This window comes from Cyanobium sp. ATX-6F1 (genome assembly GCF_047395825.1).
GTDB lineage: Bacteria > Cyanobacteriota > Cyanobacteriia > PCC-6307 > Cyanobiaceae > ATX-6F1.
The window spans coordinates 931,889-988,764 of record NZ_JBCEBF010000003.1 but is presented as its reverse complement, the minus strand read 5'-3'; the positions used below and the strand labels follow the sequence as shown (position 1 = coordinate 988,764).

Sequence of the window (56,876 nt, the reverse complement as noted above, 5' to 3'; positions counted from 1 at the left end):
AGTCGATCCTCGACGGCCAAGGCCGCGTGATCAACACCTGGGCTGATGTGGTGAACCGCGCTGGTCTGGGCATGGAAGTGATGCACGAGCGCAACGCTCACAACTTCCCGCTTGACCTGGCGGCCGCCACCGCCACCCCCGTGGCGCTGACCGCCCCGGCGATCGGTTGAGTCGCCTAGCGACCTCCATCGGTTGATTTCATCGCCCCCTCGAGAGAGGGGCTTTTTCATGGGCCGCAGGGGAGCTGAACGGCCGCTCTCCCTGACAACCCCTCAGACTTGAAACAAACCCTGGGTTAACGGCTGGAAGAGGTCGTGATGCTGTTCTGCAGAAATGATGGCCTGGATGAATTCCTTCCCAGCGAAGGTAGGGCTGTTGTGTTGATGCGGAAGGCTCCAAAAAGCCGGTGATCGGACTTGAACCGACGACCTACTGATTACGAATCAGTTGCTCTACCACTGAGCTACACCGGCAGCGCCTTGAAACTAGCATTCGGAGATCGCTGCCCCCAGGCCCCAGCCATGGCACCAGGACCCCGGGCACCCTTGGATCCCGAGCTGCGTCAGCGGCTGCTGCAGGAGGCACGCACCCCCTGGCGCGGCCTGCGGCGTGCCCTCTGGCTGGCCTTCAGCGCTTCAGCCGCCGTGGGCCTGGCCACCATGGCGCTGAGGGCGAGCGCGGGCGGAGAGGTGGCCCTCAGCGATCTGGGCATCCAGGTGGGCGCCCTCGGCCTGTTCGGCCTGCTCCTCTGGCGCGATCGAGCTCATGACAAGGGGAAGGAACGTCCCTGAGCGCTTGGCTCGCCCCGGCCCGTGGGCGATGGCTTTAGCCCAGGGGGTTTGCTTCCCCGGCTCGTTGGCCGGCCCCTCGGTTTCTTGATCTGTCCCTGGGCTTGCTTCGGCCCCATCGGTGATCTGAGCTGAGAGCTCATCGGCTTGGGCGATCTGGATTTCAGCGTCCTCGCCTGCATTGGCCTCGACTCCAGCAGAATCCTGGGCCTCCAGGACACTTGCTTCGAGCGCGCTTGGCCCCTGGGTTTCGCTCGCCAGTGGGTCGTCGGCTGATTCGGATCCAGATTCCAGTGCCGGTGCGTCCGGCTGAACGTTGTGGTGTTCACGGGAACCCTCAGCAGCGGCTGGTTCTTTGTCGCGCAGGGGATCAAACAGCAACAAGGGCAGCCCCAGGCTCAGGCGGCTCTGCTCCAGCTGGGCCAGGCTCAGCGGTGTGGCCCCGTCGACCAGGGCCTGATCGAGGCTGAGCAGGCGCAGGGCCTGCACCAGCTGCTGCCATTGCCACAGCATCAGCGCCAGCAGCGGCACGCTGAGCAGCAACACCACCAGCCGGCCACTGGCAGCGAAGGGCGAAAGGCCGGTGGCGAGGCCAGCCTGCTGATCGGCCCACCAGGTGAGGGGCAGCAGCAGGGCGGCTCCCGCGGCCCTGGAGAGCTGGAGCCCCAGCCCCGCTTGCAGGGCGCTCAGCCGCTGCTGCAGGGGCCGGCGTCCCCGCAGCGGCACCTGCACCAGCACCAGCGACCACAGATCCGGAGGCCGTTTCCAGAGCAGCACCGCCGGCAGCAGGGCGCCCAGCCCCCAGACCAGCAAACGCTCGAGCGCGGGAACCGGCCCAGGATCGGCCCCGGCCAGCAGGACCAGCAGCAGCAGCACCTCCAGGGGCAGGGCCGCCAGGCCCAGCAACTGGATCCAGAGCAGCGCTTCGCTCCGGGGGTCACGTCAGCTGCTGAGCGTGCGGCGCTGGGTGACGAGCTTGTAGGCCTCCACCCGGTCGCCCTCCTGCCAGTTGGCGAAGCGATCGCAGCCGATGCCGCATTCGAAGCCCGTGGCCACCTCCTTGACGTCGTCCTTGTTGCGGCGCAGGGAGTCGAGGTCGCCCTGGTAGACGATCTCCTTGCCGCGGTGAACCCGCACCTTGGCGTTGCGTTGCAGCTTGCCGGTGGTGACGTAGCAGCCGGCCACGGCGCTCTTGCCGATGTTGAACACGACCCGCACCTCGGCTTCGCCCAGGGACTCCTCCACCAACTCGGGCTCCAGCAGACCCTCCATGGCCAGCTGGATGTCCTCGAGCAGTTTGTAGATGACGTCGTAGTCGCGCACGTCGACGCCCGTGGCGTCGGCGGCCCGCTTGGCACCAGGCGCCATCGAGGTGTTGAAGCCCACGATCACGGCGCCGGAGGCGGCCGCCAGATCGACGTCGGTTTCGGTGATCTCGCCCGGGGCGGAGAGCAGCACCCGCACCTGCACCTCGTCCTTGGGCAGTTGCTCGAGCGAACCAAGGATCGCCTCGACGCTGCCCTGCACATCGGCCTTGAGGATCAAGTTGAGCTCCTTGAGGTCCCCTTCTTTGACCTGACCGGACATGGAGGTGAGCGACACCCGGCGGGAGGCCATCTGCTGGGCGAGGCGTGTGGCCCGGGCGTCCGTGGCCCGTTCGCCCACCACCGAGCGGGCGGTCTTCTCGTCGGGGTAGACCTCGAACTCGTCGCCGGCGGTGGGCACTTCGCTGAAGCCCAGGGCTTCCACGGCGAAGGAGGGGCCGGCCTCCTTCAAGCGTTTGCCGGTGTCGTCGACCATGGCCCGCACCTTGCCGAGCACCGGACCGGCCGCCAGGACGTCACCCGCCCGCAGGGTGCCGTTCTGGATCAGCAGCGTGGCCACCGGGCCCTTGGCCTTGTCGAGGTGGGCTTCGATCACGGTGCCCTTGGCCATCCGGTCGGGGTTGGCCTGGAGGTCTTCGACCTCGGTGACCAACAGGATCATCTCCAGCAGCTTGTCGATGTTCTGCCCTTTGAGGGCGCTCACAGGCACCATCACGGTGTTGCCACCCCAGTCTTCGGCCACCAGCTCGAGGCCGGAGAGCTCCTGCATCACCCGCTCGGGCGAGGCGCCCTCCTTGTCGATCTTGTTGATCGCCACCACGATCGGCACCTCGGCGGCGCGGGCGTGGCTGATCGCTTCCAGGGTCTGGGGGCGAACGCCGTCGTCGGCGGCCACCACCAGCACAGCCACGTCGGTGACCTTGGTGCCCCGGGCGCGCATGGCGGTGAACGCCTCGTGGCCAGGGGTGTCGAGGAAGGTGATCTTGCGCTGTTCGCCGCCGTGGGGCACCACCACCTGGTAGGCACCGATGTGCTGGGTGATCCCACCGGCTTCCCCGCAGCCACGCGGGTCTTGCGGATGGCATCGAGCAGGCTGGTCTTGCCGTGGTCGACGTGACCCATCACCGTGACCACCGGCGGCCGGCGGATCAGGTGCGCGAGGTCGCTGTCCTCGATCATTTCCACCGTCTTCTTGGCGGCTTCCTGGACGTCGTCTTCGAGCACCGGCACGCCGAATTCCTCAGCCACGGTCTCGATCGTGGAGAGATCGAGGGTCTGGGTGACGGTGGCGCTGATGCCCTTGAAGAACAGCGATTTGATGATCTCGGAGCTCTCGACGCCGAGGCGGTCGGCCAGCTCCTGCACCGTGAGGTTGCCCTCCGGCACGATCAGCATGTCGGGCCGCACCGCCTTGGCCTCGCGGGCCGCCCGCAGTTCCATGGCCCGGCGGCGCTGGCGCTGGCGTGTGGTTTCCTTCTTGCGTTTGCGCACCGCCACCGTGGGCTTGGCGGCGGCGGCGGCCTTGCTGCGGGGTTTGGCCGGTCGGGCCAGGCTGGCCTGGAGCACGAGCGCTTCCTGCTCACCGGCGAAGCCACCGGTTTCGGCGGTGAGCGCATCGTCGTTCTCGCCGATGATGTGCACCTTGGTGCGCAGTTTCTGGGGCGACTTGCTGCGCAGGGCCTCGAGCTTGGCGCTGTCGTCCCAATCGGGACGTCGGGCCTTGCCAGGGGCCTGGGGCGTGCGGAAGCCGGGGCGCTTGGGCGGCGCCGCCGGAGCCACACCGGCGGGCCGCGGCGGAGCGGCTTCACCGGGGTAGCCAGGTTCGCCACTGCCTGGGCGACGGGGCGGGGCGGCCACAGGACGGCTGCCGGGCTTCTGCAGCTGCATCAGCTCGCCAGGGGCCACCGGTTTGCGCATGCCCTGGGGCATGCCTGCCCTGATCGGGGCGTCCGCTCTGCTGCCACCGGCGGGGCCGGCCGCGTCGCGGCGGATCGGTTTGCCCACCAGCTCCAGGGGGCTGGGCTGGGGCCGACCGGGGGCACCGGGGCGACCCGGTGCGGGGCGGGGGCGCCGCTGGAGGCCACGGGGCGCAGGGGCGCTGCGCTGGGGCGCTGGCCCAGGGGCTGGCGGCCGGCGGGGGGTGCGGGGCGCTGGCTGATGCCACTGCCTTGGCTGCCGCCAACGCTCGCACCGTCCGTTGGACCAGGCTGGCTGCGGCCGACCACCTGCGGTTTGCCGGCACCCACGGGGGTGGGGCGGGCCGGGGCGCCAGGGCGCTGGGGCGCTGGCGGGCGGGAGGACGGCGGGCTTGGCCGCGGGGAGGTGGGGGCCGGCCGGGGCATCGGTGCGCTGGCGGCGGGAGGAGCGGGCTTGGGGCTGGTGGCGGGTCGCACCACCGGCGGTTCGCTCTTGCGGATCTCGGGCTTGCGCACCTCCTGAGCCCGTGGCTCCTGAGTCCTTGGCTCCTGGGTCCGCAGCTCGGGCTTGCGGATCTCCGGTTTGCGGCTGACGGGGGCTGCCGGTGTCGCTGCGCTCTGGGCGGGAGCCGCTGATGGGGCCGGTGCCGCCGGGCGGGCCGGTTGGTTTGGGGCCGAAGGGGGCGCCATCACCAGTGGCGGCTTGGGCTTCGCCACCGGTGCCACGGGCGCGGTGGGGGCCGCCATGGCGCTGGGGCCGCTGGCCGCCTGGGCCGGGGCAGCCTTTTGCACGGAGAGGATCGCCTTGGGAGGACCGCCGGCGCCGACGGATCCAGCCCGCGGGGCGGACTTCGCTCCCCCTGGATCAGGTCGCGGATGCGCACCGCCTCGTCATCGCTGATGGAGCTGCTGTGGCTCCGGGCGCCGATCGAAAGCTTTTCGGCGGCATCGAGCACGTCCCTGTTCTCCAGGCCCAGGTCCCGGGACAGCTCGTAAATCCTGACTTTGCCGCTGCTGGTCATTAAGTGCTCCAATTGGTCGGGGCAACAGGTGCCGCCGGGCCCCACGCGCAGGAGGGCCACTGATCATCTTGCCTCAGAGACCGCGACAGGGTCGGTGTCGAGTCGCTGGCCGAGGCTGGCGTAGATGGAATCCGCAACCTGGCAGCGCAGGGCCCGTTGCAACCGTTTCCGCCGCCTGGCTTCCTCCAGGCACGCCGCATTCGGACAGAGATAGGCCGATCGGCCCATGCCCGCATCCAGCGCCAGTCCCCCCGCGGCGAGTCGGATGACCCGCCAGAGCTGCCGGCGATCCAGCACCTCCCGGCAGGCCACACAGCGCCGCAGGGTGGGGACGGCGCTCACCGGGCCTCGTCCCCGCTGCTGGGCTCCGTGACGGTTTCGGTGACGGCTTCGGTGCCTGCCTCGGCAGGGGCCTGCTCGACCTCCTCGTCGGCGTAGGCCTCGTAACCCTCCTCCTCGTCTTCTGGCAGGGGGTAGAGCTCCCGCAGCCTTGCGTCTTCTTCGGTGCGGATCGCCTGCTCGACCGCCAGCCGCGCTTCCGCCTCCGCCTGCAGGGCCTCCTCCTCTTCGCGCATGGCAATCAGCTCGGCCACCCGTTCGTCTTCGGTTCCCTGGTCGTATTCAGCGGCGTTCTTGATGTCGATCTTCCAACCCGTGAGCCGGGCCGCCAGGCGCACGTTCTGACCTTCGCGGCCGATGGCCAGGCTGAGCTGGTCGGGGGGAACGAGCACGTGGGCGTGGTGTCCGGCTGGATCCACCAGACGCACCATCTCCACCCGGGCTGGGCTGAGGGAGTTGGCCAGGTACTGGGCAGGGTCGGCGGACCAGCGGATCACGTCGATCTTTTCGCCGCGCAGCTCGTTGACCACCTGTTGAATGCGCGAGCCACGGGCGCCGATGCAGGCCCCGACCGGATCCACCTCCCGCTCGACGCTGTCGACGGCCACCTTGGTGCGGGGGCCCACGGAGCGGGAGGGGGATTGGCCTCGCGGGCCACCGCCACGATCCGCACCGAACCCTCCTGGATCTCGGGCACCTCGTTCTCGAACAGATACACCACCAGGCCAGCGTTGGCGCGGCTGATGAACAGCTGGGGGCCACGGCGGGCCACCTCGCTCACCTCCTTGAGGAACACCTTGAAGGTGGCGTTGGCGCGGTAGTTGTCGTTGGGAAGCTGGTCGCGGCGGGGAAGCTCCGCTTCCACTTCCGGCCGGCCCAGGCCCGAACTTACGGCCATGATGATGGATTGGCGCTCGAATCGGATCACCCGGGCGGTGAGCACCGGGTCTTCGAGATCGGCGAACTCCTCCTGGATCATGCGGCGCTGCTGGTCCCGCAGCTTCTGGGCCAGCACCTGCTTGGTGGTGGAGGCGGCCATGCGGCCGAAGTCGTCTTTTTCCGGGGTGACATCGAGTACCACGGTGTCTCCGATCTGGGCGTCCTCGGCCACCTGCTGCACTTCGGCCAGGGCGATCTGGTGGTCTTCGCTCTCCACCTCCTCGACGATGATCTTGCTCGCCAGCACGCGGTAGCCCTCCTCGTCGAGGTCAAGGGCGACGTCGAAGTTGCTGAAGTAGTCCTCCTCGAAGGGGTCCTCGCTGATGCCCAGGTAGAGGGTGCGCCGGTAACGCTCGTAGCCCTTGAGCAGGGCCTCACGCAGGGCGGCCTCCACCACATCGCTGGACAGCTTCTTCTCTTCGCTGATGTCCTCGATCAGGTTCTGCAGACCGGGGAGAAGAACGAGCGCCATCGGGTCGGGGGGGAAAGGGGTGTCGAACGGTTGGGGCGAGGGCGTCAGCCTTCGCTTGGGGAGCTGAGGTGGACCGCGATCACATCGGAGCGGGCGATACGGCTGCGGCGACCGCGGACGTTGAGGTGCACTGCCTGCTCATCGCGCTCCAGCAGCAGACCTTCACGGGCGTGTTCGCTGCCCTCACCATCGCGGACGGTGACGACGACGGGGAAGCCGCGGAAGCTGCGGAAATCCCGGTCATCGCGCAGCTCCTCAGGGACCCCGGGGCTGCTGACCTCAAGAACGTAGGGCTCATCGAGCAGGTCCGCTGTTTCCAGCGCCTCGCCCAACAGGCCGCTGAAGCGGGCGCAGTCGTCGAGGCTGACGTCGCCGCCACCGGCTGGCCGCAGTTGCACCAGCACGGTCATGGGCACCCGATGGGTCTGTAGCTGCAGGCCGCACAAGTCGAACCCGACCTCGGCCGCCAATGGGCGGACCAGGGCTTCGACATCGTCGTGGAGCGGATGGGGCAAGGGTGGAGACTGGGCGGGTCGGGCGGCCCGACCGGCTTCTGCAGTGACCTGCCCCTGGCGCGGACCAGGGTCCACGAAAAAGGGTGATGCCCGCCGGGCACCACGACAACCTACGTGATCAAGGGGTGCCCAGGTCGAGGGCAGGGGGCTCGGCGTAGTAGTCGCTGTCGGCCACCTCCCCCGCAGGGCGGGATTCTGGTTGAGGCACTGGCCACATTGCTCGGGAGACTTCAGGAATTGGCAGACCCGAGCCCAGAGCTTGGCCCGAGTGGCCGGCGGCCCCAGGCTGAACAGCACCCGGTCGTTCCGGCCCACCATGCCCAGAATCTCCACTTGGCAGAGGCTGCAGCGCATGCGTTCGCCGGGGGGAATCACGGCCATGGGGATGTGGTCGGGTTGCGGCAACTTAGAGCCATCCACCGGCGCTGGCGGCCGAAGGTGACCTTTGCCTAGCGTCCTGTCATGCGCAACGAACTTTCACTGGCCTGTGGCCGGACCCTGCTGTTGAGCCTGTTGCTGATTCAGCTGCTGGTTGGCCCCCTGGTGCGTCCAGCCGCCGCCAGCGAACTGAACGCCGCTGCGGTCAGCGCGATTCCCGACCCTCTCCCCAGTGGCCACAGCTTCGTGGCCGCGGCCGTGCGCCAGGTGGGTCCGGCGGTGGTCCGTATCGACACCGAACGCAAGGTGCCCCAGGCCAGCTTCGATCCGGGCTTCAGCGACCCGCTGCTGCGGGATTTCTTCGGTGATCCCTCCGGCGGTGCCCGGGAGCTGGGCCAGGGCTCCGGCGTCGTGATCGACGCCCATGGACTGGTGCTCACCAATGCCCACGTGGTGGACCGGGCCGAGGCCGTGCAGGTGACCCTTGCCGACGGGCGTCAGCTCGATGGCACGGTGTTGGGCGCTGATGCCGTCACCGATCTGGCGGTGGTGCGCATCCCCGAATTGGAGGGCCTGCAGGCGGCGCCCCTCGGTGATTCCGAAGCCCTCGACGTGGGCGATTGGGCCATCGCCCTGGGCAACCCCTACGGATTGGAGCGCACGGTCACCCTGGGCATCGTCAGCAGCCTGCACCGCAACATCAACAGCCTGGGCTTTTCCGACAAGCGGCTCGAACTGATCCAGACCGACGCCGCCATCAATCCGGGCAATTCCGGTGGTCCGTTGATCAATGCCTCCGGCGAGGTGATCGGCATCAACACCCTGGTGCGGGCCGGTCCAGGCGCTGGCCTGGGTTTCGCGATCCCGATCAACCTGGCCAAGGGGGTGGCCCAGCAGCTCAGCACCGGTAGCGCCGTGGTGCATCCCTACCTGGGGCTGCAGCTGGTGCCGCTCACGGTCCGCCGGGCCCGCTCCAACAACGACGACCCCAATGCGCTGCTGCGGTTGCCGGAGCGGGATGGGGCGCTGGTGCAGAGGGTGCTGCAGGACAGCCCGGCCGAGGCGGCGGGGCTGCGCCGCGGGGATCTGGTGGTGGCGGTGGCCGATCGGCCGATCGGCGATCCAGCCGCCCTGCTGCTGGCGGTGGAGGCGTCGAAGGTGGGGGTGGGACTGCCCCTGACGGTGATCCGAGGCGAAACCGAACTGAAGCTTTCGATCCGGCCGGCGGCGCTGCCCCAGGCCGGCTGAGGCTTCTTCCTGGCCCCCTTGCTACGGTCACGGCCCTCCGGAAACGCCGTGATGTCTGATCTCCAGGACCGCATGAAGGCGGCGGTGGCCCGCGCGGCCGTGGAGCAGATCCAGGACGGCATGGTGCTGGGGCTGGGTTCCGGCTCCACCGCCGCGCTGATGATCAAGGAGCTGGGGGCAGAAGCTGCAGCGGGGTGAGCTGAGCGACATCACCGGCGTGACCACCTCGTTTCAGGGGAGGTGCTGGCGGCCGAGCTGGGCATCCCGCTCAAGAGCCTCAACGCGATCGAGCGCATCGACCTGGCCATCGACGGGGCCGACGAAGTGGACCCGGCCTTCCAGCTGATCAAGGGGGCGGCGCCTGCCATGTGCAGGAGAAGTTGGTGGCCCGCCGGGCCGAGCGCTTCGTGGTGGTGGTCGATGCCTCCAAGCTGGTGGAGCGCCTCAACCTGGCGTTCCTGCTGCCGGTGGAGGTGCTGCCCGGCGCCTGGCGTCAGGTGCAGGCTGAGCTAGCTGAGCTGGGGGGCAACGCCGAACTGCGCATGGCCGTGCGCAAGGCGGGTCCTGTGGTCACCGACCAGGGCAACCTGGTGCTCGACGTGCGCTTCGCCGGCGGCATCGCTGATCCCCTGGCCCTGGAGGCCACGATCAACAACCTGCCCGGTGTGCTGGAGAACGGCCTGTTCGTGAACCTCACCGACCAGGTGCTGGTGGGCGATCTGGTCGACGGCGTGCCCGGGGTACGGGATCTGGTCCGCCGCTGAGGCCCCGCCCGCAAGGGCCTTCAGTCGAGCCGACGGCGCACGGAGTCGGCGTGGCTGTGGAGCCCCTCGCTTTCAGCCAGGGCGATCACGGCACCGCCGGTGGCCTCCAGGGCCTGACGATTGAACTGGATCAGACTGGTGTGGCGCAGGAAGGTTTCCACACTCAGGGCCCCGGCGAAGCGGGCCGTCCCTGAGGTGGGCAACGTGTGGTTGGGGCCGGCCAGATAGTCACCCACAGCTTCCGGGCTCCAGGCCCCCAGGAAGATGGCGCCGGCGTGCTGGATGCGTCCCGCCAGGGGTTCGGGGCGCTCCACCAGCAGTTCGAGATGTTCCGGGGCGAAGCGGTCGCTGAGCTGGGCCGCCGCCTCCAGCGAGGGGCAGAGCACAATCAGCCCCCAGTCGTTGAGGGCGGCCCGGCAGAGCTCGGCGCGGGGATGGCCCTCCAGCTGCTCAGCGAGCGCCCGAGGCACGGCCTCGGCCAGATCTCTGCTGGTGGTGAGCAGGATGGCCGCCGCCAGGGGATCGTGCTCCGCCTGGGCCAGCAGATCGGCGGCCACCTGGTCGGCGCGGGCGCTCTGGTCGGCGATCACCAGCACCTCGCTGGGGCCGGCCAGGGAATCGATCCCCACCGTGCCGTAGACGGCCTTTTTGGCCAGGGTGACGTAGAGGTTGCCGGGGCCGCTGATCACATCAACCCTGGGCACCGATTCGGTGCCGTAGGCCAGGGCGGCGATCGCCTGGGCCCCCACCCGGTAGATCTCCTCGACGCCGGCCAGGTGGGCTGCCGCCAGCACGGTGCCGTTGACCCGGCCTTCAGGCCCGGGTGGGGTCACCATCACCAGCCGCTTGACCCCAGCCACCCTGGCGGGAACGGCATTCATCAGCACGGTGCTGGGGTACGAGGCACGCCCCCGGGCACGTAGATCCCCGCCCGCTCCACCGGTCGCCAGCGGCGCCCCAGCCGCTCCCCGTGCACGCCCTTCACATCCAGGTCCTGGGGTTTCTGGCGCTGGTGGAAATCGAGGATGCGCCGGTGGGCCAGGCCCAGGGCGGATTGGAGATCCTCCGGGCAGGCCTCCCAGGCCCGCTGGATCGTCTCGGCAGGAATGCGCAGGGGGTCGGGCCGGATCCCATCGAAACGCTCGCTGAGCTCCTGCAGAGCGGCGTCGCCGCCCGCCCGCACCTGCTCGAGAATCGCGTCGACCCGGCGCGCCGCCTCCTGGCTCTGGCTGCCGCTGGTGCGCTGGGCGATCGCCACGAGCCGCGTCGCGGCGGCCTCCTGATCGTCGAGGCGAGCGATGGCCAGGGGGCCGGCTGAGGCGGCGGAAGGGATCAGGGAGCTGGCGGCCACGGTCCCCTCAGCGAATGGGCAGGTTCAAGGCTAGATCCACATGGGAAGGGGGAGGGGGCGGTAAGGTGTCTAATTGCATCGTCAGCGCCAAACCGCCTGTGGCCAATAACACCTCCTCGAAGAAGCGCATCCTGATCGCCGAGCGCAACCGGCTTCAGAACCGCACCTACAAATCCGCCGTGCGCACGCTGATCAAGCGCACGATCACCGCCGCGGGCGCTTACACCCAGGAGCCAGGCGGCGCCGCCAAGGAGGCCGTGCAGACCAGCCTCAATGCCGCCTTCAGCAAGATCGACAAGGCGGTCAAGATCGGCGTGCTCCACCGCAACACCGGGGCTAACCACAAATCCCGCCTGAGCGCGGTGGTCAAGCGGGCCATTGAGCCTGCCGGTGCCCAGGCCTGAGCCCATGGTGGCCCAGTTGGGCGAACATCCCCAGGCTCAGCTGGCCCCACCGGTGCTCGTCGACAGCCATTGCCACATTGTCTTTCGTCAATTCGACGATGACCTCGAGGCGGTGGCCCAGCGCTGGCGGGAGGCTGGGGTAACGGCCTTGCTGCATGCCTGTGTCGAGCCGGCGGAAATCCCAGCGATCCGGGCCCTGGCGGATCGCTTTGCGGAACTCCGTTATTCCGTGGGGGTTCACCCCTCGACACCCAGCACTGGCAGGCCGACACCGCGCAGGTGCTGCGCCAGGCCGCCCTCGATGACCCACGGGTGGTCGCCATCGGTGAGCTGGGGCTGGATCTTTATCGCGAGACCAACCTCGAGCAGCAGCTGGCGGTGCTTGTCCCCCAGTTGGATCTGGCCGTGGAGCTCGATCTGCCGGTGATCATCCACTGCCGCGACGCGGCCGAGGCCATGCTTGAGCTGTTGCGCCGCAGGCGCACGGACGGCCGCTGCCCTCGGGGTGTGATGCATTGCTGGGGCGGCACTCCCGAAGAGATGGAGGGCTTCCTGGAGCTGGGCCTGTCCATCAGCTTCAGCGGCACGGTCACCTTCCCCCGGGCGGAGGTCACCCACGCCTGCGCCCGCCTGGTGCCCGCGGAGCGCTATCTGATCGAGACCGATTGCCCTTTCCTGGCTCCGGTGCCGCGGCGGGGCAAACGCAACGAGCCGGCCTTTGTGGCTTCCGTGGCGGCGCGGATGGCTGAATTGCGCGGCGAAAGCCTCGATCTGGTGGCCCGCACCAGCACGGCAAACGCACAGAAGCTCTTCAGCCTGCCTGGGGCCAGTGTATGATGATTTATTGGCCTGGCAGCAAAATCGATATCCGATCGTGCTCCTGCCTCCCGAATGCGTCCACCACCATCACCGGTGCCTTGTCGTCGTCGGCAGTCTTGATCCGAGCTCTCTAGGCATCGCCGCGCAGCAGCCGTCCCTGACCGGGGGCGGCTGTTCGCGTGGGAGCTCCAGGCCAAAACCCCTTTGAACCCGTTCCTGCAGGACCCCGCATGAGTAGCGCGATCCAGGTCGCCAAGACCGCTACGTACCTCCCCGATCTGGTCGAGGTGCAGCGGGCAAGCTTCAAATGGTTCCTGGAGAAGGGGCTGATCGAGGAGCTTGAGAGCTTCTCGCCCATCACCGATTACACCGGCAAGCTCGAGCTGCACTTCATCGGCAGCGAGTACCGCCTCAAGCGTCCTCGCCACGATGTGGAAGATGCCAAGCGGCGTGATGCCACCTTTGCTTCCCAGATGTATGTCACCTGCCGCCTTGTCAACAAGGAAACCGGTGAGATCAAAGAGCAGGAGGTGTTCATCGGCGAACTGCCCCTGATGACCGAGCGCGGCACCTTCATCATCAACGGTGCCGAGCGCGTGATCGTGAACCAGATCGTGCGCAGCCCTGGGGTCTATTTCAAGGACGACCAAGATAAGAACGGCCGCAAGACCTTCAACGCCAGCCTGATCCCCAACCGGGGCGCCTGGCTCAAGTTCGAGACCGACAAGAACGACCTGCTGCACGTGCGGGTCGACAAAACACGAAAGATCAACGCCCATGTGCTGATGCGGGCCATCGGCCTGTCGGACAACGACGTGCTCGACAAGCTGCGGCACCCCGAGTACTACCGCAAGTCGATTGAGGCCGCCAACGACGAGGGCATCTCTTCTGAGGAACAGGCCCTGCTGGAGCTCTACAAGAAGCTGCGTCCGGGCGAACCGCCCTCGGTGAGTGGCGGCCAGCAGCTGCTGCACAGCCGCTTCTTCGATCCCAAGCGCTACGACCTCGGTCGGGTGGGCCGCTACAAGATCAACAAGAAGCTCCGTCTCACCATCCCCGACGCGGTGCGCACCCTCACCGCCGAGGACGTGCTCTCGACGATCGACTATCTGATCAACCTGGAACTCGATGTCGGCGGCGCCAGCCTCGATGACATCGACCACCTGGGCAACCGCCGCGTGCGCTCGGTGGGCGAACTGCTTCAGAACCAGGTGCGGGTGGGCCTCAACCGCCTGGAGCGGATCATCAAGGAGCGGATGACCGTCGGTGAGACCGAATCGCTCACCCCGGCCCAACTGGTCAACCCCAAACCCCTGGTGGCGGCGATCAAGGAGTTCTTCGGCTCCAGCCAGCTCAGCCAGTTCATGGACCAGACCAATCCCCTGGCCGAGCTGACCCACAAGCGCCGCATCAGCGCCCTCGGCCCAGGGGGCTCACCCGGGAGCGGGCTGGTTTCGCCGTGCGCGACATCCATCCCTCCCACTACGGCCGCATCTGCCCGATCGAAACGCCTGAGGGCCCCAACGCCGGTCTGATCGGTTCGCTCGCCACCCATGCCCGGGTGAACGAGTACGGCTTCATCGAAACCCCCTTCTGGCGCGTCGAAGACGGCATCGTCATCAAGCAGGGCGATCCCATCTACCTTTCCGCCGACCTCGAGGACGAGTGCCGCGTCGCACCGGGTGATGTCCCCACCGACTCCACCAGCCGGATCACGGCCGAGCTGGTGCCCGTGCGCTACCGCCAGGACTTCGAGAAAGTGCCCCCCGAGCAGGTGGACTACGTCCAGCTCTCGCCGGTGCAGGTGATCTCGGTGGCCACCTCTTTGATCCCCTTCCTTGAGCACGACGACGCCAACCGCGCCCTGATGGGGTCGAACATGCAGCGCCAGGCGGTGCCGCTGCTGCGCCCCGAGCGGCCCCTGGTGGGCACGGGCCTGGAAACCCAGGTCGCCCGTGACTCAGGCATGGTGCCGATCACGACGGTCAACGGCACGGTCACGTTCGTGGATGCCACCGCCATCGTGATCCGCGATGAGCAGGGGTTGGACCACATCCACCACCTGCAAAAATACCAGCGCTCCAACCAGGACACCTGTTTGAACCAGCGCCCGATCGTCCGGCAGGGCGATCCGGTGATCGCCGGTCAGGTGCTGGCCGATGGATCCGCCTGTGAGGGCGGTGAAATCGCCCTTGGCCAGAACGTCCTCATCGCCTACATGCCCTGGGAGGGTTACAACTACGAGGACGCGATCCTGGTGAGCGAGCGGCTCGTCCAGGACGACCTCTACACCTCGGTGCACATCGAGAAGTACGAGATCGAGGCCCGTCAGACCAAGCTTGGCCCCGAGGAGATCACCCGGGAAATTCCCAACGTGGCCGAGGAGAGCCTGGGTCACCTCGATGAGATGGGCATCATCCGCATCGGCGCCTTCGTGGAGTCGGGAGACATCCTCGTGGGCAAGGTGACCCCCAAGGGCGAATCCGACCAGCCCCCGAGGAGAAGCTGCTCCGCGCCATCTTCGGTGAGAAGGCTCGCGACGTGCGTGACAACTCCCTGCGGGTGCCGAGCACCGAGCGCGGCCGGGTCGTCGATGTACGCATCTACACCCGCGAGCAGGGCGATGAACTACCGCCCGGCGCCAACATGGTGGTGCGGGTCTACGTGGCCCAGCGGCGCAAGATCCAGGTGGGCGACAAGATGGCCGGTCGCCACGGCAACAAGGGCATCATCAGCCGCATTCTTCCCCGCGAAGACATGCCCTACCTGCCCGATGGCACTCCGATCGACATCGTGCTCAATCCACTGGGCGTTCCCAGCCGGATGAACGTGGGACAGGTGTTCGAGTGCCTGATGGGCTGGGCCGCCTCTCACCTCAATGCCCGGGTGAAGGTGGTGCCCTTCGATGAGATGCACGGCGCCGAAAAATCCAAGGAAACCGTGCAGGCGTTCCTTGAAGCGGCCCGCGATCAGCCTGGAAAAGACTGGGTCTACAACCCCGACAATCCTGGCAAGATCCAGCTGGTCGATGGACGCACCGGCGAACCCTTCGATCAGCCGGTCACCGTGGGCTACGCCCACATCCTCAAGCTGGTGCACCTGGTCGACGACAAGATCCACGCCCGCTCCACCGGCCCCTACTCCCTGGTCACCCAGCAGCCCCTGGGCGGCAAGGCCCAGCAGGGCGGCCAGAGGCTCGGAGAGATGGAGGTCTGGGCCCTGGAGGCCTACGGCGCCGCCTACACCCTGCAGGAACTGCTCACCGTCAAATCCGACGACATGCAGGGCCGCAACGAAGCGCTCAACGCGATCGTCAAGGGCAAGCCCATCCCCCGCCCCGGCACCCCGGAGTCGTTCAAGGTGCTGATGCGCGAGCTGCAGTCGCTCGGCCTCGACATCGCCGTCTACACCGATGCTGGGGAGGAAGTCGATCTGATGCAGGACGTCAATCCTCGCCGCAGCACGCCCAACCGCCCCACCTACGAATCGCTCGGTGTCGCCGATTTCGATGACGACTGATCCCTGATCGATCGGGGAGGGTGCCCGGCGCCCTTCCCCTGGATCCCACTGAGTAAGTCCTACCTCCGCGCGCTCTCCGGCCATGACGAACAGTAATTCACGCATCGAGAACCACTTCGACTACGTCAAGATCACGCTCGCTTCGCCCGAGCGGATCATGCAGTGGGGGCAGCGCACCCTGCCGAACGGTCAGGTGGTGGGCGAGGTGACGAAGCCGGAAACGATCAACTACCGCACCCTCAAGCCCGAGATGGACGGGCTCTTCTGCGAGAAGATCTTCGGCCCCTCCAAGGACTGGGAATGCCACTGCGGCAAGTACAAGCGGGTGCGCCACCGGGGCATCGTCTGTGAGCGCTGCGGCGTTGAGGTCACCGAAAGCCGGGTGCGCCGGCACCGCATGGGCTTCATCAAGCTCGCGGCTCCGGTCTCCCATGTGTGGTATCTCAAGGGGATCCCCAGCTACGTGGCGATCCTGCTCGACATGCCCCTGCGGGATGTGGAGCAGATCGTCTACTTCAACTGCTACGTGGTGCTCGAGAAGGGGGATCACAAAGACCTCACCTACAAGCAGCTGCTTACCGAAGACGAGTGGCTGGAAATCGAGGACCAGATCTACGCCGAGGATTCCGAGATCGAGAATGAGCCCGAGGTGGGCATCGGCGCCGAGGCGCTCAAGCGGTTGCTCAACGATCTCAACCTGCCCGAAATCGCCGAACAGCTGCGCGGTGAGATCAACGGCAGCAAGGGCCAGAAGCGGGCCAAACTGATCAAGCGCCTGCGCGTGATCGACAACTTCATCGCCACCGGGGCCAAGCCCGAATGGATGGTGCTGGATGTGATCCCGGTGATCCCCCCGACCTGCGCCCGATGGTGCAGCTCGATGGCGGCCGCTTCGCCACCAGCGACCTGAATGATCTCTACCGGCGGGTGATCAACCGCAACAACCGCCTGGCGCGGCTGCAGGAAATCCTCGCTCCCGAAATCATCGTCCGCAACGAGAAGCGGATGCTCCAGGAGGCTGTCGATGCCCTGATCGACAACGGCCGCCGCGGCCGCACCGTGGTGGGTGCCAACAACCGTCCGCTCAAATCGCTCAGCGACATCATCGAGGGCAAGCAGGGTCGATTCCGTCAGAACCTCCTGGGCAAGCGGGTCGACTACTCCGGTCGTTCCGTGATCGTGGTGGGTCCCAAGCTCAAGATGCACCAGTGCGGTCTGCCCAAGGAGATGGCGATCGAGCTGTTCCAGCCGTTCGTGATCCATCGCCTGATCCGCCAGAACATCGTCAACAACATCAAGGCGGCCAAGAAGCTGATCCAGCGCGCCGACGATGAGGTGATGCAGGTGCTCCAGGAGGTGATCGAGGGTCACCCGATTCTTTTGAACCGGGCACCTACCCTTCACCGCCTCGGCATTCAGGCCTTCGAGCCGAAGCTCGTGGACGGCCGCGCCATCCAGCTGCATCCGCTGGTGTGCCCCGCCTTCAACGCCGACTTCGACGGTGACCAGATGGCCGTGCACGTGCCCCTCGCGATCGAGGCCCAGACCGAGGCCCGCATGCTGATGCTGGCCAGCAACAACATCCTCTCGCCCGCCACCGGCGAGCCGATCATCACGCCCTCCCAGGACATGGTGCTTGGTTCCTATTACCTCACGGCTGTGGAGCCCGGCGCCAGCAAGCCCGCCTTCGGTGACCGCCGCCTCACCTTCGCCGGCCTCAGCGATGTGATCAGCGCCTTCGATGAAAAGCACCTCGTTCTGCACGATTGGGTGTGGGTGCGCTTCAGCGGTGGGGTCGACGACGACGACGAAGGCGATGCACCGATCAAGGAGGAAACCCTCAGCGATGGCACCCGCATCGAACAGTGGCGCTACCGCCGCGACCGCTTCGACGAAGACGGCGCCCTGATCAGCCGCTATCTGCTCACCACCGTGGGACGAGTCGTGATGAACAACACGATCATTTCCGCCGTGGCCGCCACCTGATCTCCGGGCCGAACCGAATCCTCAACGCCTGCTCCATCCGCTTCCCCCTCCGCGCCCAGCCATGACCACCACCCCCGCCAAGAAAACCTCCAAGAAGGCCGCCAAGGCCATCGAGCCGGTCGTTGAAGCCCCGGTGCTTGGTGCCTGCGCTCCGCTCAGCAAGGCGGCTCCCCCGTTCCGCAACCGGGTGATCGACAAGAAGGCCCTGCGCAACCTGGTGGCCTGGGCGTACAAGAACCACGGCACGGCGGCCACCGCCTCGATGGCCGATGAGCTCAAGGATCTGGGCTTCCACTACGCCACCCAGGCGGCGGTGTCGATTTCCGTTGACGACCTGCGCATCCCCAGCGACAAGCCGGCGCTGCTTCGCGAAGCAGAGGAGCAGATCACCGCCACCGAGGAGCGCTACCGGCTGGGGGAGATCACCGAAGTTGAGCGCCACACCAAGGTGATCGACACCTGGACCGAAACCAACGAACGGCTGGTGGAGGCCGTGCGGCGGAACTTCAACGAGAACGATCCACTCAATTCGGTGTGGATGATGGCCAACTCCGGCGCCCGGGGGAACATGTCCCAGGTGCGTCAGCTGGTGGGCATGCGTGGCCTGATGGCCAACCCCCAGGGGGAGATCATCGACCTGCCGATCCGTACCAATTTCCGTGAGGGCCTCACGGTCACCGAGTACGTGATCTCCTCGTATGGAGCTCGCAAGGGACTGGTCGACACCGCCCTGCGCACGGCGGATTCCGGTTACCTCACCCGCCGTCTGGTGGACGTCGCCCAGGACGTGATCGTGCGCGAGGACGACTGCGGCACCACCCGCTGCATCCCCATCGATGCCGATGACAAGGGCAAGTACGCCGCCAAGTTGGTGGGGCGCCTGGCGGCCGAGCCGGTGCTGGATGCCAATGGCGAGGTCCTGGTCCCCCGCGACGGCGAGATCGACCCGCCCCTCTCCCGCCGCATCGAGGCCGCCGGTGTGCGCAGCGTGAAAGTGCGCTCGCCGCTCACCTGCGAGGCCGCCCGTTCGGTCTGCCGCAAGTGCTACGGCTGGGCCCTGGCCCACAACGAACTCGTCGATCTCGGCGAAGCCGTCGGCATCGTCGCCGCCCAGTCCATCGGCGAGCCGGGCACCCAGCTGACCATGCGCACCTTCCACACCGGTGGTGTGTCCACGGCCGAAAGTGGCGTGGTGCGTTCCGTGGTGGAGGGCACGATCGAATTCGGCAGCAAGGCCCGGGTGCGTCCCTTCCGCACCCCCATGGTGTGGAGGCCCAGATCGCCGAGCTTGATTTCACCCTGCAGGTGAAGCCCAGCGGCAAGGGCAAGGTGCAGAAGCTGGACATCACCAGCGGTTCGATCCTGTTCGTCGACGACGGTCAGACCCTGCCCTCTGACACGATCCTGGCCCAGATCTCCGCCGGTGCCACCACCAAGAAGAGTGTCGAGAAGGCCAGCAAGGATGTGATCTGTGACCTGGCCGGCCAGGTGCGCTACGAGGAGGTGATCCAGCCCAAGGAGGTCACCGACCGCCAGGGCAACATCACCCTCAAGGCCCAGCGGCTCGGGCGTCTCTGGGTGCTCAGCGGCGATGTCTACAACCTTCCCCCAACGCCCAGCCGGTGGTGCCCGGCACCCAACCGGTCAAGACCGGCGATGTGCTCGCCGAGAGCCGTCTGGTGAGCGAGTACGGCGGCGCCGTGCGCCTGCGGGAGTCCACCGGTGATTCAAGGGAGGTGCAGATCGTCACCGCCAGCCTCACCCTTAAAGATTGCAAGTTGCTGGGTGAATCCACCCACTCCGGTGAGACCTGGCACCTCGAGGGCAAGGACAGCATCCGCTACCTGCTCAAGACACGGCCGGGCAGCAAGATCAGCGGTGGCGAGGTGATCGCCGAGCTCGCCGACGATCGCTTCCGCACCAGCACCGGCGGCATGGTCAAGTTCGCCCCCGGGCTCACGATCAAAAAGGCCCGTTCGGCCAAGAACGGCTATGAGGTCAACAAGGGCGGCACCCTGCTGTGGATCCCCCAGGAAACCCATGAGATCAACAAGGACATCTCCCTGTTGATGATCGAGGACGGCCAGTGGATCGAGGCCGGCACCGAAGTGGTCAAGGACATCTTCAGCCAGACCGCCGGCATCGTCACGGTCACCCAGAAGAACGACATCCTGCGGGAGATCATCGTCCGCTCCGGCAAGCTGCATCTGATCAGCGACAGCAAAGTGCTCTCCCGCTATGGCGGTGACGGCAAGATGGTCAATCCCGGCGAGGAAATCGCCCCGGGTCTCAAGGCCGAGGCGATGCAGTTCGTCGAGGCCGTCGAAACCACCGAAGGCGGCGCGCTGCTGTTGCGGCCGGTGGAGGAATACGCCATTCCCGATGAGGCTCACCTGCCCGAGCTCGCCACGATCAAGCAGAACGGCGGCCCAACACTGGGTCTCAAGGCCGTGCAGCGCCTCACCTACAAGGACGGGGAGCTGATCAAGTCGGTGGACAGCATCGAGTTGTTGCGCACCCAGCTGATCCTGGAAACCCACGACACCACTCCCCAGATGACGGTGGACGTGGAATCGGTGCCCGACAAGCGCGCCAAAACGATCGAGCGCCTGCAGCTGGTGATTCTGGAATCCCTGCTCGTGCGCCGCGACACCCTCTCCGACGCCAGCCACGGCTCCACCCACACGGAGCTGCAGGTGGAGGACGGCATTGCCGTCAAGAGCGGTGATGTGGTCGCCACCACCCAGATTCTCTGCAAGGAGGATGGGGTTGTGCAGCTGCCCGATCTTGTCGAGGGTGAACCGATTCGCCGGTTGATCGTGGAGCGCGCCGGCGACACCAAGCCCATCGCACTGGGCTCCGCCAAGGCCAGTGTCAGCCTTGGCCAGCGGGTCGTCGACGGCGATGAACTCGCCCCCGGTGTCCTGGCCGGCCATTGCGGCGAGGTGGAGGCCATCGATGGCCACTCGGTCACCCTGCGCCTCGGCCGTCCCTACATGGTCTCGCCCGACTCGGTGCTGCATGTGCGCGACGGGGAGCTGGTGCAGCGCGGTGACGCCCTCGCCCTGCTGGTGTTCGAGCGTCAGAAGACCGGTGACATCGTCCAGGGTCTGCCCCGGATCGAGGAGCTGCTGGAGGCCCGCCGTCCGCGGGAATCGGCGATCCTCTGCCGCAAGGCCGGAACGGTGCAGATCAAGCTCGGCGACGATGGCGATTCGGTCACCGTTTCGGTGATCGAGCAGGACGACATGATCACCGACTACCCGATCCTGCTGGGGCGCAACGTGATGGTCAGCGATGGCCAGCAGGTCACCGCCGGTGAGTTCCTCACCGACGGCCCGGTCAACCCCCACGAGTTGCTCGATTGCTACTTCGAGGATCTGCGCTCCCGCAACCCGGCCCTCGACGCGGCCCAGGTGGCGATCTCCCATCTGCAATTCCGCCTGGTGCAGGAGGTGCAGAACGTCTACAAATCCCAGGGCGTCACCATCGATGACAAGCACATCGAGGTGATCGTGCGTCAGATGACCAGCAAGGTGCGCATCGAGGATGCGGGTGACACCACCCTGCTGCCCGGCGAGCTGATCGAGTTGCGTCAGGTGGAGCAGGTCAACGGCGCCATGGCGATCACCGGAGGGGCTCCTGCGGAGTTCACCCCTGTGCTGCTGGGCATCACCAAGGCCTCGCTCAACACCGACAGCTTCATCTCGGCGGCGTCCTTCCAGGAGACCACCCGGGTGCTGACCGAGGCGGCGATCGAGGGCAAGAGTGACTGGCTGCGGGGTCTCAAGGAGAACGTGATCATCGGTCGCCTGATCCCCGCCGGCACCGGTTTCAGCGGCTTCGAAGAGGAGCTGCGGGCCGAGGCCGGTCCCCACCCCGACATCCTCGATGAGGAGTCCTCGGGCTACCGCCGCGTCCAGAACCTGCGCCCGGATTACACCGTCGAGATGCCAGCGGCCCCCTCGGTGGCCTCCCAGGTGGTGCTCGACGACCCCTCCGATGAGGATCTGGAGGCCACCCGCAGCCGCCATGGCATCGAAGCCACGGCCAGCAGCTTCGCCGCCTTTGCCCGCCCTGCGGTGGATGAGGGTCTCGAAGAGGTGCTGATTGCCGATCCCGAGGCGATCGAAGGGCTCCAGGAGGAAGGCCTGCTCAGCGAGGAGTGAGCGCAAGCCCCCTCAGCGCTCACCCCTGGCCGTTCGCTTCAATGGAGCGAGCGGCCTTCCCTTTGTTCGACCCCTGCACCGCCGATGACCCTGCCTGCCCCGACGCGCGTTCCCCAGCGCCGCCTGCCCCGTTTCGGCTTTCACACCCACACCGAGAAGCTCAACGGCCGCCTCGCGATGCTCGGCTTTGTGGCTTTGCTGGCTGTGGAGTACTGGCTCGGCCACGGGCTGTTGGCATGGCCCTGAGCGGGCCCCCTGCTCTGGCCCCAGGGGCGCTGCCGCATCTGCTTGGTCTGGGGCCCGAAGCGCTGGAAGCGTGGGCGGTGGCCGAGGGCCAGCCCGCCTTCCGCGGCCGGCAGCTGCACGATTGGATCTACGCCAAGGGTGCCCGAAGCCTGGAGGCGATCACCGTGCTGCCGAAGGCCTGGCGTGAGCGCCTTGCCGAGCGCGAACGTGACCCGGAGCGCGGACCCGATCGCCTGCAGGGTGGTTCCGGCCTGATCGGCCGTTCCAGCGAACTGCAGCGCAGCGTCGCCCGCGATGGCACCATCAAGTTGCTGCTGGCCACGGGCGACGGCCTCAGCCTGGAGACCGTGGGCATTCCCGCCGGCGATCGGCTCACGGTCTGCGTCAGCAGCCAGGTGGGCTGCCCCATGGCCTGCCGCTTCTGCGCCACCGGCCAACAGGGACTGCAGCGCTCCCTGGCGGTGCACGAAATCGTCGATCAGGTGCTGAGCGTCCGCGAGGTGATGGATCAACGCCCCAGCCATGTGGTGTTCATGGGCATGGGCGAGCCGCTGCTCAACGTCGAGGCCGTGCTCGCTGCCGTTCATTCGCTCTGCCGTGATCTGGGCATGGCCCAGCGCCAGATCACGATCAGCACCGTGGGCGTGCCAGGAGCCCTGCCTCAGCTGGCGGAGCGGGCCCTGGCGGTGCTGGGGCGGGCCCAGTTCACCCTGGCGGTGAGCCTCCACGCCCCTGACCAGGCCCTGCGGGAGGAACTGATTCCCACCGCTCGGGCCTATCCGATCGAGACCTTGCTGGAGGATTGCCGCCGCTATGTGGCGATCACCGGACGGCGGGTGAGCTTCGAGTACATCCTGCTGGGAGGCGTCAACGACCTGCCCCGCCACGCCGATGCCCTGGCCCAGCGGCTGCGGGGCTTCCAGAGCCATGTGAATCTGATCGCCTACAACCCGATCGAGGAGGAAGAATTCCAGCGGCCTTCGCCGCAGCGGGTGCAGGCGTTCAAGGCCGTGCTTGAGCGCCGGCACGTGGCCGTGAGCGTGCGCGCCAGTCGCGGGCTCGATGCCGATGCGGCCTGCGGGCAGTTGCGGCGCCGGGCCTCAGCTGGGATCGCGCTCGGGATCGAAGGCGCCGCGGGCCTGGCTCTCGCCCCAGGGCGTGACCACAGCCATCAGTAAAAAAGCTGGAATTGCCGCTGCCGCAGAAAGCAGGAAAAATGCTCCCAGCTGGTGAGCTTCACCAGCAGGCCGGAAGGGGCCGCCAGCACCTTGCTGCTGACGGCATAAACACCAGAAAAAACGGCGTACTGGGTGGCCGAGAAGCGTGGGTTGCAAAGGCTCATCAGCAAAGCAACAAATGCGGTTGCCACAAGGCCACTCGATAGGTTTTCCAGCAGCACGGCTCCAGCAACGGCTTTGAGCGACGGCGTGCCCCGGGCCACCAGCCAGTAGCCAAGGTTGCCGGCCGCGCCTGCGATGCCAAAGAGCCAAAGACTGCGGTTCATGCCTAGCCGGCCGAACAAAAAACCACCAATGACAACGCCAGCCATGGTGGCCAGCACGCCCAGTGCTGATTTGATGAGTCCGATTTCGCTTGCTGTCAGGCCCTCGGCCACCAGGAAGGGGCCGCTCATCGGGGCGAGCAGGCCATCCGGCAGGCGATACAGCAGCACAAGGGCCAGGAGCTGCACGGCCCGCCGTTTCCCCGTGCGGGCGATGAATTCGCGCACGGGGCCAATGACGGCCTGACGAAGGGTCAGCACAGGCTGCTCCAGCGGCTTCAGCTCCGGTGCCGCCAGGGTGCAGGGGATCAGGAGCAGCATCAAGGCTCCCGCTGCGACAAAGGCCAGCGGATAACCAGCCACACCGGTGACAAGGAGGGCGCCGGATCCCAGGATCAGGGTGCCGCCGCGAAACCCAAGCGAGTTGGCTGCCGCGCCGGCTCCCCGCTCTTGCTGGGGCAGTAAATCGGTGCGATAGGCATCAATCACGATGTCCTGGGTGGCGCTGAGCACCGCCACGATCAAGGCCATCAAGCCAACGGCGAAAAGGGCCCGCGGATTGGTGCTTGGTTGCAGCAGGGCCAGGCTGGCGATGGCGATCGCCAGCAGCAGCTGGAGCAGGGCGATCCAGCCCCGGCGACGGTCGGGCCAGGGAATCGGCCAGCGATCCAGCAGCGGGGCCCAGAGAAACTTGATCGCGTAGGGCAGTCCCGCCAGGGGCAGCAAGCCGATCAGCTCCACTGCTACACCGTTGGTCGCTAGCCAGATCGGCAAAACTTCCCCCAGGCCACTATTCGGGGCGCCGCTGGCGAAGCCCAAGAGCCCCACCGCCACGAGGCGCCTGCTGGCGCCGGGGCCCCTGGGTTGGTCCGAGGCGGTGGGAGGGGTTGCGTTGGCTGTGGTGTCAGAGGGCGCGGGGTCCAAGGCGATCGGACGGCTGGGCGAACCCTACGGGCGCCGCCATGGCCAGAATGGGGTGATCGCCAGGTCGCCCGTGCAATTTCTCCGCTCCACCCTGCTGCCCGCCGTGATCATGCTGCTGTTCGGCCTGGCCCTGCTCGCCGTCAGTGCCCGCATCTGGCTGCCCAGTGACATGGCCGCTCCGGCACCGATCGGCTAACACCCGGGCTTTTACGATCAGGGCCATGACGGATTCCACGCTGCCCTTCCCGCCGTCGCCCACTGAGGGTCCCCCGTTGTGGCTCAGTCCGCCCGAGCTGGCACTGGACCCCGAGATGCTGGCCACTGAGCTGGCGAAAGAGTTGCTCGGCGATCCGCTCGATGAGCTCGACGCCCTCGATGAGGGCCAGATCGATGTGGCCGCTGAGTGCGACCTGGGCCTGCAGCTGCTCAAGGGCGACCACGCCGAACGGGTCCAGGGCCTGCGCATCTTCTGCGAACACCGCGACCCGCGCGCGATCCAGGTGCTGCTGCCCCTGCTGGAGGCCAGCTGCCCGATCGAGCGCATGAGCGCCGTCTATGCCCTCGGACGCAACCCCGATCCGCTGGCGCTGGCGCCCCTGCTGGCCCTGCTCCAGAACGACAGCAACGGCTATGTGCGCAAGGCCGTGGCCTGGAGCCTGGGCAACTATCCCGACGCACCGGTGCTGGGGCCGCTGATCCGTGCCCTGCAGACCGATGTGGCGGCGGTGCGACTCTGGGCCGCCGGCTCCCTGGCGGATGTGGGGGCCACGGGGCTGGCCAAGGCCGATCAGGCGGCCGGCCAGTTGCTGCTCAGCTTGCGCATTGACAGCGAACCGGTGGTGCGCAGCAACAGTGCCTGGTCGCTGGGGCGGCTCTACGGCGATCTGGTGGAACCCAGGCAGAAGGAGCTGGTGGAGGCGATGGTGGCCACCCTGCTGGGCGATGGCGACAACACCGTGCGCGATGAGGCGCGGGTGGCCCTTGAGCAGCTGGAGGAGCCCCTGGTGCTGGAACGGTTGCAGACCCTGATTGAGGACGGGCTGTTCAGTTGAGCCCGGGAGCGTTCTGATCCGGCTAGATTTCAGGCCACCTTCCGGCAATCGGGATGGCCCAGTCCACCATTCGCTTTCGCATCCGGCCCGATGGTCGTGTGGAGGAGTTGGTGCAGGGCGTGCGTGGTGATGGCTGTGAGCAGCTCACCGAGCGCATTGAGGCTCGGCTCGGCACGGTGCAACAGCGCCGCAGCACCTCCGACGCCTTCCTCACCCAGATCCAGCCGGTCGAGGCCGTCCAGGCCGCCTCCGCCACCACCCCTTGATCCTGTCGTCTGATGTCGCATTTCAGCACCGTCAAGACCGAGCTCCGTGATCGCCAGGCGCTGGTGGAGGCCCTCCGGGACCTCGGCCACGACCCCAGCGAAGGCCAGCGGCCCGTGCGCGGCTACCGCGGCCAGACGGTGCTCGCCGATCTGACCCTTCCCCAGGGCGAGGGCGGTGACATCGGCTTCCGTTGGAACGACGTCAGCGGCAGTTTTGAGCTGGTCACCGATCTCGATCTCTGGAAGCAGCAGGTGCCCGTGGAGCGCTTCCTGGCCCAGCTCACCCAGCGCTATGCCCTGCGCTCAATCCTGGCCGCCTCCACCCAGGAGGGCTTTCAGGTGAGTGAGCAGACCCAGCACACCGACGGCAGCATCGAGTTGGTGGTCACCCGCTGGGACGGCTGAGCCAAGTGTCCGATCCCGCCCTGGCCTTCTCGGCGGCGGCCGCACCAACCGTTGAACCCACCGGGCGTGAACCCCTGCTCGGAGGCGCCCTGCGTCAGAAGGCGGTCTGGGTGGATGAGGCGGTCTGCATCGGCTGCCGCTACTGCGCTCACGTGGCCTGCAACACCTTCATGGTTGAGCCCGACTGGGGCCGCTCCCGGGCCCTGCGCCAGGATGGGGACAGCACCGAGACGATCCAGGAAGCGATTGAAACCTGCCCGGTGGACTGCATCCATTGGGTGGCCTATGAGGAACTCGATGGCCTCAACGAGGGCCTGCGCTGCCAGGAACTCCAGCCCTTGGGACTCCCCGCTCCCGCCCGTTTCAAGCGCGCCCTGCCCCGTTCCCACGCGGCGCGGCCATGAGCCTCGTGCCAGGGATGCCCACCCGGCGCTTCGGCCGCACGGAACTGGCGATGCCCGTGCTCTCGCTCGGGGGCATGCGCTTCCAGCAAAGCTGGAGCGATCTCCCCGGCGAGGCGATCAGCGCCGAGAGCCAGGCGAACCTGCGGGCCACCCTCGAGAAGGCCGTGGCCAGTGGTTTCCACCACATCGAAACCGCGCGCGGCTACGGCAGTTCCGAGCGCCAGCTCGGCACGCTGCTGCCCGAGCTTCCCGATCCGCGCCGCATCCTGCAGAGCAAGGTGTCACCCCAGGCGGATGCGGCCGCCTTCGAGGCGGAATTGACGCTCAGCTTCGAGCGGCTGGGGGTGGAGCGGCTTGATCTGCTCACCCTCCATGGCCTCAACCTGCCGGAACACCTGGAGCAGAGCCTGCGCCCGGGCGGCTGCCTGGAGGTGGTGCGCCGCTGGCAGGAGCGGGGCCGCATCGGCCATGTGGGCTTCTCCACCCACGCCCCCTTGGCCCTGATCCTGGAGGCGATCGCCACCGACGCCTTCGATTACATCAATCTCCATTGGTACTTCATCCGCCAGGACAACCGCCCGGCGATCGAAGCCGCCGGCGCCCACGACATGGGTGTGTTCGTGATCAGCCCCACCGACAAGGGCGGCCACCTGCACACCCCTTCCGAGCGATTGCTGGAGCTTTGCTCCCCCTGCATCCGATCGTCTTCAACGACCTGTTCTGCCTGGCCGCCGAAGGCATCGACACGATCAGCGTCGGGGCCGCAGGTCCGGAGGATCTCGATCGCCATCTGGAGGCGGTGGCCCTGTTGCCTCGCGCGGCCGAGCTGCTGCCGCCGATCCTTGAGCGGCTCGAGCGGGCCCGTCAGCAGGCCCTGGGAACTGACTGGCTGGCCAGCTGGGAGCAGGGATTGCCCGCCTGGAACCACACCCCGGGCGACATCAACCTGCCGGCGCTGCTCTGGATGCACAACCTCCTGGAGGCCTGGGATCTGGAGGGTTTCGTGCGTGCCCGCTACGGCCTGCTGGGCCACGGCGGCCACTGGTTCCCCGGCGCCAATGCCGATGCCCTCGATGGCGAGGTGAGCGAAGCCCAGTTGCTGGCGGTGCTGGGCGGCAGCCCCTGGGCCGAGCGGATCCCACCCCTGCTCAGGCGCCTGCGTGCGCGGGTGGGTGGGCAGGCGGTGCAGCGCCTGATGGCCAGCGACTGATCGCCTCAGGCGATCGATCCCAGCGGTTGCTTGGCGGGCACCCCCACCGGGCGGGGGTAGAGGCGCGGGCAGGGACCCGTGGCCACCAGGGTGAGGGCATGGCGCACGCCGCGCTCCCCCGGCAGATCCCGCCGCTCCAGCCGCTCCAGCCGGCCACTCAGCGGCACCAGGGCCCGATCCAGCGCCTCGGCGTCGCCGTCGCTCCACTGGCCCCGGTAGAGCAGCGCCTGTCCCTGGGGCCGCAGCAGGGGGAGCAGGTATTCGGCCACCACCGGGGCGGTGGCCACCGCCCGGGCCATGGCCAGGTCGAAGTGGCCCCGGCAGGCCCGTTCCTGGCCCGTGCGCTCCACCCGCTCGCAGCGCAGGGTCACCCGCTCCGCCAGCCCCAGGGCGGCGGCCATGGCCCGCACCGCCTCGGTCTTGCGCCCGACCGAATCCACCAGGGTGAGGCGGGCCCTGGGCAGGGCGATCGCCACCGCCAGGCCGGGGAAGCCGCCGCCGGTGCCCACGTCGATGCAATCGGGTGCCGCCTTGGGGTTACCCAGCAGCTCCTGGAGCGGCCAGAGGCTATCGAACACCTGGGAAATCCAGTAATCGTCGCCCTCCACCAGGCGGGTGAGGTTGAGGCGGCCATTCCAGTCGCGCAGCTGCTGTTGCAGGCGCTCCAACAGGTCCAGTTGCTGCGCATCCGGGGTCCAGCCCAGGGCCTGCCAGAGCCCAGCGGCGGGCTCGCTGGCGCCAGGGAAGGCGGTACCGGATTCGGCGGGCATCCGCTCGGACGGGGACGGTCGTTCTCTCTAGGATCCCGCACACCCGGTCGTTCGCTGGTGGCTGGCGGAGAACCCACGCGACAGACCCACTACGAGCTGCTGCAGCTGCCGCCGAGCGCCACGGTGGAGGAGCTGCGGCGGGCCTTCCGCAGCCTGAGCAAGCGCTACCACCCCGACACCACCAGCCTGCCCGCCGCCGAGGCCAATGAGCGCTTCCGTCTGTTGCAGGAGGCCTACACCACCCTCAGCGATCCGGCCCGGCGTGAGGCCTACGACGGCCTCCTGCGTCCCCCTGCCCCGCCAAGGCCCGTGCCGGTGCCGCGCCGCGGTGAACCGAGGCTTCGGCCCGTCCGCAGGGATTTCTCCAGTGGCGAGTGGTTTGCCCTGCTGCTGCTCGGCTTGGCCCTCTCGGCCAGCCTGGTGCTGGGGGTGGGGATGGCCTGGGTGCAGGGTACGGAACTGGTGCGTCAACCCAGCTGGTGGGGGAAGCGGCGGCGGCGAATCTGAGGCTGATTCCGGCGCCGCCAGGGGCCGCTGCGGTGCAGGATGGATCCCAGCCAGGCGTGAGCGCCGGGAATGCCGACACTCCCCACCCCCAGACGCCTCTCTACAAGCACCCGCTGCCGGCGCTTGAGAGCTGGCTGCGTGGGTTGGGGGCAGCCAGCAGCGCCAGAACCCCTGCCTCTGGGATCTGCACCAGCCCCAGTGGAGCGCCCTGATCGAGCTGGAGGTGGAGGCGTTCACCGTGCGCTGGCAGCACCAGGGTCAGATCAGCGAGCGCCGGTTTCCCTACGGGCTCTCGCGGGCCGATGCCGAAGCGGCGATCCTGGCCGGGCCCTAGCGCTCGCTAGAGAGCCTCCAGGGCCCGGCTGATGGCGCCATAGCACTGCTCCAGCTGGGTGTCATCGAGGCAGAGGGGCGGCAGCAGGTAGATCACCTGGCCCAGGGGCCTGAGAAACACCCCCTCGGCCAGGGCCCGGCGCTGCACGATCCGACCGGCGGGATTGAAGTAGCCGGGCTTCTCCAACACCAGATCGATGGCGGCGATCGTGCCGATCAGGCGCGGAAAACGCAGCTTGGGATGCTGCGCCAGGACCTCCAGGTGGGGCCGGTGACGGGCCTCGAAGCGCTCGTAGCGCCCAGGGTTCGCCTCCAGCAGCGTCAGGCTGGCCAGGGCGGCGGCACAGCCAAGGGGATTGGCGGTGGAAGCTGTGGCCGTGCAGGAAGGTGCGCTCGCTGGCGCCGATGAAGCCCGCATGCAGGGCCTCGCGGGCCAGGGTCACCCCCATGGGCAGGAAGCCTCCGGTCAGCCCCTTGGAGAGGGCGATCAGGTCGGGGGTCAGGCCGGCCCGCTGGCAGGCGAACAGGGCGCCGGTGCGCCCGAAGCCCGTGAGCACCTCATCGGCGATCAGCAGGGCGCCGGCGGCGCGCACCCGCCGCTCCACCTCGCGCAGGAAGCCCTCGCGCACCATGGCCATGCCGGCGGCCCCCTGCACCAGGGGCTCCAGGATCACCGCCGCGGTGGGGGTCTCCAGCAACTGCTCCAGCCTCTCGAGGGCCAGACGCTCGCGGGGCTCCACCCCTTCATCCCCCCACCAGGTGGCGGGCCAGGGGGCGCGGGCCACCTCGAACAGCAGCTCATCGAAGGGGGCCGTGAACGGGGATCGGGCCCCCAGGGCCATCGCCCCCATGGTGTCGCCGTGATAAGCCCCCTCGAAGGCAATCAGTTGGCGCCTGGGCTCCCCCGGTTGCGCCACCACTGCCAGGCGATCTTGAGGGCGACCTCCACGGCGGTGGAGCCGTTGTCGGAGAAGAACAGGCGCTCCAGGCCGCTGCGGGCGCTGAGGGCGTCCGCCAGCTGCTCGGCGGGGGGTGGCTGAAGTTGGCGAAGATCACCTGCTCCAGCTCCGTGGCCTGGGCCGCCACGGCCGCGGCGATTGACGGTTCGGCGTGGCCGTGCAGGGTCACCCACCAGCTGCTGATGGCGTCGATCAGCTGGCGGCCGTCGTCGAGCTCCAGCAGGGCGCCCCGGCCGCGCACCGCCCGCAGGGGTGGATCGGCGCTGGCCACCTGGGTGGTGGGGTGCCAGAGGTGGGGATGCCAGCGCTGGGGGGCAAGGCTGGGCTGGGTTCTACTCGCACACCTTCGAGCGCTGTTCGTTGGCGGCGGCCAGGGGGCCGCAGCTGAACCAGCGGTAGACCCCGACCTCGATGTCGGTGAACAGCACCAGGATGCCGGCGCACAGAGCGAACAGGGCCCCCGTCACCAGCAGGTGGGTCTTGCTCATGGGCGCAGGTTAGGGCCCAGCTGCAGGTGCTGGCCCAGTCCGCTGAGCTGCCATTGCGCCTCCAGGGTCTCCCGATCGAGACGCTCAAGGGTGGGCAGCTGGGCCAGCACCGGCACCCCCGCCAGGGCGTTCAAGGTGGATGCGTTGTTGGGGTGGGGCGGCCCGTTGAGCACGATCCCGAGCAGGGAAAGGCCCCTCTGGCGCAGGGCCTCCACCGACAGCAGGGTGTGGTTCAAGGTGCCCAGGCCGCTGCGGGCCACCAGCAGCACCGGCAGGTTCCAGAGGCGCAGCTGATCGATCTGCAGCCAGTCGAGCCGCAGGGGCACCAGCAGCCCTCCGGCCGTCTCCACCACCAGCGGGCCGCTCACCGCCGGCAGCGCCAGCCGGGTCTCCTCAATGCGCAGCACCTCCTGCTGCGCCGCCCAGTGGGGCGACACCGGGGCCGCCAGCCGGTAGGCCTCCGGCAGCACCCGATCAGAAGGCAGCTCCAGCAGCTCCCGCACCCGGTCGCTGTCGCCGCCGCCCTCCAGGCCGCATTGCACGGGTTTCCAGTAGGTGGCCCCCAGCCCCTGCACCAGCAGGGCACTGACCACGGTCTTGCCCACGTCGGTGTCGGTGCCGCAGACCACCAGCCGCAGGGCTTCTGTCATGGCCGCCGCCTGGGCTTTTGACCCACCAGGATCTGCAGCTCCCAGCTCAGGACCTTCACGGCTCCCTGGGCGGGCCAGTGGGCCTCCAGGGCCCGCAACTCCCCTGCCGACAGGGGCCTCACGCGGCTGGCGCTGGCCCCGAGCCCCTTGAGCTCGCGCAGCAAGGCCAAGGCGCTGGGGGCTGTGCGGCTGAACGGCAGCCTCCGCTCCACCCGCAGCTCCAGCCAGGTGCTGCAGGTCGCTTGCAACGCTTGGGCCTCGGGCAGGGGCAGGGCGCTGCAGGGCACATGTGCCGCCTGGGCCGCCTGCTGCCATTGGCGAAAACTGCCCTGGGTGGGCACCGCCAGCACCAGCCAGCCTCCGGGCTGGAGCGCCCGGCACCACTGCTCCAGTTGGGCCAGGGGCTGCTCCAGCCAGTGAAGGGCGAAGCTGGAGGCCAGCAGGGCCGCGCCCTCCAGCTCATCCGGCAGCCCCCCGTTGAGATCCCAGAGCAGGGAGGGAGCTGGTGGGGAGCCGTCGGCTCCAGGACAAGCGGAGCGCTCCCCTGGCGCAGCAGCTCGGCGCAGTGGTCGAGGCGCAGCATGGTGAGTTCAGGCCGCTGGGCCTCCAGGGCCCGCGCCAGCAGGCCACTGCCCGCCCCCAGATCAGCTGCGGGCCCTTGCGGCAGGGGCAGGTCGCGGCTGAGGTGGCCCAGGCGCCAGGCCACGGCCCGCTGCAGGTGCGCCAGCTGCTCGTAGCGGCCGGCGCTGCGGGCGAAGCGCCGGCGCACCTCCAGTGGGAACGGTTCCGTTGGCTGTGGGGGGCTGCCGCCGGGCTTTGTGAGCAGATCAACCATGGCCGCTGACTTCCGCGGAAAGCGCCGCTTCCAGCCAGTTCAGCACTGGAGTGAGCAGATCGGCCCGCAGCAGGCTGTGGCCGGCACCCGCCAGGGTCCAGTGGCTGGCCCTGGGGAGGGCTTCCACCAGCAGGCGACGGCTCTCAGGGGCCACGATCCGGTCGTCGCCCGCCTCCACCACCAGCACCGCTGCGCTGGCTGGAAACGCTTCCGGCAGCGCGGTGAGGCGGCCGAGCAGGTCGAGGTCAGCGAGCAGGCGACCCTGGCCGGCGGGGGCACCCCTCCTCCCGGGGCCCTGCTGGCAGCAATTCCTCGGGGTCGGGGGCGGCGGCCTGGGCCAGGAAGTCTTTGAGTAAGCCATCGCTGTCGCCGTTGCTCAGGCGATTGGCCATGGCCTCCAGGGCCAGTTGTCCGCGGCGCCCGGGGGCTCCTGGGGGCACGAAGCGCCCAAAGCTGGCCAGCAGCACCACCGCCTCGGCCGCGGCCAGCACGGCACCGGGAACCAGGTGAATCCCCATGGAATGGACCAGCAGGGCGCGGCGTCCCGTGCCCGACCACTGCGGCTCCAGCTGCACTTGATGGCCGTAGCCCCGCTCCCCCCAACCCAGGCTCCAACCACGCCGGGCGGCGGCCGCCCCAGGGGGCCCAGGCCCGGTGGTCGCCCCCCAGCCGTGCATCGCCAGCAGCTGCACACCCCCAGCCGCCGGATCGCTCAGCGCCATCGGGCCAGGGCCTCCAGCAGCCGCTCCAGGGTGCCGGGCGGCAGGTCGCTGCGCAGCACCAGCCGCAACCTCGCCGTTCCCGCCGGCACCGTGGGTGGGCGGATCGCCACGCTCAGCAGGCCTGCGGCCTCCAGGTGCCGCTGCAGCTCCAGGGCCCGATCGTCTTCGCCCACCAGCAACGGCAGGATCGGCCCCTGGCCTGCCACCAGCGGCCAATCGGCCGCCGTCAGGGAAGTTCGCCAGCGCTCGGCACGCTCCAACAACTTCGACCCCAGGTCGGGGGTCTCCTCCAGCAGATCAAGGGCGGCCAGGGCTGCCGCCGCCAGGGGCGGGGCCAGGGCGGTGGAATAGCGGAAGGCGCCGGAGCGCTGCAGCAGCCAGTCGCCGAGCAGATCGCCCGTGGCCAGGAAGGCGCCACCACTGCCGAAGGCCTTGCCGAAGGTGCCGCTCACCAGGTGCACCCCCGCCAGCCCGTGGGCCAGCCCGCGTCCGCCGGGGCCCAGCACCCCCAGGGCATGGGCCTCATCGATCAGCAGCAGGGCCGAATGCCGTTGGCAGAGGGCCGACAGCGCCGGCAGATCGGGGCTGCTGCCCTCCATGCTGAACAGGCTCTCACTGAGCACCACCAGGCGCCGCACGGCAGAGCTGGCCCGTGCCTCGCCCAGCAGCCGATCCAGAGCGGCCAGGTCGTTGTGGGCGAAGCGGCGCAGCTGGGCGCCGGAGGCCTGTACCCCCACCAGCAGGGAGTGGTGGATCAGCCGGTCGGCGAGCACCAGGCTGTGGCGATCGGCCAGGGCCGCCACCGCAGCGATGTTGGCCTGGAAGCCACTGGGAAAGAGCAGCACCCGCTCCCGCCCCAGCCAGGCGGCCAGCCGCGCCTCCAGCTCCCCATGCACCGGCCGGCTGCCGCTCACCAGCCGCGAGGCCCCCGCCCCCACCCCACCCGAGGCGATCGCGGCGCAGGCGGCCGCCTGCAGGCGAGGGTGCTGGCTCAGGCCCAGGTAGTCATTGCTGGCCAGATCCAGCAGCGGGATGGCACCGGCCCCCTCTGGCCGCAGGCCCCCAGCCGCCGTGGGCTGGAAGGCACGCAGCAGGCGCCGGCGGGCGATCGGCAGGCGCTCCAGGGAGCGGCGCAGGGGATCAAGGGGGTCGGCGGCCAAGGGAAGCGGCAGGGCCCGGGGTGGCCGCAGTCTGGCCAATAGGATTCCCTGATGCTGATCGCCAGCTCCGACGTTCCGCCCCTGGAGGAGCTGTTCCCGTTTCCGCTGGATCCATTCCAGCTGGAGGCGATCGATGCGCTCAACCAGGGCCATTCGGTGGTAGTGAGCGCCCCCACCGGCTCGGGCAAGACCCTGGTGGGCGAGTACGCGATCTACCGGGCCCTGGCCCACGGCCAGAAGGTGTTCTACACCACACCCCTCAAGGCGCTCTCGAACCAGAAGCTGCGCGATTTCCGCGAGCAGTTCGGGGTCGAGAACGTCGGTCTGATGACCGGTGATCTGAGCGTGAACCGGGAGGCGAAGGTGGTGGTGATGACCACCGAGATCTTCCGCAACATGCTCTACGCGGAGGTGGATCGCGGCGACGATCCCCTCGCCGATGTGGAGGCGGTGGTGCTCGATGAGTGCCACTACATGAACGACTCCCAGCGGGGCACGGTCTGGGAGGAATCGATCATCCATTGCCCACCTGCGGTGCAGCTGGTGGCGCTCTCGGCCACGGTGGCCAACGCCGGTCAGCTCACCGACTGGATCGACAAGGTGCACGGGCCCACCCGGCTGGTGCTGAGCGATTTCCGGCCGGTGCCCCTGGCCTTCAGTTTCTGCAGCGCCAAGGGGCTGCACCCCCTGCTCAATGATGCGGGCACCGGGCTGCACCCCAACTGCAAGGTCTGGCGGGCGCCGAAAACCACCCACCGCCGCGGCCCCAAGACCCCCAGGCCGCCCCAGCCCGAGGCGGCGCCGCTGCCCTTCGTAGTGGCCCAGATGGCCGAGCGCGACATGCTGCCGGCGATCTACTTCATCTTCAGCCGCCGCGGCTGCGACAAGGCCGTGCGCGACCTGGGCCGGCTCAACCTGCTCACCAACGAGGAGCAGTCCCGGGTGCGCGCGCGCCTGCAGGCCTTTGTGGCCTCCACCCCCGAGGCGGTGCGCGAAGGGGGCCACGATGACGCCCTGCTGCGCGGCATCGCCGCCCACCACGCCGGGGTGCTGCCCGCCTGGAAGGAACTGATCGAGGAGCTGTTCCAGCAGGGGCTGGTGAAGGTGGTGTTCGCCACCGAAACCCTCGCCGCCGGGATCAACATGCCCGCCCGCAGCACGGTGATCTCGGCCCTTTCCAAGCGCACCGACCGCGGCCACCGGCCGCTGATGGGCAGTGAGTTCCTGCAGATGGCGGGCCGGGCCGGCCGCCGCGGCCTCGACACCCAGGGCTATGTGGTGACGGTGCAGAGTCGCTTCGAGGGGGTGCGCGAAGCGGGGAGCTGGCCACCAGCCCCGCCGATCCGCTCGTGAGCCAGTTCACCCCCAGCTACGGCATGGTGCTCAACCTGCTGCAGCGCTATGAGCTGCCCAAGGCCAAGGAACTGGTGGAGCGCAGCTTCGGCCGCTACCTGGCCACCCTCGATCTGGTCGACGACGAGCGCCGCATCACCGAACTGCGCCAACAGCTGGAGGGTCTTTCGGGCAGTGTCACCGATGTGCCCTGGGACGCCTTCGAACTCTATGAAAAGGAGCGGGCCAGGCTGCGGGAGGAGCGGCGCATCCTGCGGATCCTGCAGCAGCAGGCGGAGGAAACCCTGGCCCATGAGCTCACCCTCGCCCTGCGATTCGCCAGTGAGGGCACTTTGGTGAGCCTCAAGGCACCCCAGCTCAAGGGTCGGGTCACACCGGCGGTGATCGTGGCCAAGGTGGAGGGCAGCGGTCAGTTCCCGCTGCTGCTCTGCCTCACCGATGAGAACGTCTGGATCCTGGTGCCCTGCCATGCGGTGGTGAGCCTCCATGCGGAGCTCAGCTGCCTGCAGGTGCGCGAGGTGGACGCCCCAGAGCTGCACCACCCCGGTGAGCTGCGCCACGGCGACCAGGCCAGTGGCGGTCTGGCCCTTGCGGTGGGCTCCATGGCCCGGCGCCACGACATGGCCACCCCCCAGTACGACCTGGCCGGGGAAGTGAAGGCCCAGGCGCTGCTGGTGCACCAACTGGAGCTGGCCCTCGAACTCCATCCCGCCCACAGCACCGGCGATCGCAAGCAGATCAAGAAGCAGCACCGGCGCATGGAGGAACTCGAGGAGGAGATCGGCGAACGCCAGCGGCTGCTGCACCACCGCTCCAACCGCCACTGGGACACCTTCCTGGCCCTGATCGAAATCCTGCGCTTCTTCGGCTGCCTGGAGGATCTCGAGCCCACCGACATCGGCCGCACCGTGGCGTCCCTCCGGGGCGACAACGAACTCTGGCTGGGGCTGGCGCTGATGAGCGGCCACCTCGATGAGCTCGAACCCGCCGAGCTGGCGGCGGTGCTGGAGGCCATCTCCACGGAGGTGAATCGCCCCGATCTCTGGAGCGCCTTCAACACCCCGCCCGCCGCCGAGGAGGCCCTGCACGATCTGGGCGGCATCCGCCGGGAGCTGCTGCGCCAGCAGGAGCGGGCCGCCGTGGTGATGCCCCTCTGGTACGAGCCGGAGCTGATGGGGCTGGTGCATTCCTGGGCCAAGGGCACCAGCTGGAACGACCTGATCGCGGGCACCTCCCTCGATGAGGGCGATGTGGTGCGGATCATGCGCCGCACGGTGGATCTGCTGGCCCAGATCCCCTACGGCGAGGCCCTCAGCGAGCAGCTGCGCGGCAAGGCCCGACTGGCCCTCAAGGCGATCAACCGCTTCCCGGTCTGCGAGCCGATCGATCTGCTGAGCCCCGTGGGGGCGGGCCTCAATCCGGCCACGGCCAAGGCCGTGCCGCCACCACCCACTCCTGGCACGACATCGGCCAATTCCCCAGCTGCAGAGCCCCAGATCACGGGTGATGATCTCAACGGCAGCAGTGGCCCCGAAGCCAGCTCAAGCGAAGGGAGCCTCACGGAACAGGCGGCCTGAGGAATCAGATCGCCAACCGCTCCCAGATCACGCTCAGGTTCGCCTGGTGCAGATCGGTGGCGAAGCATTCCGCCAGCTGCCCGGGGCCCAGCCGCGCCGTGACGGCCGGATCAGCTTCGAGGTTGGCGCGGAAGTTGCCGCCTTCTGTGTTCCAGGCGCTGTGGGCGTGCTCCTGGACGATCCGGTAGGCCTCCTCGCGGCTGAGGCCGCTCTCCACCAGGGCCAGCAGCACCCGCTGGCTGAACACCACACCGCCATACACATTCAGGTTGCGCGCCATGTTCGCGGGGTAGACCCCCAGGCCCCTGATCACCGCGGTCATCTCCCGCAGCATGAAGTGCAGGGTCACTGAGCAATCCGGCAGCATCATGCGCTCCACGGAGCTGTGGCTGATGTCGCGCTCGTGCCAGAGGGCCACGTTCTCCAGGGCCGCCACCGTGTAGCTGCGCAGCACCCGCGCCAGGCCGGAGATGCGCTCGCTGCGGATCGGATTGCGCTTGTGGGGCATCGCCGAGCTGCCCTTCTGGCCCTTGGCGAAGTTCTCCTCCACCTCCAGCACATCGGTGCGCTGCAGGTTGCGGATTTCGGTGGAGATCCGCTCCAGGGTCGCCCCCACCAGCGCCAGGGTCTGCACGTACTCGGCGTGGCGGTCGCGGGAGATCACCTGGGTGCTGGCGGTGTCAGGCACCAGGCCCAGTGCCGCGCAGGTGAGCGCCTCCACCTGGGGATCGGTGTTGGCGTAGGTGCCCATGGCGCCGCTGATCTGGCCCACGGCCACCACGGTTTCCAGGCGCTCCAGTCGCTCGCGGTTGCGCTCGCTCTCCGCCAGCCAGCCCGCCACCTTGAAGCCGAAGGTGATCGGTTCGCCATGGATGGCATGGGATCGCCCGATCATCACCGTGCCCTTGTGGGCCCGGGCCAGCTCCCTGAGCGCTGCGGCCAGGGCATCGAGTTCGGTGCGCAGCACCGCCACCGAGGCCTTCAGCTGCAGGGCCAGGCCGGTGTCGAGCACATCTGAGCTGGTCATGCCCACGTGGATGTGGCGGCCCGCCTCGCCCACGTGCTCGTTCACATTGGTGAGGAAGGCGATCACGTCGTGGCGCACCTCCGCCTCGATCGCCTCGATCCGCTCCACCTCAAAGCTCGCCTTGGCCCTGATCTCCGCCAGGGCTTCGGCCGGCACCCGCCCCAGCTGGCTCTGGGCGGCCGTGGCGGCGATCTCCACATCCAGCCAGCTCTGGAACTTGGCCTGCTCGCTCCAGATGCGCCCCATCTCGGGGAGGGTGTAACGCTCGATCAAGGGCCAGCGCCTGGCGACGTCGCACCCAATGTATGGGGCAGGCCACCCGGCGCAGCCTGCGGCTTTGGTTCTGTTTCGGCTGTGGTTGGATGACGCCATGGCCCGAAAACGCCGGCTGGATCTGCATTTACTGGCCCTGGGTCTGGTGGAGAGCCGCCAGCAGGCCCAGCAGCTGATCCGTGCCGGCCGGGTGCGCGCCGGCGATCGGGTGCTGGACAAGCCCGGCATGGAGGTGGCGCTGGAACTGGAGCCCCAGGTGAGCCAGCCCCCACGCTTCGTCTCCCGTGGCGGCGAGAAGCTGGTGCGGGCCCTCGAGACGTTCCCGATCCAGGTGGAGGGTCGGATCTGCCTCGATGGGGGCATCTCCACCGGTGGCTTCAGTGACTGCCTCCTGCAGCACGGCGCCCAGCGGATCTACGGCATCGATGTGGGCTACGGCCAGACCGCCTGGAGCCTGCGCACCGATCCCCGGCTGGTGCTCAAGGAGCGCACCAACCTGCGCCACCTGCGGCCCGAGCAGCTCTACGGGCCCCACGATCCCAGGCCGGATCTGGCGGTGGCCGATGTGTCGTTCATCTCCCTGGCCCTGGTGTTGCCCGCCCTGAAGGGGTTGATGGCACCAGAGGGTCAGGAGGCGGTGCTTCTGGTCAAACCCCAGTTCGAGGTGGGGCGAGCCCGGGTGGGCAAAGGCGGTGTGGTGCGGGATCCCGAGGCCCACGTCGATGCGATCGAAGCGGTGATCGCAGCGGCGGATCGGCTGGGTTGGCGCGCAGCCGGGCTGGTGGCCTCACCGATCACCGGGCCGGCCGGCAACCACGAGTACCTGCTCTGGATGCGGGACGAATGTTTTGACCGCGTTGGATCCAACGGGGAGGGATCGAACACGCCGCTGACCACGCCGACGCTGGATCGAAGCGCCATCAAACATCTGGTGGCCAGCACCCTGAGCCATAAAGAAGCCGACCAACCCTCGGGTTGATCGGCACAGGAGCAGACCCTTGATTCAGGGGCGCTCAGATCGCGCTGCTGTCCTTGTCGCCGGTGCGGATCCGGATCACCGACTCGATGTTGGTGATGAAGATCTTGCCGTCGCCGATTTCACCGGTGCGGGCCGCATCTTGAATGCAGGTAATCACCGTGTCGACACGGTCGTCGTCAACAACAACCTCGAGCTTGAGTTTCTGTAGAAATTCGACCGTGAATTCTGATCCGCGGTAACGCTCGACCTGGCCCTTTTGACGCCCGAAGCCACGCACTTCACTCACGGTCATGCCGACGATGCCGGCATTCACCAAGGCGAGTTTGACGTCCTCAAGCTTGAACGGACGGATGATGGCCTCAACTTTTTCATGGATCCGGGGATTCATTTCAGGGGTGTCTCCCAGGACGGTGCCTGAGAGGAAGGGTGAGAGGCGTCCTAGCAGAGGAGTTCGGCGGATGCCCAGCCATTGCAACAATGGACTTCTGCCATTAGGCCGCAGGTGCTGGACGTCCGGTGTATCCATTGCTACTGGCTGCGCCGTTGAGCGGCGACCAGCCTGGGGCCCGGCGTCGGGTCCATGGACGCGAGGCGCAGGCAGGGATTCTCTGCGGGCCTTCTCCATCTAAAGCGGTTGGGATGTCCACGGCGGACATTCGGCTGATTTCTTTTGGGATCGTTGTAAAGAATCGGCCGTTTCGTAGCATCGTGAACCTGATGCACTCCCGCCCGATCGATGGCTGCCCCAGCTCCCAGCGCCCTCACCACCACGCCTCTGTACGGCCAGCGGGAGATCGAGCAGGCCCAGCTGATCTGCTTCGACAACCCCTCCACGGGCCGTCCCTACGAAGTGTCGATCACCCTGCCGGAGTTCACCTGCCTTTGCCCGTTCTCGGGCTACCCGGATTTCGCGGTGCTGCGCCTGATCTACGAGCCCGGCCCCCGGGTCCTTGAGCTCAAGGCGCTCAAGCTCTATGTGAACAGCTGGCGCGACCGCTCGATCTCCCACGAGGAGGTGGTCAACCGCATCCTGGATGATCTGGTGGCGGCGGCCCAACCCGACTGGATCCAGCTCGAGGCTGATTTCAACCCCCGCGGCAACGTGCACACGGTGGTTCGGGTCAGCCATGGCACCCGTCATCTCGGCTGAGGCTGCTGCAGGGAGCCCAGCAGCTGCGGCAGTTCGCTGGCGAAGGCGGTGAGGTTGCGGTTGCAGAGCCCACCCACATGCAGGCGCTGGCGCCCGTCCTCCGCGATCGCCCACAACTGGCGGGTGGCCACCAGGCTGAGGCCGCAACCCACCAGGGCAATGGCGAAGCCGGCGTAGACCAGTGGCACCCCCGGATCGCGCTTGAGCAGCAGGCCACTGGCGGGCAGGATCGAGGCCACCCGAAGGGGCAGGCCGTTCACTTCCAGGGCCTCGCCGCCGGGAATGAGCCGGCCCAGCAGGCTGGCGTCGCTGGCATAGATCTCCACCGGTCCGGCCTCGTTGGTCACGCTCAGCAGCACGGGATCGGTGCCATCGGGGCGGGTGGGCAGCACCAATCCCCAGATCTGATTCCCGAGTTGGGGAAAGCTCTGCAGCGGCAGCTCCAGCAGCGGGCTTTTGCCCAATTGCAGCGTGATCGCCGCCAAAGCCCAGTCCGCCTGGTAGATGGTCATGCCCTGGTGGCGCAGGGGGTGGTTGACGCTGATCTCGGCGCGTTGCTCCAGGGCTGGGGCATCAGCCTGGGGGGTTCTTGAGCAGCAAGCGCGAGCGGAACTGCTCAGGACGCCCGGCGGGGTCGCGGTCGATGCCGAACTGCTCAAGCACCAAGGTCAGCTGGCCCTCGCCGCGGCGATCGAGCAACTCGAGCTCGTGGCCCGGGGCCAGAAAGCGCTCCACCCGCTGGCCCCCCAGCGCTCCCCAGGCCGATCCCACCAACAGCACCACAAGCCCCGCATGCACCAGCAGGGGCCCCACCCGACCGGCCACGCCCTTGCGGGCCGCCAGTCGACCCGCCTGGCTTTGAACTCGCCAGCCCCGGGCCGTGAGCAGGGCCCCCAGGCGTTCGAGATCGGCCTGGGGTTCTGGGGAGGCCACGGTCTCCGCCACGCTCAGCTTGCTGAGCTGGCGCGGGAGCTGTAGTCGACCCAGCGCAGGGCGGCGCGCAGGGCCGGCCACTGGCGGCGCCAGCTGCACAGCACCAGGGACAGCCCCAGCCAGCCCAGCAGCGCCAGGAACCAGTCACTGGAATAGAGGTGATCCAGCTGGAGGGCCAGGATCCCGTCCCCGCGCACCAACCCCAGCCAGGGGGTTTCGTCGTAGAGGCGGTGATAAAACTCGCTGCTTTCCTGCTGGGGGATCGCGGTGCCCAGCCCGCTGGCGATGGCCACGACCAACAGCAGCACGATCGCCAGCCGCAGATCTGAAATCCACGCGGCCACTCGGCCCAGGGCATTCAGCAACGGTGCGACCAAGGTGGGCGAGGCAGAGGTCATGGCAGCTGGGCCAGAAGTGTGAGGCCGCCGGTGAGCACCAGCACGACGCCACTGATCGCCGGAACCCAGCGTCCGACGGACCGCAGGGCCAGCAGGCTCGGCAGGCTGGCCGCCAGGGTTCCCGCCAGCAGCAGGGGCAGCACCTGGCCCAGGCCGAAGCAGGCCAGCAGCACCATGCCCACCACCGGTTTGCCGTTCTGGGCCATCCAGGCCAGCAGCACTGCCAGCACCGGCGTGGTGCAGGGGGAGGCCGCCAGTCCGAAGGCCAGGCCCGCCGCCAGGGGCGCCAGGGGGCCGGCACCCGTTGGCGCCAGCGATCCGGGTCGGGGCCGGTGGGCAGGCGGAACGTCAGCAGGCCCAGCAGGTTGAGGCCCATCACCAGGGCCAGGGCCGCCACCAGCCCTGAAATCAGACCCGGAACGCGCCCATAGAACAGACCCAAAAGGCCGCTGGCCAGCCCCAGCAGCACCAGCGACGCGACAATGCCGAGCCCAAAACTGACGCTGCGCACCCAGGGCCGCCGCTGCCGGTCGCTGAAGCCGGCCAGATAGGCCAGGGTCACGGGCAGCAGCCCGAGCGAGCAGGGGCCGAGGCTGGTGAGCAGACCTCCGGCAAAGACGATCGCCAGGGTGATCGGACCAGGTGCCGCCAGGGAGGCGCGCAGCAGCTGTTCAGTCCAGCGGGCCAGATCCGCCAGCTGGTCGGCGAGGAGAGACCGAGGTCGGTCATGGGGGCCCGGTGCAAGTGTCACCCTATCGGGGCGACCCCCTGCCTCCGTCGGCGGGGACGGCCCGGATCCACCCCTGCCGATTCCAGTGAGCAACGGATCAGCAGGCCGGCGGTGAGCAGGCTGGAGAGCAGTGAATTGCCGCCGTAGCTGATCAGAGGCAAGGGCAAGCCGGTGGTGGGCATCGCACCGCTGGCGACGGCGATGTTCAGAATCGACTGGCCCACCAGCAGGGTGGTGCAGCCGATGGCGATCAGCCGCAGCTGGTTGCTGCGGCAGCTCAGAGCCACCCGCAGCCCCACGAAGCCGAACAACAGCAGGAACAGCAGCAGCATCACCGAGCCGATGTAGCCGAACTCCTCGGCGAACACCGCGAAGATGAAATCCGTTGACTGGATGGGCAGGTATTGAAGTTTCTGGGTGGAGAGGCCGAAACCCTCACCCAGGGGCCCGCCGGAGCCGATGGCCAGAAGGCTCTGCACCAGCTGGTAACCGTCCCCCTGGGCATCTTTCCAGGGGTTCAGGAACGACGTCACCCTCACCCGCTGGTAGGTGTTGATCAAGATGCTGCTCACCCCGACAAGCCCCCCGCCAAGGCCGTGGCCAGCAGGGCGCCCAGGTTGAGGCCGGAGGCCAGGGCCATCAACCACAGCAGCAGGCCCGTCAGGGCGGCTGTGCTCAGGTTGGGTTGCTTGAGGATCAGCAGGATCAGAGCGCCGAACACCGTCAGCCAGAGCAGCTTCTGGTCGATGGCGATGCGCTTCCAGTGGGCAAACAGGGCAGCCCCCTGCAGGACCACGAAGGGCTTGACCAGCTCAGATGGTTGGATCTGGATCGGACCGACCACCAGCCAACGGCTGGCGCCGTTCACGGTGCTGCCGGCCACCAGGGTGGCGGCCACCAGGAGGCCCCCAGCAACAGGGCGGGGCCGGCCAGCTTGGACCAACGGCGAATGTTCACCCGCAGGGCCAGCAGCAGCAGCCCCCAGCTGGCCGCCAGCCAGAGCAGCTGACGTTTGAGGTAGTAAGCGGCGTCGCCCATTTCCCGCTCGGCCACCCACCAGCTGGCTGATGTGAGGATCAGGATGCCCAGCAGGCTCCAGAGCGCCACCAGACCCAGCAAGAGCCTCGCTTCAGCGGGCCAGAGGGCAAGGGAAGCGGTAGGAAACCTTTGGCGGAGGCCTCTGGGCTCGGGATCGAGCTGGGGGGACGGTTCGCAATGCCGGGCAAGGCCATGGGCTCAGGAAAGCTTCATCGTCAGCTGGACATGGGCCGCTCACGCCCGAGTGTACGGACAAAAAAAGCCCGGCCAGTGCCGAGCTTGGATGAAAGTTGGTGAGGTGAGCGAAAGACTCAGTTGCCGACGTTGATCTGACGCCGACCCGCCACGAGTTCGACCTTCAGAATCTTTCCGCCCTGCTTCATGATGCGCTGTTGTTCAGCGAACCAGCTTTGGTACGGCACCCACTTGGTGAAGTAGGTGTTTTGCAGCTCGCGCTGGGTCCGAGCCTTTTCAGGACAGGGAATGCAGGCCGTGATCTTGAACAGACGCATGGGGGTGATCCTCGCGGGGTAGACCGTTGTGGGATCAGTTGCCCAGACCGGAGCTGATGTAGTCGAGGTAGACGCCCAGTTCACGCCCGGCTTCGGGACCGACCAGCGAGGCAGCCGATTCCTTGATCGCCTGAATCGACTGCACCGTGGCGCCGATGGGCACACCCAGGGAGTTGTAGGTCTCCTTGAGGCCATTGAGCACGCGCTCATCGAGGATCGAAGAGTCGCCCGCGAGCATCGCGTAGGTGGCGTAGCGCAGGTAGTAGTCGAGGTCGCGGATGCAGGCCGCATAGCGACGGGTGGTGTACATGTTGCCGCCCGGACGGGTGATGTCCGTGTAGAGCAGCGTTTTGGCCACGGCATCTTTGATGATGGCCGAGGCGTTGGCGGAAACGGTGGCGGCAGCGCGCACGCGCAGTTCACCACTGGCGAAGTACTGCTCGAGGCGACCGATGGAGGAGTCGTCGAGGTAGAGACCCTGAACGTCAGAGAGATTGATGACGTTGGTGATCGCGTCTTGCATAGGTCCGGGGAAGCGGCGGTGGGGAAGGAGAGGGCAGCCTCAGGAAAGGGCGCCGATGACGTAATCGAAGAAGAAGCCAGCTTCTTCAGCGTCAGCTCCGGTGAGCAGAGTGCTTGAGGCGAATTTCAGTTCGCGCACGGCTTCTGCCATGGCTTCGAGTGGGGTGCCGAGAGCGCGGTACATCTCGCGGGCCCCGATGATGCCGATCTCCTCAATGGGAGTGACATCGCCGGCCACGATCCCGTAGGTCACAAGGCGCAGGTAGTAGTCCATGTCGCGGAGGCAGGAGGCCGTCATCTCTTCGCCGTAGGCATTGCCCCCCGGGGAGATCACGTCTGGACGCTTCTGGAAGAGGGCGCCGCCGGCCTGCTTGACGAGGCGTTCCCGGCTCTCGCTCAGGACTCGAGCCACCCGAAGCCGGCGTTGACCGCCGGCGACGAAGGACTTGATCTGGTCGAGTTCGCCGGGGCTGAGGTAGCGGGCTTCAGCATCCGCGTTGATGATCGAGTTGGAGACGATGCTCATGCAGTTCTGCCTCGAAACAAGCGGTCGCCGTTTAAGGAGACCGATAGCCGGTGGGTAAGGGTGGATGCCTGTGCTCCCTGACTGGGGCTTCCGAAAGGAGGCCTGGCATGAAGGAGCGGCTTCTGCGTGGCTCAACGGCGCTGCCTTGGGAGGCGTTGCCATTGGGCTGCGGGTCGGCCAGGCGGCAAATCAGATCAACTGATTGCCGAATTATTCTGCGGCAGGCCGCTGCTCTGACTCGGCCTCCGGTAACAGTTCTTCACGGCGGATTGTTTTTTGAAAACGCTTTGCGCGCAATGGCTTTCGCGGGAGTTGTTGATACATGGACTCTGCTGCAAATGTTAATCATTTGATCGCGCAAGTCGAACTCTTCCGTCGCGCGGTCCAAGCCAGATTCAGCCCCCAACGGCCGTGTTGGAAGGCAAAAGCGCCCTGCTTAGGACCAGGCGCCTGCTGAGCCTGGCCCCCTCAGCGGGCCAGGGAGCTCAGATCGCGCCCTTGGTGGGTGGATTGAGAGCAGCGTTGCCGCCGTAGAGGCTGGCGGTGCGGTTCAGCGTGGTGAGTGGCAGGCCGTCCGGGGTGTCGAGGCCGCGGAGGTAGGGCACCGTGTCGCGGCCGAAGTTGGTGGCGTACTCGTCGCTGTTGATCAGGGTTTCGAGGGCCCGTTGTTGACCGTGGTTGGCCTGGCTGGCCAGGAACGCGCTCACTTCGCTGGCCTGGGCGGCCCTCCCTAGCAGAGCGAGGTAGGCCGCCGTTGCGGCCCGCAGCGGGGCCAGCCGGTTCAAGCGCTGCCCAAACAGCTCGCTGGAGGCCAGGAGCGCCACGAATTCCGACACCGAGATGTGGCCATCACGGAGCTGGGATTCGGCATCACCGAGGCGTTCTGAGGCCAGCACATCACGATTGAGGAGTTGGCGATAAACGTTGCGGAGCACGCTCTGCAACTCGCCTTCGCCGGGGAACCTTGACAGCCGCAAGCGCTCCGGGAGGCTGCGGCGGCGGGTCAGCCCCTGGGGCTTGCCGGGACGCAGGGCCTTGGCCATCGCCGAAACCGGCGGTTCGCTAGCGACGAAGCCGCGGCTGCTGCCCATCAGCGGCTTTCAAGTTGGCGGCACCCAGGTACTGCAGGGCTAGGTCTCTGGGGTGGGTGGAGAGATGGGTCCGCCCGCTCAGGAGAGCTAGACCTGCGTGGCCACCTGCTTGGGCTGCCAGCGAGCGGCGCTCCAGCGGCGGGTGGGAGGGGGTTCTCGGGCCAGCTCTGGGGAGCGATGGTGGCGAAGCTCCCCGTGGCGGTGTCGCTGCCGCTGGTGTCGAAACCTTGAGCGTCGTCGTCGTTGGCGCTGATCTTGGCTTTCCAGCCGCCCAATACCACCCGCTTGCGGGCGGTCAGGTTGCGCGGGGTGACCTCCGAGCTGTTGACGATGCCCTCCTGAGTTCTCACATCGGGCCGCCTTAACTGCTGGGGCTGGATGTCCGCATAGGCGCCGGCGTTGAAGGGCCGTTTGAGGGCGGGCACCCGTCGCGCGTTGAGATCGTTCGCGGTGATGAAGCGCTCGTACGGGACGGTGTCCTCACCGAAGCTTTCGCTGTATTCGGAGCTAGCGAGGATGGCATCCACCACCCCGTAAAAACCCTTTCGGGCCGCGGTGTCGAAGTAGCCGTCAATTTCCCAGCGACCGAAGGTGGGGCGACCCAGCAGCCGGCGGTGGATGATCTCGATCGCCTTGGTGATGTACAGACCGTTCCAGTAGCGGCGACGGAAAGCGGTTGAGCGAGCCACCTCACGGATGAAGTCCCGCAGGCAGATGTCGCCATTCTCGAGCTTGATCTCCTCCACCTTCAGGCGCTCACCGGCATAGCCGGCCGTGCCCAGCACCTGCACGTAGACGGCGTCGATCACCGCGCTGGTGCTTGATTCGGTTCGGCGAATGCTGGGTTGTCCACCACGGCGCGGAACCGAGGAGCCGCCGGTGGAGATCTGCTGCAGGCGCACCAGTTTCGGCCCCACCCGGCGGGGCTTGGCCTTGCGGAACTGGGGGCTGTCCATCTGCCCCGGCTGGGCGATGCCGTTGCCGATCAGGATCCGTCGGTTGTCGTAACCGACAGGAGCTGGACGGGTGGCCACGGACGCCGTGCCCGAGGGGAAGATGGCGCCGTAGTTGAGGGCGAGCGGGTCGTTGCCGCCGCCGTAGGCGTGTTGATCGGCGAAGGGCTGGCGGTAGGAGGCGTAGAGCGTGACGTACTGCGGTGCCCCCTCGAAGGGCGCGCTGAAATTGAACAGCTTGCGGTTGGACCCCCAGCCGGCGCTCTCCTGGGCTTCCTCCCCGAGATCGCGCAGGAAGGGAACGGTTTCCTCCCCGAACACCCGGGCGTATTCCTGGGTGTTGATCAGAGCGTCGACCAAGCCCTTGAGGCCCTGGGCACTGACGATGTCGAAGTAGCGGGTGAACTCCTCTCGGGAGCTGATGCCTCGGCCAAGGAAGTGGCGGAAGGCCAGCTCGACGGCGCGGCTGTTGGAGAAGCGCCCGTAGAACTGCTGGCGGTACTCCTTGCTCTGGCCAAGGGAGCGGATGAACTCGCGCATCGAGATCTGTCCCTGACGCACCTGGGTGGCCTCAACAGGGCTCACCACCTGGCTGTAGCCCTTGACGATGTCGCGCTCGAACACCTGCCTGTAGGCCGCCCGGATCACCTCGGCCTTCTGGGCGCCGGTCTGGCCGGGCTTGATGTTGTAGCGGGGGCCTTGCCCTGGGCTGCCAGCGCGTAGTTGGCAGGTAGCTGCAGACCCTGGTTTTCGGGGCTGCCGAGACGCTGGCGGGGGAGGGGGTGGGAACGTCGAGTTCCTTGATCAGGACGTTGAAGGCCTCGATCACCAGGCTCCGGGCTTCAGGCTCGCCGTTGAACAGCTCCGCGGCGGCGGCGCGCATTTCCTGCAGGGCCACGTTGGTGGCTGTCAGGGAGCATCCCTTCTCGAGCACATCCCGCAGGCCGCGGGTGTTCACAGAAAGGATGCTGGGGTCGCCGGCCATCACTGAGTAGCCCACGTAACGCAGGAACCAGGCCAGGTCGCGCACGGATTTGCGCATGCGCTCCGTGCCGTACAGGGCGACGCTGATCGGGCTGAAGCCGGTGGGGAGCACGACGCGCACATCCGCATCGGCCTGGAGGCCCCCAAGAACCCTGCCCAGGAAGCCCTTGGTGGCACTGCCCTGGGCAAACGTGGCGACCGAGGCCGCAAAGGCGATCTGATCGGCCGCCAGGGGCGTGGCCTCAGCGCTGCGTTGGGACTCCGGGGTCAGCGGGGCATCGAGGTAGGAGAGCGGGGTACCGCCGGAGAAGATGCGGTTCGCCGCGCGACCAACGATGCCATCGGCGTTGGCCGACAGACGCCTGGCGACCTCCACACGTACGAGACCGGTCTGGAAGAAGGTGCTGAGGTTGTCGAGCTCGCCGAGATCGGGGAAGCGGTCCTGTTGCTCCGCCTGACGGACGCTGGAGAGCGGCAGGGTGTCAAACAGCTGGGGTGAAACCCTGGGGCTGCCGCTGCTGGCGGTCACGGTCATGAACGAGAGCGAGCCTGGCCAAGGAACGTTACGGCTGGCCCTGGTGCCGATCGGGGGGCCATGAACAAATGTTTGCAGCCCCCAGGCCGTGTGGTTCCCAGGTCCGTCGGCCCCATGAAAAGCTCCCCTGGTCAGCGTCCAGCGTTCCGCCGCCCTCCCCATCCATGCCCGAGGGATCCACCGATGCCGCCACTCCCGTGGTGAGCGCCTTCTACGACCGCTTTCCCTACCCCGGTGACCCCCTCCAGGACGGCCCTCCCCCGGGTACAACTGGCGTTGGTGTGTGCCCTGCGCCTACGGCGTCTGCACCGGTGCCGTGCCGGAATGGCCCGAACCGCTGCGGATCCTGGACGCGGGTTGTGGCACCGGTGTCAGCACCGACTACCTGGCCCACCTCAACCCGGGCGCCGAGATCCTGGCGGTGGACATCAGCCCCGGCACCCTTGAGGTGGCCCGCGAACGGTTGCGCCGCTCGGGTGCCGCCGGGCGCGCCTCGGTGCGGATCGAGCAGCGCAGCCTGCTGGACCTGGCGGGCGAAGGACCGTTCGATTACATCAACTCCGTTGGCGTCCTCCATCACCTCAAGCAGCCCCAGGCGGGGCTCAGGGCCCTGGCCGAGCTGCTGCGGCAGGGGGGCTGCTGCACCTCTTCCTCTACGCCGATGGGGGACGCTGGGAGATCCACCGCACCCAACGGGCCCTGACGCTGGTGGGTGCAGGAGCCGACGGGGAGGGGCTGCGCCTGGGCCGCGAACTGCTCGCGAGCCTGCCGGAGCGGAACCGCCTGCGCCGTCACCATGAACAGCGCTGGGCCCTGGACACGGCCGCGGATGCCAACTTCGCCGACATGTATCTGCATCCCCAGGAGAGCAGCTACGACCTCGATCGCCTGTTCGCCTTCGTGGCCGCCGCTGACCTGCAGTTCGCCGGCTTCTCCAATCCCCAGGTCTGGGATCCCGCCCGCCTGCTCGAGGGGAGCTTCTGGAACGGGCCCGGGCCCTGCCGAAGCGGGAACAGTGGCAACTGGTCGAGGCGCTCGATCCCGACATCAGCCATTTCGAGTTCTTCCTCAGCCAGGGGGAACTGGCGGCGGCCGACTGGAGCCGTGATCAGGTGGTGCTTGCGGCCCGCGGTCAGCGCAACCCCTGTCTCTGGGGCTGGCCGGGGTCCAGCCTGCTGGGTCCTGATCTGGAGCCCCTCAACCTGGAGCCTGAAGCGGTCGCCTTGCTGCAGGCGATCGACGCGGCCGGGGCGGACACGCCCCTGGGCGAGCTGGATCTGGATTGGGCCCCGGAGCCTCTGGCCGCCGTGGCACGGGGACTTGTGAGCCGGCAGCTGTTGCTGCTCAGGCCCTGAGCGGAAGGGGCTGCGTGATAAATTCCGCACGCCTTTTCAGAGCCTCGGCGCCCTTGTTGGCCAGCCCTGATCAACATCTCGAGTTGCTCTCCACCCAGGGGTCGGAACTCGCGCTGGAAGCAGGATCTGACCCAGGGTTGAAGCCTGAACCGGTGATGACCTCCTCCCCTGCGGAGGTGGCCATGGCCGAAACGCTCCCCCTTGGTGGGGCTCGTTTACAGACCAGCGGCGACATGGCTGATTACGCGCGGCTCAAGCGGCGCCTGATCCAGGCCACCCTGATCGCTTCCGCTACGGCGGTGCCGATCGCTGCCTTGGCCTTTGACCTCTCCACGGCAGGAAGTCTTCTGGTCGGTGCCCTCGCCGGGCTCCTCTACCTGTGGCTTCTTTCCCGCAGCGTGGACAAGCTCGGCAACGGCGCCAAGTCAGTGGGAAAGGTCCAGCTTCTGGTGCCTGTGGTGCTCGTCATCGCCTCCACCAGGATCCCCCAGATGGATCTCCTTCCAGCCCTGATCGGTTTCCTGCTCTACAAACCCGCCCTTCTGATCCAAGGGCTGCTCGATGCCAGAGTTGGTTCAACCCAGCGCTGATCAGCACGAGTCTCCAGCCCCGCCTCCTCCACCCCATCCGTCGCTTGAGCGACACCGAACGTTCAGCCCGATGGTTCCCTTGCCACTCAATCTTCCCTTCGCCGCCCTGGAGGTTGGACAACACCTCTACTGGCACCTGGGCAACTACAACATCCATGGCCAGATCTTCCTGAGCTCCTGGGTGGTGATTGGAGCCCTGCTGACCGTTGTGGTGATCGGATCCCGCAAGTTGGAGCGCGATCCCCGCGGTCTCCAGAACCTGCTGGAATATCTCTGGGCCTACATTCGTGATATCGCGCGTGATTATATCGGAGAAAAGGCCTATAGAGATTGGCTGCCTTTCATCGGCACCCTTTTCTTGTTCATCTTCGTCAGCAACTGGGGCGGTGCCCTGATCCCCTGGAAACTCATCCACCTTCCCAGTGGGGAATTGGGTGCCCCCACCGCAGACATCAACACCACCATCGCCCTGGCCCTGCTGGTTTCTCTGGCCTACTTCTATGCCGGCCTGAGTCGTAAGGGCTTCCGATACTTCGAGTACTACGTGGAGCCCACGCCGATCATGTTGCCTTTCAAGATCGTCGAGGATTTCACCAAGCCGCTCTCGCTTTCTTTCCGTTTGTTCGGCAACATCCTTGCCGATGAACTTGTTGTGGCGGTGCTGGCTTTTCTCGTTCCCCTCATCGTTCCCTTGCCCGTGATGTTCCTGGGTCTGTTCACAAGCGCGATCCAGGCATTGATCTTCGCCACCCTCGCCGCCTACTACATCGGCGAGGCCGTCCATGAATCCCACGCCTGAATCCAGACCTGATTCCAAGCCGGCCGGTCCCACGGTCTGCTAGATCTCCTGCGCGCAGGTCCGGCTCGATCCGGGCCCATTCCCAAGGTCTTTCCCTGGGAATGTCCAAGCGCCGCGTTCCGTCCTCGGTTCACTCCGCGCTGCATCGGCGCCCCACATCTCTTCCCCAACATGGATTCGATTACTTCCGCTGCGTCTGTTGTGGCAGCCGGTCTGGCCGTCGGCCTGGGCTCCATCGGCCCCGGCATTGGTCAAGGCACCGCTGCCGGCGGCGCCGTTGAAGGCATTGCCCGCCAGCCTGAAGCCGAAGGCAAGATCCGCGGCACCCTGCTGCTGTCTCTGGCCTTCATGGAGTCGCTCACCATCTATGGCCTGGTGGTCGCCCTGGTTCTGCTGTTTGCGAACCCCTTCGCCAACTGATCACGCCCAGAGGGAAAGGCCTTCCGGAGCGTTCCATCCCCCGCTCCGGAGCGTCACTCCCCACCGTCCACCGTCCTGATCACTCCAGCGCTCCTGCCCCATGACCAGCTGGCTCCTGCTTGCCGCAGCCGGTACACCGGAGGGGGTCTCTTCGACCTCGATGCCACCCTGCCGCTCATGGCGGTGCAGGTGGTGCTCCTCACCTTCATTCTCAACGCCCTGTTCTTCCGTCCCATCGGCCGGACGGTCGAGGAGCGCGAGGGCTACATCGCCACCAGCCGCGCTGATTCCAAGCAGAAGCTTGCCCAGGCTCAACGGCTCGAGGCTGACCTCAAGACCCAGCTCAAGGAGGCCCGTCAGGAAGCCCAGAAGCTGATCGTTGCGGCCGAGGAAGAAACCGACCGCCTCTACCGCGACGCCCTGGCGGCCGCGATGGCCGATTCCAATGCCAGTCGGGAAAAGGCTCGCCGGGAGATCGACACCCAGCGGGAAACCGCGATGGGGCAGATCCTTCTTGACGCCGATCAGCTCGGAGACCTCATTGTCCAACGTCTGCTGGCTGCCCAATGATCACCTTCGTTGCCCCTCTGCTGGCCAGCCACGGAAGCTTCGGTTTCAACCTGGATCCGTTTGAGACCAACATCATCAACCTGGCGATCGTGATCGCCGGTCTGTGGAAGTTTCTGCCCGGTTTTCTGGGCGCGATCCTGGAACGGCGCCGTAGCGCGATCCTCACTGAGCTGAACGATGCCGAGAACCGTCTGGCTGAAGCCGCCACTTCGTTAGCGGAAGCTCAGCAGGCCCTTGCTGCGGCTCAGCAAAAAGCGGCCAAGATCCTCACCGACGGACAAGCCCGGGCGCAGTCGATTCGCCTCGAGAGCGAATTGCGCACCGTTGAAGAGATGGCGCGCATGAAGCAGGGCGCCGCCACTGATCTGAGTTCAGAAGCGGCCCGGGTGACCACCCTGCTGCGCCGGGAAGCGGCCCGGCTGGCGATCGAGAAAGCCCTGACCTCGCTGCCTTCCCAACTCGATCAAGCGGCCCAGGCTCGGCTGATCGATCAGTCCATCGCCAACCTGGGGGCCTCCTGATGCCACTGCTCAATTCCATCACCACTCCCTACGCCGAAGCCTTTCTGCAGGTCGCTGACCAGCGTGGGGAAACCGATGAGGTGATTGCCCAGGCGAAGGAGCTTCTGGTCCTCTGGCACGAAACCCCCAGCCTCGGGGAGGCCCTGGCCTCGCCCGTGATCGAAGTGGAGGCCAAGAAGGACGTGCTGGTCAAGCTGTTTGCCGATCAGCTCACCCCCTCGTTCCTCAACCTGCTCAAGCTGCTCACCGACCGCTCACGCATCGGTGTGTTGGACGCTGTCCTCGAGCGTCTGTTGGAGCTCTACCGGGAACAGCGCCAGATCGCTCTGGCCACCGTCACCTCAGCCACCCCCTCTCGGATGAGCAGCAGGCTCAGCTGAGCGCGAAGGTGCAGGCGGTTGCCGGCACCGACAAGGTTGAGATCAAGCTCCTGGTGGATCCCGCCCTGATCGGCGGCTTCATCATCAGCCTCGGCTCCCAGGTGATCGACGCCAGCCTCTCGGGCCAGGTGCGTCGACTCGGTCTGGAGCTGGCCCGGGTGAGCTAGCCACCACCCCCTGAGCCAACCTTTCCTCCACCCCTCCTTTCCCCCACCGCCTTCCCCCCAGGGGACTTCCCACCATGGTTTCCATCCGACCCGACGAGATCAGCGCCATCCTCAAGCAGCAGATCGCTGACTACGACAAGTCAGTTTCGGTCAGCAACGTCGGAACGGTGTTGCAGATCGGCGATGGCATCGCCCGGGTCTACGGCCTCGAGAAGGTGATGTCCGGTGAACTGGTGGAGTTCGAAGACGGCACCGAGGGCATCGCCCTCAACCTCGAGGACGACAACGTCGGCGTGGTGCTGATGGGCGAAGGCCGTGGCATCCAGGAGGGCAGCACCGTCAAGGCTTCGGGCCGGATTGCTTCGGTGCCCGTGGGCGATGCCCTGCTCGGTCGCGTGGTGAACCCCCTGGGCTTGCCGATCGACGGTAAGGGCGAGATCGCCTCCACCGAAAGCCGCCTGATCGAGTCGATGGCGCCGGGCATCATCCAGCGGAAGTCGGTGCATGAACCGATGCAGACCGGCATCACGGCGATCGACGCCATGATTCCCATCGGCCGCGGCCAGCGGGAACTGATCATCGGCGACCGCCAGACCGGCAAGACCGCCATCGCCATCGACACGATCCTCAACCAGAAGGGTGAGGACGTCGTCTGCGTCTATGTGGCCATTGGCCAGAAGTCGGCCTCGGTGGCCAACGTGGTCGAGGTGCTCCGGGAGCGCGGCGCCCTCGACTACACCGTGGTGGTGTTCGCCAGCGCTTCGGAAGCGGCGGCCCTTCAATACCTGGCCCCCTACACCGGCGCCGCCATCGCTGAGTACTTCATGTACAAGGGCAAGGCCACGCTGATCGTCTACGACGACCTCACCAAGCAGGCCCAGGCGTACCGCCAGATGTCGCTGCTGCTGCGCCGTCCCCCGGCCGTGAGGCCTACCCCGGTGACGTGTTCTATTGCCACAGCCGCCTGCTGGAGCGGGCCGCCAAGCTCTCCGACGCCATGGGCAAGGGCAGCATGACCGCCCTGCCGATCATTGAAACCCAGGCGGGTGACGTCTCGGCCTACATCCCCACCAACGTGATCTCGATCACCGATGGTCAGATTTTCCTCAGCTCCGACCTGTTCAACTCCGGTCTGCGTCCCGCCATCAACGTGGGCATCTCGGTGAGCCGCGTGGGCGGCGCCGCCCAGACCAAGGCGATCAAGAAGATCGCCGGCACCCTCAAGCTCGAACTGGCCCAGTTCGATGAACTGGCGGCCTTCTCCCAGTTCGCCTCCGACCTCGATGCCGCCACCCAGAAGCAGTTGGGCCGTGGCAAGCGTCTTCGGGAGCTGCTCAAGCAGCCCCAGTTCAGCCCCCTGTTGCTGGCCGAACAGGTGGCCGTGGTCTACGCCGGAGTCAAGGGCCTGATCGACGAGGTGCCTGTGGAGCAGTGCGCTCTGTTTGTGCGTGAATTGCGCGAATACCTCAAGACCAATTGCGCCAACTACATCGAGACCGTTCAGCGCGACAAGCAACTGAGCGAGGAGTCTGAGGCCCTGCTCAAGAGCGCCATCAACGAAGTCAAGGCCAGCCTTCTGGCCGTCGCCTGAGCACCCCCATCCAATGGCGAACCTCAAGGAAATCCGTGACCGGATCAGTTCGGTCAAGAACACCCGCAAGATCACCGAGGCCATGCGCCTGGTGGCCGCAGCCAAGGTGCGTCGGGCCCAGGATCAGGTGCTGCGCAGCCGACCCTTCGCCGACCGGCTCGCTCGGGTCCTGGAAAACCTCCAGGCGAACCTGAGCGGAGAAGGGGCCGATGTGCCCTTGTTGCAGAGCCGAGCGGTCTCCAGGATCACCTTGCTGGTGGTCACAGCCGATCGCGGCCTCTGTGGTGGCTACAACGCCAACATCATCAAGCGCACCGAGCTGCGCTTCGCCGAGCTCAAGGACCAGGGCTTCACCGTAGATCTGGTCCTGATTGGCCGCAAGGCGATCACCTACTTCCAGAACCGCTCCTATCCGATCCGGGCTACCTTCACGGGCCTCGAGCAGGTGCCCAACGCCGATGAGGCCCGGGGCATCGCGGATGAAGTGTTGGCGGAGTTTCTTTCCGAGAGCACCGATCGGGTGGAGATCATCTACACCAAGTTCATCAACCTGGTGAGTTCCAACCCCGTTTCCCAGACCCTGCTGCCCCTCGACCCCCAGGGAATCGCCAGCCCTGACGACGAGATCTTCCGCCTCACCACCCGCGAAGGTCGACTCCAGGTCGAAGTGGGCTCGGCTCCGGAGAACACTCAGCCGGTCCTGCCCTCGTCCTTCGTCTTTGAGCAGAGCCCGGCGCAACTGCTCAATGCGTTGCTGCCGCTGTATCTGCAGAACCAGCTGCTGCGCTCGCTTCAGGAGGCGGCCGCCAGTGAGCTGGCCAGCCGGATGACGGCCATGAACAACGCCAGCGACAACGCCAAGGCCTTGGCCAAGACCCTCACCCTCGATTACAACAAGGCCCGCCAGGCGGCGATCACCCAGGAAATCCTCGAGGTGGTGGGTGGCTCCGCGGGAATGGGCTGATCTGAGCAACCTCCAAAGCGGTCCTGCTCCTTCTTTTCAGCCGGCTTTCGGGCCGGCTGTTTCGTAGGGTTCACTGGATGGATGGCTCCCCACTTCGGCCCCTCTCGCTGCCGGAGCACCAGGGATTGGTGGTTTCACCCCTGTTCCCGCTGGCCCTGGGCAGCGCCCAGCTGCGGCTCGATCCGCTCGATCTGGCGGTGATGCTCCAGGACGTTCTGGCGCTGCGGGGTGAGGCAAGCGGCAACCCCGATCCCGATTGCGCCTGGACGGGGGATCTGCATGGGGTCGCTCAGCTGCACGAGCACCCCAGCTTTTCGAGCCTCTGCCGTCAGGTGGAGCAGCTGAGCCTGGCCTACCTGGAGCGGCTGGGCTTTGCCCTGGATCGTGTGGGCCTGCATCTGCAGCGCTGCTGGCCGGTGGTCAGCGAGCCCGGCCAGGGGTGGGACGCCATCACCACCCCAACGCCCACCTGAGCGCGGTGGTTTACCTCAATGGCGATGGCAGCGGTGAGAGTGGTTGCCTGCGGCTGTATCCGCCCTGTCAGGTCAATGA

The 56,876-nt window shown here is 67.3% G+C and carries 42 protein-coding genes, 1 tRNA gene and 21 pseudogenes (2 of these 64 running past the window's edge); 35 read left to right on the top strand and 29 right to left on the bottom strand.

Annotation, left to right across the window (positions count from 1 at the left end; genetic code table 11):
- Positions 1-170, top strand: partial view of a photosystem II q(b) protein gene (psbA, locus tag AAF143_RS17420; RefSeq protein ID WP_414027531.1) — the end only. 772 nt of this gene lie to the left of the window's left edge; 170 of the gene's 942 nt are visible here — the last part of the coding sequence; its start codon lies beyond the left edge, outside the window; the stop codon is at positions 168-170.
- A 231-nt stretch (positions 171-401) separates the two neighbouring features.
- Here the strand turns inward: psbA and AAF143_RS17415 are convergent.
- Positions 402-473, bottom strand: a tRNA-Thr gene (locus AAF143_RS17415).
- A gap of 48 nt (positions 474-521) precedes the next feature.
- Here AAF143_RS17415 and AAF143_RS17410 point away from each other — a divergent pair.
- Positions 522-701: pseudogene (locus AAF143_RS17410) on the top strand (photosystem II assembly family protein); the annotation flags it as partial.
- Here the strand turns inward: AAF143_RS17410 and AAF143_RS17405 are convergent.
- The 8 genes and pseudogenes from AAF143_RS17405 to AAF143_RS17370 form a co-directional block, all read right to left on the bottom strand.
- Complete coding sequence (locus tag AAF143_RS17405) at positions 636-1,709, bottom strand: low-complexity tail membrane protein (RefSeq protein WP_414027530.1); 1,074 nt, start codon at positions 1,707-1,709, stop codon at positions 636-638. The pseudogene AAF143_RS17410 and the gene AAF143_RS17405 overlap by 66 nt on opposite strands.
- Before the next feature lie 21 nt (positions 1,710-1,730).
- On the bottom strand, positions 1,731-3,122 hold the full coding sequence (infB, locus tag AAF143_RS17400; RefSeq protein ID WP_414027441.1) for a translation initiation factor IF-2: 1,392 nt from the start codon (positions 3,120-3,122) through the stop codon (positions 1,731-1,733).
- Between the two features lie 278 nt (positions 3,123-3,400).
- Positions 3,401-3,508, bottom strand: a pseudogene (locus AAF143_RS17395) (translation initiation factor IF-2 N-terminal domain-containing protein); the annotation flags it as partial.
- 491 nt (positions 3,509-3,999) lie between these two features.
- The gene (locus AAF143_RS17390) at positions 4,000-4,821 is read right to left on the bottom strand and encodes a hypothetical protein (RefSeq protein ID WP_414027545.1); all 822 of its coding nucleotides are present in this window, start codon (positions 4,819-4,821) and stop codon (positions 4,000-4,002) included.
- A complete protein-coding gene (locus tag AAF143_RS17385) occupies positions 4,719-5,051 on the bottom strand; it encodes a translation initiation factor IF-2 N-terminal domain-containing protein (protein ID WP_414027529.1) in 333 nt (110 codons plus the stop codon). The genes AAF143_RS17390 and AAF143_RS17385 overlap by 103 nt, the downstream gene beginning before the upstream one ends.
- A 63-nt stretch (positions 5,052-5,114) precedes the next feature.
- Positions 5,115-5,393 carry a YlxR family protein gene (locus tag AAF143_RS17380; protein ID WP_255008768.1) on the bottom strand — a complete coding sequence of 93 codons (279 nt, stop codon included), beginning with the start codon at positions 5,391-5,393 and terminating at the stop codon, positions 5,115-5,117.
- Positions 5,390-6,801: pseudogene (gene nusA, locus AAF143_RS17375) on the bottom strand (transcription termination factor NusA). Before nusA ends, AAF143_RS17380 begins: the two are co-directional and overlap by 4 nt.
- Before the next feature lie 44 nt (positions 6,802-6,845).
- Entirely contained in the window at positions 6,846-7,697 is an 852-nt protein-coding gene (locus tag AAF143_RS17370) for a hypothetical protein (protein WP_414027440.1), read from the bottom strand.
- Positions 7,698-7,778: 81 nt separating this feature from the next.
- On the opposite strand from AAF143_RS17370, the gene AAF143_RS17365 reads away from it, so the two are divergent.
- From AAF143_RS17365 to rpiA, 3 genes and pseudogenes are all read left to right on the top strand, one after another.
- Positions 7,779-8,942, top strand: a complete 1,164-nt coding sequence (locus AAF143_RS17365; RefSeq protein WP_255008772.1) for a trypsin-like peptidase domain-containing protein — start codon at positions 7,779-7,781, stop codon at positions 8,940-8,942.
- 51 nt (positions 8,943-8,993) lie between these two features.
- On the top strand, positions 8,994-9,140 hold the full coding sequence (locus tag AAF143_RS17360) for a hypothetical protein (protein WP_414027439.1): 147 nt from the start codon (positions 8,994-8,996) through the stop codon (positions 9,138-9,140).
- A gap of 42 nt (positions 9,141-9,182) precedes the next feature.
- Positions 9,183-9,706: pseudogene (gene rpiA / locus AAF143_RS17355) on the top strand (ribose 5-phosphate isomerase A).
- A 20-nt stretch (positions 9,707-9,726) separates the two neighbouring features.
- On the opposite strand, the pseudogene hisD reads toward rpiA, so the two are convergent.
- Positions 9,727-11,006: pseudogene (gene hisD, locus AAF143_RS17350) on the bottom strand (histidinol dehydrogenase).
- Between the two features lie 149 nt (positions 11,007-11,155).
- Here hisD and rpsT point away from each other — a divergent pair.
- The 7 genes and pseudogenes from rpsT to rlmN all read left to right on the top strand — a co-directional run bounded on the left by rpsT (position 11,156) and on the right by rlmN (position 23,378).
- Entirely contained in the window at positions 11,156-11,461 is a 306-nt protein-coding gene (gene rpsT / locus AAF143_RS17345; RefSeq protein ID WP_255008775.1) for a 30S ribosomal protein S20, read from the top strand.
- A gap of 4 nt (positions 11,462-11,465) precedes the next feature.
- Positions 11,466-12,298, top strand: a pseudogene (locus AAF143_RS17340) (TatD family hydrolase).
- A 212-nt stretch (positions 12,299-12,510) separates the two neighbouring features.
- Positions 12,511-15,799 (top strand): annotated as a pseudogene (gene rpoB / locus AAF143_RS17335) (DNA-directed RNA polymerase subunit beta).
- Between the two features lie 82 nt (positions 15,800-15,881).
- Positions 15,882-17,785 (top strand): annotated as a pseudogene (locus AAF143_RS17330) (DNA-directed RNA polymerase subunit gamma).
- Positions 17,786-17,846: 61 nt separating this feature from the next.
- Positions 17,847-21,954 (top strand): annotated as a pseudogene (locus tag AAF143_RS17325) (DNA-directed RNA polymerase subunit beta').
- A gap of 84 nt (positions 21,955-22,038) precedes the next feature.
- Positions 22,039-22,200, top strand: coding sequence for a high light inducible protein (locus AAF143_RS17320; protein WP_409995642.1), 162 nt, complete (start codon positions 22,039-22,041; stop codon positions 22,198-22,200).
- Positions 22,191-23,378, top strand: coding sequence for a 23S rRNA (adenine(2503)-C(2))-methyltransferase RlmN (rlmN, locus tag AAF143_RS17315; RefSeq protein WP_255008784.1), 1,188 nt, complete (start codon positions 22,191-22,193; stop codon positions 23,376-23,378). The genes AAF143_RS17320 and rlmN overlap by 10 nt, the downstream gene beginning before the upstream one ends.
- On the opposite strand, the gene AAF143_RS17310 is transcribed toward rlmN, so the two are convergent.
- Positions 23,372-24,529, bottom strand: coding sequence for an AmpG family muropeptide MFS transporter (locus AAF143_RS17310; protein WP_414027438.1), 1,158 nt, complete (start codon positions 24,527-24,529; stop codon positions 23,372-23,374). The two genes, rlmN and AAF143_RS17310, sit on opposite strands and share 7 nt — an antisense overlap.
- A gap of 166 nt (positions 24,530-24,695) precedes the next feature.
- On the opposite strand from AAF143_RS17310, the gene AAF143_RS17305 reads away from it, so the two are divergent.
- The 6 genes and pseudogenes from AAF143_RS17305 (at position 24,696) to AAF143_RS17280 (ending at position 27,962) form a co-directional block, all read left to right on the top strand.
- Entirely contained in the window at positions 24,696-24,821 is a 126-nt protein-coding gene (locus AAF143_RS17305; RefSeq protein ID WP_255008786.1) for a hypothetical protein, read from the top strand.
- 115 nt (positions 24,822-24,936) lie between these two features.
- Positions 24,937-25,677: a HEAT repeat domain-containing protein gene (locus AAF143_RS17300; protein ID WP_255009104.1), complete on the top strand. Its 741-nt coding sequence runs from the start codon at positions 24,937-24,939 to the stop codon at positions 25,675-25,677.
- Positions 25,678-25,730: 53 nt separating this feature from the next.
- Positions 25,731-25,943 (top strand): DUF2997 domain-containing protein, encoded by a 213-nt coding sequence (locus AAF143_RS17295; protein WP_255008787.1) that lies wholly within the window; start codon positions 25,731-25,733, stop codon positions 25,941-25,943.
- Between the two features lie 12 nt (positions 25,944-25,955).
- A complete protein-coding gene (locus AAF143_RS17290; RefSeq protein ID WP_255008788.1) occupies positions 25,956-26,348 on the top strand; it encodes a DUF1257 domain-containing protein in 393 nt (130 codons plus the stop codon).
- A gap of 5 nt (positions 26,349-26,353) precedes the next feature.
- Entirely contained in the window at positions 26,354-26,752 is a 399-nt protein-coding gene (locus AAF143_RS17285; protein ID WP_255008789.1) for a ferredoxin, read from the top strand.
- 14 nt (positions 26,753-26,766) lie between these two features.
- Positions 26,767-27,962: pseudogene (locus AAF143_RS17280) on the top strand (aldo/keto reductase).
- Between the two features lie 5 nt (positions 27,963-27,967).
- Here AAF143_RS17280 and rsmG read toward each other — a convergent pair.
- Positions 27,968-28,732 carry a 16S rRNA (guanine(527)-N(7))-methyltransferase RsmG gene (gene rsmG / locus AAF143_RS17275; RefSeq protein ID WP_255008791.1) on the bottom strand — a complete coding sequence of 255 codons (765 nt, stop codon included), beginning with the start codon at positions 28,730-28,732 and terminating at the stop codon, positions 27,968-27,970.
- A gap of 57 nt (positions 28,733-28,789) precedes the next feature.
- Here rsmG and AAF143_RS17270 point away from each other — a divergent pair, with 57 nt between their 5' ends.
- Positions 28,790-29,239: a J domain-containing protein gene (locus AAF143_RS17270; protein ID WP_414027437.1), complete on the top strand. Its 450-nt coding sequence runs from the start codon at positions 28,790-28,792 to the stop codon at positions 29,237-29,239.
- A 130-nt stretch (positions 29,240-29,369) separates the two neighbouring features.
- Positions 29,370-29,573: a DUF3143 domain-containing protein gene (locus tag AAF143_RS17265; RefSeq protein ID WP_414027528.1), complete on the top strand. Its 204-nt coding sequence runs from the start codon at positions 29,370-29,372 to the stop codon at positions 29,571-29,573.
- A gap of 6 nt (positions 29,574-29,579) precedes the next feature.
- On the opposite strand, the pseudogene bioA reads toward AAF143_RS17265, so the two are convergent.
- The 4 genes and pseudogenes from bioA to AAF143_RS17245 form a co-directional block, all read right to left on the bottom strand.
- A pseudogene (bioA, locus tag AAF143_RS17260) lies at positions 29,580-30,802 on the bottom strand (adenosylmethionine--8-amino-7-oxononanoate transaminase).
- Positions 30,803-30,863: 61 nt separating this feature from the next.
- A complete protein-coding gene (locus AAF143_RS17255; protein WP_255008797.1) occupies positions 30,864-31,019 on the bottom strand; it encodes a hypothetical protein in 156 nt (51 codons plus the stop codon).
- Positions 31,016-31,669, bottom strand: coding sequence for a dethiobiotin synthase (gene bioD, locus AAF143_RS17250; RefSeq protein WP_255008800.1), 654 nt, complete (start codon positions 31,667-31,669; stop codon positions 31,016-31,018). The genes AAF143_RS17255 and bioD overlap by 4 nt, the downstream gene beginning before the upstream one ends.
- Positions 31,666-32,019 (bottom strand): hypothetical protein, encoded by a 354-nt coding sequence (locus AAF143_RS17245; protein WP_414027436.1) that lies wholly within the window; start codon positions 32,017-32,019, stop codon positions 31,666-31,668. The genes bioD and AAF143_RS17245 overlap by 4 nt, the downstream gene beginning before the upstream one ends.
- 155 nt (positions 32,020-32,174) lie before the next feature.
- Between AAF143_RS17245 and AAF143_RS17240 the strand changes: the two genes are divergently transcribed.
- On the top strand, positions 32,175-32,513 hold the full coding sequence (locus AAF143_RS17240; RefSeq protein WP_414027435.1) for a hypothetical protein: 339 nt from the start codon (positions 32,175-32,177) through the stop codon (positions 32,511-32,513).
- Here AAF143_RS17240 and AAF143_RS17235 read toward each other — a convergent pair.
- The 3 genes from AAF143_RS17235 to AAF143_RS17225 all read right to left on the bottom strand — a co-directional run bounded on the left by AAF143_RS17235 (position 32,497) and on the right by AAF143_RS17225 (position 34,386).
- Positions 32,497-32,682 (bottom strand): hypothetical protein, encoded by a 186-nt coding sequence (locus AAF143_RS17235; protein ID WP_414027434.1) that lies wholly within the window; start codon positions 32,680-32,682, stop codon positions 32,497-32,499. The genes AAF143_RS17240 and AAF143_RS17235 overlap by 17 nt on opposite strands.
- Before the next feature lie 67 nt (positions 32,683-32,749).
- A complete protein-coding gene (locus AAF143_RS17230; protein WP_414027433.1) occupies positions 32,750-33,226 on the bottom strand; it encodes a hypothetical protein in 477 nt (158 codons plus the stop codon).
- Positions 33,217-34,386: an aminotransferase class I/II-fold pyridoxal phosphate-dependent enzyme gene (locus AAF143_RS17225; RefSeq protein ID WP_255008805.1), complete on the bottom strand. Its 1,170-nt coding sequence runs from the start codon at positions 34,384-34,386 to the stop codon at positions 33,217-33,219. Before AAF143_RS17225 ends, AAF143_RS17230 begins: the two co-directional genes overlap by 10 nt.
- A 51-nt stretch (positions 34,387-34,437) precedes the next feature.
- Between AAF143_RS17225 and AAF143_RS17220 the strand changes: the two are divergent.
- A pseudogene (locus tag AAF143_RS17220) lies at positions 34,438-37,175 on the top strand (DEAD/DEAH box helicase); the annotation flags it as partial.
- Positions 37,176-37,320: 145 nt separating this feature from the next.
- On the opposite strand, the gene purB reads toward AAF143_RS17220, so the two are convergent.
- Positions 37,321-38,616 carry an adenylosuccinate lyase gene (purB, locus tag AAF143_RS17215; RefSeq protein ID WP_255008810.1) on the bottom strand — a complete coding sequence of 432 codons (1,296 nt, stop codon included), beginning with the start codon at positions 38,614-38,616 and terminating at the stop codon, positions 37,321-37,323.
- A 97-nt stretch (positions 38,617-38,713) separates the two neighbouring features.
- Between purB and AAF143_RS17210 the strand changes: the two genes are divergently transcribed.
- Positions 38,714-39,595 (top strand): TlyA family RNA methyltransferase, encoded by an 882-nt coding sequence (locus AAF143_RS17210; RefSeq protein WP_255008813.1) that lies wholly within the window; start codon positions 38,714-38,716, stop codon positions 39,593-39,595.
- A gap of 34 nt (positions 39,596-39,629) precedes the next feature.
- Here AAF143_RS17210 and AAF143_RS17205 read toward each other — a convergent pair whose 3' ends face one another.
- On the bottom strand, positions 39,630-39,983 hold the full coding sequence (locus tag AAF143_RS17205; protein WP_414027527.1) for a P-II family nitrogen regulator: 354 nt from the start codon (positions 39,981-39,983) through the stop codon (positions 39,630-39,632).
- Between the two features lie 348 nt (positions 39,984-40,331).
- Between AAF143_RS17205 and queF the strand changes: the two genes are divergently transcribed.
- On the top strand, positions 40,332-40,745 hold the full coding sequence (queF, locus tag AAF143_RS17200) for a preQ(1) synthase (protein ID WP_255008816.1): 414 nt from the start codon (positions 40,332-40,334) through the stop codon (positions 40,743-40,745).
- Here the strand turns inward: queF and AAF143_RS17195 are convergent.
- The 8 genes and pseudogenes from AAF143_RS17195 to AAF143_RS17160 all read right to left on the bottom strand — a co-directional run.
- Positions 40,733-42,040 (bottom strand): annotated as a pseudogene (locus tag AAF143_RS17195) (cytochrome c biogenesis protein ResB). The gene queF and the pseudogene AAF143_RS17195 overlap by 13 nt on opposite strands.
- Positions 42,041-42,072: 32 nt before the next feature.
- Positions 42,073-42,743: pseudogene (locus AAF143_RS17190) on the bottom strand (cytochrome c biogenesis CcdA family protein).
- Positions 42,744-42,823: 80 nt separating this feature from the next.
- Positions 42,824-44,038 (bottom strand): annotated as a pseudogene (locus tag AAF143_RS17185) (FtsW/RodA/SpoVE family cell cycle protein).
- 117 nt (positions 44,039-44,155) lie between these two features.
- On the bottom strand, positions 44,156-44,356 hold the full coding sequence (locus AAF143_RS17180) for a phycobilisome linker polypeptide (protein WP_255008821.1): 201 nt from the start codon (positions 44,354-44,356) through the stop codon (positions 44,156-44,158).
- Positions 44,357-44,390: 34 nt separating this feature from the next.
- Positions 44,391-44,879 carry an allophycocyanin subunit beta gene (locus AAF143_RS17175; protein ID WP_255008823.1) on the bottom strand — a complete coding sequence of 163 codons (489 nt, stop codon included), beginning with the start codon at positions 44,877-44,879 and terminating at the stop codon, positions 44,391-44,393.
- A 39-nt stretch (positions 44,880-44,918) separates the two neighbouring features.
- Complete coding sequence (locus AAF143_RS17170; RefSeq protein ID WP_255008825.1) at positions 44,919-45,404, bottom strand: allophycocyanin; 486 nt, start codon at positions 45,402-45,404, stop codon at positions 44,919-44,921.
- A gap of 485 nt (positions 45,405-45,889) precedes the next feature.
- The gene (locus tag AAF143_RS17165; protein ID WP_255008827.1) at positions 45,890-46,495 is read right to left on the bottom strand and encodes a phycobilisome rod-core linker polypeptide; all 606 of its coding nucleotides are present in this window, start codon (positions 46,493-46,495) and stop codon (positions 45,890-45,892) included.
- Between the two features lie 263 nt (positions 46,496-46,758).
- Positions 46,759-48,967, bottom strand: a pseudogene (locus AAF143_RS17160) (phycobilisome rod-core linker polypeptide); the annotation flags it as partial.
- A 164-nt stretch (positions 48,968-49,131) separates the two neighbouring features.
- On the opposite strand from AAF143_RS17160, the pseudogene AAF143_RS17155 reads away from it, so the two are divergent.
- The 11 genes and pseudogenes from AAF143_RS17155 to AAF143_RS17105 form a co-directional block, all read left to right on the top strand.
- Positions 49,132-50,322: pseudogene (locus AAF143_RS17155) on the top strand (class I SAM-dependent methyltransferase).
- A 155-nt stretch (positions 50,323-50,477) separates the two neighbouring features.
- Positions 50,478-50,912, top strand: a complete 435-nt coding sequence (locus AAF143_RS17150; protein ID WP_255008834.1) for an ATP synthase — start codon at positions 50,478-50,480, stop codon at positions 50,910-50,912.
- A gap of 70 nt (positions 50,913-50,982) precedes the next feature.
- Entirely contained in the window at positions 50,983-51,711 is a 729-nt protein-coding gene (gene atpB / locus AAF143_RS17145) for a F0F1 ATP synthase subunit A (RefSeq protein ID WP_255008836.1), read from the top strand.
- Between the two features lie 171 nt (positions 51,712-51,882).
- The gene (gene atpE, locus AAF143_RS17140; protein WP_255008838.1) at positions 51,883-52,131 is read left to right on the top strand and encodes an ATP synthase F0 subunit C; all 249 of its coding nucleotides are present in this window, start codon (positions 51,883-51,885) and stop codon (positions 52,129-52,131) included.
- A 100-nt stretch (positions 52,132-52,231) separates the two neighbouring features.
- Positions 52,232-52,701: pseudogene (locus AAF143_RS17135) on the top strand (F0F1 ATP synthase subunit B').
- Positions 52,698-53,222: a F0F1 ATP synthase subunit B gene (locus AAF143_RS17130; protein WP_255008842.1), complete on the top strand. Its 525-nt coding sequence runs from the start codon at positions 52,698-52,700 to the stop codon at positions 53,220-53,222. Before AAF143_RS17135 ends, AAF143_RS17130 begins: the two are co-directional and overlap by 4 nt.
- Positions 53,222-53,769: pseudogene (atpH, locus tag AAF143_RS17125) on the top strand (ATP synthase F1 subunit delta). The gene AAF143_RS17130 and the pseudogene atpH overlap by 1 nt, the downstream one beginning before the upstream one ends.
- 74 nt (positions 53,770-53,843) lie before the next feature.
- Positions 53,844-54,877: pseudogene (gene atpA, locus AAF143_RS17120) on the top strand (F0F1 ATP synthase subunit alpha); the annotation flags it as partial.
- A 42-nt stretch (positions 54,878-54,919) separates the two neighbouring features.
- The gene (locus tag AAF143_RS17115) at positions 54,920-55,360 is read left to right on the top strand and encodes a hypothetical protein (protein WP_414027526.1); all 441 of its coding nucleotides are present in this window, start codon (positions 54,920-54,922) and stop codon (positions 55,358-55,360) included.
- Between the two features lie 13 nt (positions 55,361-55,373).
- The gene (locus AAF143_RS17110; protein ID WP_255008848.1) at positions 55,374-56,324 is read left to right on the top strand and encodes a F0F1 ATP synthase subunit gamma; all 951 of its coding nucleotides are present in this window, start codon (positions 55,374-55,376) and stop codon (positions 56,322-56,324) included.
- A gap of 77 nt (positions 56,325-56,401) precedes the next feature.
- Positions 56,402-56,876, top strand: a pseudogene (locus tag AAF143_RS17105) (TIGR02466 family protein); it runs 294 nt beyond the window's last position.

Coding starts and splice junctions, on each gene's coding strand:
- bioD (WP_255008800.1), bottom strand. CDS start 31,669: ATGACAGAAGCCCTGCGGCTGGTGGTCTGCGGCACCGACACCGACGTG.
- AAF143_RS17165 (WP_255008827.1), bottom strand. CDS start 46,495: ATGGGCAGCAGCCGCGGCTTCGTCGCTAGCGAACCGCCGGTTTCGGCG.
- AAF143_RS17360 (WP_414027439.1), top strand. CDS start 8,994: ATGTCTGATCTCCAGGACCGCATGAAGGCGGCGGTGGCCCGCGCGGCC.
- AAF143_RS17170 (WP_255008825.1), bottom strand. CDS start 45,404: ATGAGCATCGTCTCCAACTCGATCATCAACGCGGATGCTGAAGCCCGC.
- rsmG (WP_255008791.1), bottom strand. CDS start 28,732: ATGCCCGCCGAATCCGGTACCGCCTTCCCTGGCGCCAGCGAGCCCGCC.
- rlmN (WP_255008784.1), top strand. CDS start 22,191: ATGGCCCTGAGCGGGCCCCCTGCTCTGGCCCCAGGGGCGCTGCCGCAT.
- AAF143_RS17255 (WP_255008797.1), bottom strand. CDS start 31,019: ATGAGCAAGACCCACCTGCTGGTGACGGGGGCCCTGTTCGCTCTGTGC.
- AAF143_RS17175 (WP_255008823.1), bottom strand. CDS start 44,879: ATGCAAGACGCGATCACCAACGTCATCAATCTCTCTGACGTTCAGGGT.
- AAF143_RS17230 (WP_414027433.1), bottom strand. CDS start 33,226: ATGGCGCTGAGCGATCCGGCGGCTGGGGGTGTGCAGCTGCTGGCGATG.
- AAF143_RS17300 (WP_255009104.1), top strand. CDS start 24,937: ATGCTGGCCACTGAGCTGGCGAAAGAGTTGCTCGGCGATCCGCTCGAT.
- AAF143_RS17290 (WP_255008788.1), top strand. CDS start 25,956: ATGTCGCATTTCAGCACCGTCAAGACCGAGCTCCGTGATCGCCAGGCG.
- atpB (WP_255008836.1), top strand. CDS start 50,983: ATGGTTCCCTTGCCACTCAATCTTCCCTTCGCCGCCCTGGAGGTTGGA.
- AAF143_RS17130 (WP_255008842.1), top strand. CDS start 52,698: ATGATCACCTTCGTTGCCCCTCTGCTGGCCAGCCACGGAAGCTTCGGT.
- AAF143_RS17370 (WP_414027440.1), bottom strand. CDS start 7,697: ATGGCCGTGATTCCCCCCGGCGAACGCATGCGCTGCAGCCTCTGCCAA.
- AAF143_RS17385 (WP_414027529.1), bottom strand. CDS start 5,051: ATGACCAGCAGCGGCAAAGTCAGGATTTACGAGCTGTCCCGGGACCTG.
- AAF143_RS17110 (WP_255008848.1), top strand. CDS start 55,374: ATGGCGAACCTCAAGGAAATCCGTGACCGGATCAGTTCGGTCAAGAAC.
- AAF143_RS17320 (WP_409995642.1), top strand. CDS start 22,039: ATGACCCTGCCTGCCCCGACGCGCGTTCCCCAGCGCCGCCTGCCCCGT.
- AAF143_RS17150 (WP_255008834.1), top strand. CDS start 50,478: ATGACCTCCTCCCCTGCGGAGGTGGCCATGGCCGAAACGCTCCCCCTT.
- AAF143_RS17205 (WP_414027527.1), bottom strand. CDS start 39,983: ATGAATCCCCGGATCCATGAAAAAGTTGAGGCCATCATCCGTCCGTTC.
- AAF143_RS17210 (WP_255008813.1), top strand. CDS start 38,714: ATGGCCCGAAAACGCCGGCTGGATCTGCATTTACTGGCCCTGGGTCTG.
- AAF143_RS17365 (WP_255008772.1), top strand. CDS start 7,779: ATGCGCAACGAACTTTCACTGGCCTGTGGCCGGACCCTGCTGTTGAGC.
- AAF143_RS17295 (WP_255008787.1), top strand. CDS start 25,731: ATGGCCCAGTCCACCATTCGCTTTCGCATCCGGCCCGATGGTCGTGTG.
- atpE (WP_255008838.1), top strand. CDS start 51,883: ATGGATTCGATTACTTCCGCTGCGTCTGTTGTGGCAGCCGGTCTGGCC.
- AAF143_RS17180 (WP_255008821.1), bottom strand. CDS start 44,356: ATGCGTCTGTTCAAGATCACGGCCTGCATTCCCTGTCCTGAAAAGGCT.
- queF (WP_255008816.1), top strand. CDS start 40,332: ATGGCTGCCCCAGCTCCCAGCGCCCTCACCACCACGCCTCTGTACGGC.